Source organism: Microbacterium candidum (genome assembly GCF_030315975.1).
In the GTDB taxonomy this organism is placed as follows: domain Bacteria; phylum Actinomycetota; class Actinomycetes; order Actinomycetales; family Microbacteriaceae; genus Microbacterium; species Microbacterium candidum.
On sequence record NZ_JASXSZ010000005.1, the window covers coordinates 57,672 to 115,342 of the forward strand.

The 57,671-nt window shown below is 70.1% G+C and carries 48 protein-coding genes (2 of these 48 cut by a window edge); 25 read left to right on the forward strand and 23 right to left on the reverse strand.

Translation table 11 applies throughout. From position 1 onward, the window contains the following. Nucleotides 1-2,009: the end of a DUF7507 domain-containing protein gene (locus tag QSV35_RS14855; protein ID WP_286289586.1), read on the forward strand. It extends 30,925 nt beyond the left edge of the window; only the last 2,009 of its 32,934 coding nucleotides appear in the window; its start codon lies beyond the left edge, outside the window; its stop codon occupies nt 2,007-2,009. A gap of 34 nt (nt 2,010-2,043) precedes the next feature. Here QSV35_RS14855 and QSV35_RS14860 read toward each other — a convergent pair whose 3' ends face one another. Beyond that, entirely contained in the window at nt 2,044-4,116 is a 2,073-nt protein-coding gene (locus QSV35_RS14860) for a S9 family peptidase (RefSeq protein ID WP_286289587.1), read from the reverse strand. Nucleotides 4,117-4,174: 58 nt separating this feature from the next. Here QSV35_RS14860 and QSV35_RS14865 point away from each other — a divergent pair, with 58 nt between their 5' ends. Continuing rightward, nucleotides 4,175-5,302, forward strand: coding sequence for an aminotransferase class V-fold PLP-dependent enzyme (locus QSV35_RS14865; RefSeq protein ID WP_286289588.1), 1,128 nt, complete (start codon nt 4,175-4,177; stop codon nt 5,300-5,302). Between the two features lie 15 nt (nt 5,303-5,317). Here the strand turns inward: QSV35_RS14865 and QSV35_RS14870 are convergent, their stop codons facing one another. From QSV35_RS14870 to QSV35_RS14880, 3 genes are read right to left on the reverse strand one after another with little or no spacing between them, the layout of a single operon-like run. After that, nucleotides 5,318-6,472, reverse strand: coding sequence for an acyl-CoA dehydrogenase family protein (locus QSV35_RS14870; protein WP_286289589.1), 1,155 nt, complete (start codon nt 6,470-6,472; stop codon nt 5,318-5,320). Next, nucleotides 6,469-7,245, reverse strand: coding sequence for an alpha/beta fold hydrolase (locus QSV35_RS14875; RefSeq protein ID WP_286289590.1), 777 nt, complete (start codon nt 7,243-7,245; stop codon nt 6,469-6,471). Before QSV35_RS14875 ends, QSV35_RS14870 begins: the two co-directional genes overlap by 4 nt. 10 nt (nt 7,246-7,255) lie before the next feature. Then, entirely contained in the window at nt 7,256-8,467 is a 1,212-nt protein-coding gene (locus QSV35_RS14880) for an MFS transporter (RefSeq protein ID WP_286289591.1), read from the reverse strand. Nucleotides 8,468-8,842: 375 nt separating this feature from the next. On the opposite strand from QSV35_RS14880, the gene nrdH reads away from it, so the two are divergent. The 6 genes from nrdH (at nt 8,843) to QSV35_RS14910 (ending at nt 14,104) form a co-directional block, all read left to right on the forward strand. Further along, complete coding sequence (gene nrdH / locus QSV35_RS14885) at nt 8,843-9,076, forward strand: glutaredoxin-like protein NrdH (protein WP_286289592.1); 234 nt, start codon at nt 8,843-8,845, stop codon at nt 9,074-9,076. Further along, entirely contained in the window at nt 9,073-9,555 is a 483-nt protein-coding gene (gene nrdI, locus QSV35_RS14890; protein WP_419956857.1) for a class Ib ribonucleoside-diphosphate reductase assembly flavoprotein NrdI, read from the forward strand. The genes nrdH and nrdI overlap by 4 nt, the downstream gene beginning before the upstream one ends. A 56-nt stretch (nt 9,556-9,611) precedes the next feature. Next, a complete protein-coding gene (gene nrdE, locus QSV35_RS14895) occupies nt 9,612-11,711 on the forward strand; it encodes a class 1b ribonucleoside-diphosphate reductase subunit alpha (protein WP_419956858.1) in 2,100 nt (699 codons plus the stop codon). A gap of 12 nt (nt 11,712-11,723) precedes the next feature. Next, on the forward strand, nt 11,724-12,698 hold the full coding sequence (gene nrdF, locus QSV35_RS14900) for a class 1b ribonucleoside-diphosphate reductase subunit beta (protein ID WP_286289595.1): 975 nt from the start codon (nt 11,724-11,726) through the stop codon (nt 12,696-12,698). 81 nt (nt 12,699-12,779) lie between these two features. Then, a complete protein-coding gene (locus tag QSV35_RS14905; protein ID WP_286289596.1) occupies nt 12,780-13,325 on the forward strand; it encodes a hypothetical protein in 546 nt (181 codons plus the stop codon). 245 nt (nt 13,326-13,570) lie between these two features. Further along, nucleotides 13,571-14,104, forward strand: coding sequence for a hypothetical protein (locus QSV35_RS14910; RefSeq protein WP_286289597.1), 534 nt, complete (start codon nt 13,571-13,573; stop codon nt 14,102-14,104). Nucleotides 14,105-14,250: 146 nt separating this feature from the next. Here QSV35_RS14910 and QSV35_RS14915 read toward each other — a convergent pair whose 3' ends face one another. Next, entirely contained in the window at nt 14,251-15,777 is a 1,527-nt protein-coding gene (locus QSV35_RS14915) for a DUF222 domain-containing protein (RefSeq protein WP_286289598.1), read from the reverse strand. Between the two features lie 254 nt (nt 15,778-16,031). On the opposite strand from QSV35_RS14915, the gene phoA reads away from it, so the two are divergent. Next, nucleotides 16,032-17,483: an alkaline phosphatase gene (gene phoA / locus QSV35_RS14920; RefSeq protein ID WP_286289599.1), complete on the forward strand. Its 1,452-nt coding sequence runs from the start codon at nt 16,032-16,034 to the stop codon at nt 17,481-17,483. A 123-nt stretch (nt 17,484-17,606) separates the two neighbouring features. Here the strand turns inward: phoA and QSV35_RS14925 are convergent, their stop codons facing one another. Next, the gene (locus QSV35_RS14925; RefSeq protein ID WP_286289600.1) at nt 17,607-18,707 is read right to left on the reverse strand and encodes a class I SAM-dependent methyltransferase; all 1,101 of its coding nucleotides are present in this window, start codon (nt 18,705-18,707) and stop codon (nt 17,607-17,609) included. A gap of 50 nt (nt 18,708-18,757) precedes the next feature. Here QSV35_RS14925 and QSV35_RS14930 point away from each other — a divergent pair, with 50 nt between their 5' ends. Continuing rightward, nucleotides 18,758-19,174 carry a MarR family winged helix-turn-helix transcriptional regulator gene (locus tag QSV35_RS14930; protein ID WP_286289601.1) on the forward strand — a complete coding sequence of 139 codons (417 nt, stop codon included), beginning with the start codon at nt 18,758-18,760 and terminating at the stop codon, nt 19,172-19,174. Between the two features lie 51 nt (nt 19,175-19,225). After that, the gene (locus tag QSV35_RS14935; protein WP_286289602.1) at nt 19,226-19,687 is read left to right on the forward strand and encodes a DUF3817 domain-containing protein; all 462 of its coding nucleotides are present in this window, start codon (nt 19,226-19,228) and stop codon (nt 19,685-19,687) included. Between the two features lie 80 nt (nt 19,688-19,767). Here QSV35_RS14935 and QSV35_RS14940 read toward each other — a convergent pair whose 3' ends face one another. Beyond that, a complete protein-coding gene (locus tag QSV35_RS14940) occupies nt 19,768-22,620 on the reverse strand; it encodes an aminotransferase (protein WP_286289603.1) in 2,853 nt (950 codons plus the stop codon). Between the two features lie 24 nt (nt 22,621-22,644). Here QSV35_RS14940 and nhaA point away from each other — a divergent pair, with 24 nt between their 5' ends. Beyond that, nucleotides 22,645-24,435 (forward strand): Na+/H+ antiporter NhaA, encoded by a 1,791-nt coding sequence (gene nhaA / locus QSV35_RS14945; protein ID WP_286289604.1) that lies wholly within the window; start codon nt 22,645-22,647, stop codon nt 24,433-24,435. A gap of 8 nt (nt 24,436-24,443) precedes the next feature. Here nhaA and QSV35_RS14950 read toward each other — a convergent pair whose 3' ends face one another. Continuing rightward, nucleotides 24,444-24,812, reverse strand: coding sequence for a VOC family protein (locus tag QSV35_RS14950; protein WP_286289884.1), 369 nt, complete (start codon nt 24,810-24,812; stop codon nt 24,444-24,446). 114 nt (nt 24,813-24,926) lie between these two features. Here QSV35_RS14950 and QSV35_RS14955 point away from each other — a divergent pair, with 114 nt between their 5' ends. Beyond that, nucleotides 24,927-27,473: an ATP-dependent Clp protease ATP-binding subunit gene (locus tag QSV35_RS14955; protein ID WP_286289605.1), complete on the forward strand. Its 2,547-nt coding sequence runs from the start codon at nt 24,927-24,929 to the stop codon at nt 27,471-27,473. A 54-nt stretch (nt 27,474-27,527) separates the two neighbouring features. Here the strand turns inward: QSV35_RS14955 and QSV35_RS14960 are convergent, their stop codons facing one another. After that, on the reverse strand, nt 27,528-27,974 hold the full coding sequence (locus QSV35_RS14960; protein WP_286289606.1) for a DUF805 domain-containing protein: 447 nt from the start codon (nt 27,972-27,974) through the stop codon (nt 27,528-27,530). A 105-nt stretch (nt 27,975-28,079) separates the two neighbouring features. On the opposite strand from QSV35_RS14960, the gene QSV35_RS14965 reads away from it, so the two are divergent. From QSV35_RS14965 to QSV35_RS14980, 4 genes are read left to right on the forward strand one after another with little or no spacing between them, the layout of a single operon-like run. Beyond that, the gene (locus QSV35_RS14965) at nt 28,080-28,847 is read left to right on the forward strand and encodes an LLM class flavin-dependent oxidoreductase (protein ID WP_286289607.1); all 768 of its coding nucleotides are present in this window, start codon (nt 28,080-28,082) and stop codon (nt 28,845-28,847) included. 4 nt (nt 28,848-28,851) lie between these two features. Continuing rightward, a complete protein-coding gene (locus QSV35_RS14970; protein ID WP_286289608.1) occupies nt 28,852-29,715 on the forward strand; it encodes an LLM class flavin-dependent oxidoreductase in 864 nt (287 codons plus the stop codon). Further along, nucleotides 29,712-30,494, forward strand: coding sequence for a class I SAM-dependent methyltransferase (locus QSV35_RS14975; protein WP_286289609.1), 783 nt, complete (start codon nt 29,712-29,714; stop codon nt 30,492-30,494). Before QSV35_RS14970 ends, QSV35_RS14975 begins: the two co-directional genes overlap by 4 nt. 42 nt (nt 30,495-30,536) lie before the next feature. Then, the gene (locus QSV35_RS14980) at nt 30,537-32,042 is read left to right on the forward strand and encodes an ATP-dependent DNA ligase (RefSeq protein WP_286289610.1); all 1,506 of its coding nucleotides are present in this window, start codon (nt 30,537-30,539) and stop codon (nt 32,040-32,042) included. 49 nt (nt 32,043-32,091) lie between these two features. On the opposite strand, the gene QSV35_RS14985 is transcribed toward QSV35_RS14980, so the two are convergent. From QSV35_RS14985 to QSV35_RS15025, 9 genes are all read right to left on the reverse strand, one after another. Further along, the gene (locus tag QSV35_RS14985) at nt 32,092-33,363 is read right to left on the reverse strand and encodes a sugar ABC transporter permease (protein ID WP_286289611.1); all 1,272 of its coding nucleotides are present in this window, start codon (nt 33,361-33,363) and stop codon (nt 32,092-32,094) included. Then, on the reverse strand, nt 33,360-34,145 hold the full coding sequence (locus QSV35_RS14990) for an ATP-binding cassette domain-containing protein (protein ID WP_286289612.1): 786 nt from the start codon (nt 34,143-34,145) through the stop codon (nt 33,360-33,362). Before QSV35_RS14990 ends, QSV35_RS14985 begins: the two co-directional genes overlap by 4 nt. Before the next feature lie 75 nt (nt 34,146-34,220). Further along, complete coding sequence (locus tag QSV35_RS14995; protein WP_286289613.1) at nt 34,221-35,297, reverse strand: sugar ABC transporter substrate-binding protein; 1,077 nt, start codon at nt 35,295-35,297, stop codon at nt 34,221-34,223. A gap of 190 nt (nt 35,298-35,487) precedes the next feature. Next, nucleotides 35,488-36,684, reverse strand: coding sequence for a sugar ABC transporter permease (locus tag QSV35_RS15000; protein ID WP_286289886.1), 1,197 nt, complete (start codon nt 36,682-36,684; stop codon nt 35,488-35,490). A gap of 29 nt (nt 36,685-36,713) precedes the next feature. Next, complete coding sequence (locus tag QSV35_RS15005; protein WP_286289614.1) at nt 36,714-37,622, reverse strand: ATP-binding cassette domain-containing protein; 909 nt, start codon at nt 37,620-37,622, stop codon at nt 36,714-36,716. Beyond that, nucleotides 37,619-38,683, reverse strand: coding sequence for a sugar ABC transporter substrate-binding protein (locus QSV35_RS15010; protein ID WP_286289615.1), 1,065 nt, complete (start codon nt 38,681-38,683; stop codon nt 37,619-37,621). The genes QSV35_RS15005 and QSV35_RS15010 overlap by 4 nt, the downstream gene beginning before the upstream one ends. A 9-nt stretch (nt 38,684-38,692) precedes the next feature. Further along, entirely contained in the window at nt 38,693-39,883 is a 1,191-nt protein-coding gene (locus QSV35_RS15015; RefSeq protein ID WP_286289616.1) for an ROK family transcriptional regulator, read from the reverse strand. Between the two features lie 28 nt (nt 39,884-39,911). Further along, on the reverse strand, nt 39,912-40,892 hold the full coding sequence (locus QSV35_RS15020) for a Gfo/Idh/MocA family protein (protein WP_286289617.1): 981 nt from the start codon (nt 40,890-40,892) through the stop codon (nt 39,912-39,914). Nucleotides 40,893-40,910: 18 nt separating this feature from the next. Beyond that, a complete protein-coding gene (locus QSV35_RS15025) occupies nt 40,911-42,233 on the reverse strand; it encodes an O-acetylhomoserine aminocarboxypropyltransferase/cysteine synthase family protein (RefSeq protein WP_286289618.1) in 1,323 nt (440 codons plus the stop codon). A 75-nt stretch (nt 42,234-42,308) separates the two neighbouring features. Between QSV35_RS15025 and QSV35_RS15030 the strand changes: the two genes are divergently transcribed. Then, a complete protein-coding gene (locus QSV35_RS15030) occupies nt 42,309-43,154 on the forward strand; it encodes a sulfurtransferase (protein ID WP_286289619.1) in 846 nt (281 codons plus the stop codon). On the opposite strand, the gene QSV35_RS15035 is transcribed toward QSV35_RS15030, so the two are convergent. The 4 genes from QSV35_RS15035 to hrpA form a co-directional block, all read right to left on the reverse strand. Continuing rightward, nucleotides 43,151-44,125, reverse strand: a complete 975-nt coding sequence (locus QSV35_RS15035) for a quinone oxidoreductase family protein (RefSeq protein WP_286289620.1) — start codon at nt 44,123-44,125, stop codon at nt 43,151-43,153. The genes QSV35_RS15030 and QSV35_RS15035 overlap by 4 nt on opposite strands. Beyond that, nucleotides 44,109-45,845 carry a monocarboxylate uptake permease MctP gene (mctP, locus tag QSV35_RS15040; RefSeq protein ID WP_286289621.1) on the reverse strand — a complete coding sequence of 579 codons (1,737 nt, stop codon included), beginning with the start codon at nt 45,843-45,845 and terminating at the stop codon, nt 44,109-44,111. The genes QSV35_RS15035 and mctP overlap by 17 nt, the downstream gene beginning before the upstream one ends. Continuing rightward, a complete protein-coding gene (locus QSV35_RS15045) occupies nt 45,842-46,114 on the reverse strand; it encodes a DUF3311 domain-containing protein (protein WP_286289622.1) in 273 nt (90 codons plus the stop codon). The genes mctP and QSV35_RS15045 overlap by 4 nt, the downstream gene beginning before the upstream one ends. Nucleotides 46,115-46,220: 106 nt before the next feature. Then, nucleotides 46,221-50,348 (reverse strand): ATP-dependent RNA helicase HrpA, encoded by a 4,128-nt coding sequence (gene hrpA / locus QSV35_RS15050; protein ID WP_286289623.1) that lies wholly within the window; start codon nt 50,346-50,348, stop codon nt 46,221-46,223. Nucleotides 50,349-50,377: 29 nt separating this feature from the next. Between hrpA and QSV35_RS15055 the strand changes: the two genes are divergently transcribed. Genes QSV35_RS15055 through QSV35_RS15065 form a run of 3 tightly spaced genes read left to right on the forward strand, consistent with a single transcriptional unit; the run spans nt 50,378 to nt 53,328 of the window. Next, nucleotides 50,378-50,557 carry a hypothetical protein gene (locus QSV35_RS15055; protein ID WP_286289624.1) on the forward strand — a complete coding sequence of 60 codons (180 nt, stop codon included), beginning with the start codon at nt 50,378-50,380 and terminating at the stop codon, nt 50,555-50,557. Between the two features lie 34 nt (nt 50,558-50,591). Beyond that, complete coding sequence (locus tag QSV35_RS15060; RefSeq protein WP_286289625.1) at nt 50,592-51,428, forward strand: aldo/keto reductase; 837 nt, start codon at nt 50,592-50,594, stop codon at nt 51,426-51,428. A gap of 4 nt (nt 51,429-51,432) precedes the next feature. Continuing rightward, entirely contained in the window at nt 51,433-53,328 is a 1,896-nt protein-coding gene (locus tag QSV35_RS15065; RefSeq protein ID WP_286289626.1) for a thioredoxin domain-containing protein, read from the forward strand. Here the strand turns inward: QSV35_RS15065 and QSV35_RS15070 are convergent. Next, nucleotides 53,325-54,569: a glutamyl-tRNA reductase gene (locus tag QSV35_RS15070; protein WP_286289627.1), complete on the reverse strand. Its 1,245-nt coding sequence runs from the start codon at nt 54,567-54,569 to the stop codon at nt 53,325-53,327. The two genes, QSV35_RS15065 and QSV35_RS15070, sit on opposite strands and share 4 nt — an antisense overlap. A gap of 65 nt (nt 54,570-54,634) precedes the next feature. Here QSV35_RS15070 and hemE point away from each other — a divergent pair, with 65 nt between their 5' ends. The 4 genes from hemE to hemC form a co-directional block, all read left to right on the forward strand. Beyond that, entirely contained in the window at nt 54,635-55,705 is a 1,071-nt protein-coding gene (gene hemE, locus QSV35_RS15075; protein ID WP_286289628.1) for a uroporphyrinogen decarboxylase, read from the forward strand. Between the two features lie 131 nt (nt 55,706-55,836). Further along, nucleotides 55,837-56,505: a hydrogen peroxide-dependent heme synthase gene (gene hemQ, locus QSV35_RS15080; RefSeq protein ID WP_286289629.1), complete on the forward strand. Its 669-nt coding sequence runs from the start codon at nt 55,837-55,839 to the stop codon at nt 56,503-56,505. Continuing rightward, nucleotides 56,502-57,548, forward strand: a complete 1,047-nt coding sequence (locus QSV35_RS15085) for a ferrochelatase (protein WP_286289630.1) — start codon at nt 56,502-56,504, stop codon at nt 57,546-57,548. Before hemQ ends, QSV35_RS15085 begins: the two co-directional genes overlap by 4 nt. Continuing rightward, nucleotides 57,545-57,671 carry the 5' portion of a hydroxymethylbilane synthase gene (hemC, locus tag QSV35_RS15090; protein WP_286289631.1) on the forward strand. 770 nt of this gene lie beyond the right edge of the window, so the window shows 127 of its 897 coding nt (coding positions 1-127); it begins with the start codon at nt 57,545-57,547; its stop codon lies beyond the right edge, outside the window. Before QSV35_RS15085 ends, hemC begins: the two co-directional genes overlap by 4 nt.

Sequence of the window (57,671 nt, forward strand, 5' to 3'; positions counted from 1 at the left end):
ACCCCGGGGAGACGTGGCTGTTCCGCGCGACGGGAACGGTCGCCGCAGGCCTCTACGCCAACATCGCGACGGTGTACGCGAACGTGCCGAACGAGCCCGGCCTCACGCCGACATGCCCCGACGGATCCGCGCAGCTGTGCGCGTCGACGACGGCGCATCTGTACGGCACCGACGCCCCGCAGGCGATCTCCGTGGTCAAGCAGCTCGGCGGCCAGGTCGACCGCGACCCGGCGCACCCGATCATCGTCGCCGCGGGCGCCACCGACACCTTCTGGTACTACGTGACCACGAACGTCGGGCCGCTGACGAAGATCACGATCGTCGACGACAACGGCGGGATGGGGATGCCGCTGTACCCCGTCTACGTCTCCGGGGACGCCAACGGCAACGGCGTCCTCGACCCGAACGAGACGTGGGTCTTCACCGCATCCCGCGTCGCCCCGGTCGGCTCCTACACGAACATCGTCGCGGTCTCGGGCACGCCCGTCACGGGCGGCACGCCCGTGTGGGCGGAGGACGTCAACTTCTCCTTCGGCTACCAGCCCAAGGTCGCCATCGTGAAGGCGGTGGATGCGTACGACCCGCTGCACCCCTCGACGATCGAGGACGCGAACACCTCGCCCGGCAAGGAGCTGCTGGTCGGCCAGACGGCGGTGTGGACGTACCTCGTCACCAACATCGGCAACTGCCCTGTGTCGATCCCATCCGGAGCGCTCGTCGACGACAACGGCGGCGGCACGCCCTTCTTCCCGGTCTACGTCTCCGGCGACACGAACAACAACGGCCTGCTGGACATCGGCGAGACGTGGCTCTTCCGCGCGACGACGATCGTGCAGCCGGGCGCCTACCGCAACACGGCCACCGTGCAGGTCGCGCAGCCGTACACGCACCAGACGGCGACCGCGAAGGACGTCGCGAACATCTACGGCATGGCGACCGGCCAGGGCCTCACCGTCGGCTACTGGAAGAACCACGTCACGTCGTGGCCGATGAACGCGGACGGATCGTACGTCTTCGGCCCGAACACGCTCGTGACGTCGATCTTCGGCCCGTTGCCGCCGTCGTACGCGGGCGTGACACTGCTGCAGCAGCTGAACACGCAGGGCGGCGGAGTCGACGTGCTGCTGCGCCAGGCGATCGCGGCGCTGCTCGGCACGAGCAGCCAGTTCATCGACTACCCGATGACGGCGCTCGGCATCGTCGCCGCCGTGGACGCGGCGCTCGCGAGCGGGGACCCGACGCAGATCAACAACCTGCAGATCCAGCTGAACGCGTGGAACAACCTCGAGGCGACGCTGCCGATCCCGCCGGCGAGCCCTCTGCTCGCGGCGGGCGTGGCCCCATCCCGTGCCGTCAGCGCGCTGTCGCCCGTCGGCCTCGCCTCCGTCGCCCGCGTCGCCGAGGCGGACTGGGCCGGCCACGGGGCGGATGCGGCGACCCTCGCCGCGACGCGCTTCGTCATCACGGACCTCCCCGGCGTCGAGCTCGCCGAGACCGTCGGGTCGACCGTGTACGTGGATGTGGATGCCGCCGGCTTCGGCTGGAACACCGACACCGCGTCGGCCGCCCCGAACCTGATGGACCTCCTCACGGTGCTGCTGCACGAGCTCGGCCACCGCCTCGGCCTCGAGCACGGCGTGAGCGCCGCCTACGGCGACGTCATGCTCCCGACGCTCGACCCAGGCGTCCGCCGGCTCCTTCCCGAGGCGCTCCCGAGCGCGGTGCCGGCCGTATCGGCACACGAGCTGCCCGCCGGCTTCCCAAGGACGGGCACCGTCGCGGCGCCCGCGACCCGGTCCGACCCCCAACGGATGGTCGCGGGCGCCGCCTCCATTCCATCGAGCCCGGCAGGGAAGACCTCGGTGACGTCGGGTGCCCCGCTCGTGGCGGCACCTCCGCACATCGTCTCGTCGCAGGCAGCCGCACCCCCTTCGGGCTGGCCGTTCCTGGCGCTCGTACCGCTGCTCCTCCTGGCGGCCGTGATCCTGCCCCGCCGCCGCCGGGAGTGACGGCGATGTGGCGCAGTCGAGGTCTTGGCAGCCCCTACCCGAGGCGGTTCGGCCGTGCCCACTCCTCGCCGTGCACGTGCTGCGCGAGGAACGCGAACACCGTGTCGTACCAGACGACGGCGTGCTGGGGCTTGAGCACCCAGTGGTTCTCGTCCGGGAAGTAGAGGAAGCGGTGCGGCGTCGAGCCGTCCGGCGCGGCGAAGTGCTCATTGAGCTCGGCCCACAGGCGCAGGCCCTCGCCGATCGGGACGCGATAGTCGCGATCGCCGTGCACGACGAGCATCGGCGTGCGGATGTCGGAGACGAACCGGTGCGGCGAGTTCGCGGCGATGCCCTCGTCGGTCATGATCGCGCGCCAGTACGGCGTGAAGTCGGTCGTCGGCCCGAACTGGTCGAGCGCCCACAGGCTCGCGTGGGTCACGATCGCGCGGAAGCGGTCGGTGTGCCCGGCCACCCAGTTCGCCATGTAGCCGCCGAACGATCCGCCCATCGCCGCGGTGCGGGTCTCGTCGATGTCGGGACGCGCGACGACGGCGTCCGTGATCGACATGAGGTCGGTGTAGGGCGCTGCGCCCCACGCGTTCCAGCCGCGGGCGATGAAGTCGAGTCCATAGCCGGTCGACAGAGCCGGGTCCGGGAGCAGCACGGCATACCCGCGGGCGACGGCGAGCTGCGGGTTCCACCGCCAGCTCCACTCGTTCCAGCTGTTTAGCGGACCGCCGTGGATCCACAGCAGCAGGGGAGCGGGGGCTTCGGATTCCGGCAGGAGCAGCCATCCGCGCACGCGCGCTCCGTCGGCCGCCGTCGTCTCGACCTCGACCATGGAAGCGGGCACCTCCGGGAGCGGGACGGGCGATGCCAGCACGACGACCTCGCCGTCGCGGCGCACACGCACGGCGTGGAGCGGCACCATCCAGTTCGCCCGCAGCGCGACGAGATCGCCGGTCACGCGGTCGACGTTCACGCTCGAGTACGTGAAGTCGTCATCCGTCACCTGCTCGACGGGCGAGCCGTCGAGCGGGATGCGGAAGATCGGCCCGCGGCCGTCCTGGTCGGCGGTGACGACGAGCGCGGAGTCGTCGTGCGTGAACTGGATGCTGGAGGGCCAGCGATCCCACTCGGCGGCCACGCGCCGCGCTCCCGATCCGTCGATCGCCGCGACCCACAGCTCCATCTGGGTCGGGGTGACAGGGTTCTGCTCGGCCGTCCGCGAGTACGCGATCGTCGATCCGTCGTGGGAGACGGCCGGCAGTTCGACGTCGTAGCCGGGCTCGTCGGCGACGGGTGTCAGCTCGCCGGTCGCGGTGTCGATCGAGACGAGCCGCATCCGCTCGTCGTTCCCCTGACGCACGACCTGCATCGCGACGACGCGCGACCCGTCGGGGGCGACCACCGCGGCCGGGAACCCCGTCGGGTGGCCGGGGCGGGGCGTCAGGTCGCGCGGGCGGGGGAGGGATGCCGGGTACTCCGGCTTCTTGTCCTTCTTCGCCTTCTCGTCCTTCTCGTCGGCGCGGGTCGCCCCGACCGGCTCCGTCAGGTCCCCGAGGTCGAGCGCTAGGAGGTGCTGCTCGGCGGGCCCGAGGTCATGGTCCCAGAACCGCACCGGGTAGGTCTCGTGCAGGATCGCGGCGACCTTGTGCTCCTTGCGATCGCCGAACAGCTTCGCGTGCTCCTCGAGGGCGCCGTCGGCGCCCGGCAGCAGACCCGCCGAGACGATGACCCGATCGGATGCCGCGGCCACCGCAGCGATGCCGTCCACACCGCCCGCGACAGCCGTCACGGGGCGCGCCTCGCCGCCGCCGACGGGGAGGATCCAGATCTGGCTCGCCTCGCCATCCTCATCGCCGTCCGGCCGTGCCGACGCGAACAGGACGTCGCCCGACGCGGTGAACGCGGGCGAGGACTCGCCCTTCGCCGAACGTGTGAGCCGGGATGCGCCGGCGCTCCCATCGGCTGGAACCGCCCACAGCGCCCGCTCGTAGCCCGTGCCGTCCTTCTTGAGGGTCGCGATGGTCAGGACGGCACGCGTGCCGTCGGGGGAGAGGGCGAGGCCCTCGGTCCGCGGAAGCGCGATGTAGTCGTCGAGGGAGTTGAAAGGGGTCGCCATCCTCACAACGTATCGCTCGGGCCCGACGCGGGACCAGGGTGCGTGGGATGCTGGGCGCATGAGTCTTCCTCACGCCGACATCGACCCGGACGGACTGCTGGAGTACTCGGTGGTCTTCACCGATCGCTCCCTCAATCACATGTCGCGCCGCTTCATCGGCGTGATGCAGCAGACGCTCGAGATCCTCCGCGCGACCTATGACGCCGACAGCGTCGCGCTCGTCAACGGCGGAGGCACGTACGCGATGGAGGCAGTGGCCAGGCGCCTCGCAACGGGCCGCCGCGCGCTCGTCGTGCGCAACGGACTCTTCTCCTACCGGTGGTCGCAGATCCTCGAGACCGGTTCGATCGCGTCGGCGGTGACCGTCTGCGCCGCGCGCCCGGACTCCGACGCCCACCAGGCCGCGTGGACGCCCGCGCCGATCGATGAGGTCGTCGCCGCGATCCGCGCGGAGCGGGCCGAGATCGTGTTCGCCCCACACGTCGAGACGGCGGCGGGGATGCTGCTCCCCGACGCGTATGTGAGGGCCCTCGCCGATGCGGTCCACGAGAACGGCGGGCTGCTCGTGCTCGACTGCATCGCGTCCGGCGCGATGTGGGTGGACATGCAGGCGCTCGGCGTCGACGCGCTGCTCAGCGCCCCGCAGAAGGGCTGGAGCGGCACACCCGGTGTCGGATACGTGATGCTGAGCGCGGCGGGCCGTGCGGCCGTCGAGGCCGGTTCTGCGACCAGTTTCGCGGTCGATCTCGGCACGTGGCTGAACATCTCGGACGCCTACCGCGATGGCCGCGCCGCGTACCACGCGACGATGCCCACGGACTCGATCGCGCACAACCTCGATGCCATGCGGGGGACGGCATCCCGCCTGCCCGAGCTGCGCGCAGCGCAGGTCGACCTCGGGTCTCGAGTGCGCGCACTCCTGGCCGGTCGCGGCCTCCCGTCGGTCGCGGCCGCCGGCTTCGACGCCCCCAGTGTGGTGGTCGTGCACACCGACGATCCGACGCTCCGCACCGGTGCGCGGTTCGTCGAGTTCGGCGTGCAGATCGCCGCCGGCGTGCCGCTCCACTGCGGAGAGCCGGCCACGTTCTCGACGTTCCGCGTGGGTCTGTTCGGTCTCGACAAGCTCGGCGACGTGGACGGCACCGTCGGCCGCCTCGAGGACGCGCTCGACCGGATGGGTCTCTAGCGCTCTACGCGGTGCCTATCGGACCGGCCCGAGCCACGCGCTCGCGGCGGTCGAGTGCGCCGACTCCGGGTCGGAGGGGTGGAAGAGGCCGGCCAGCACATCGCGGTACAGGCGGCTGAGCTCGTTGCGGGTGAAGTACGACGAGCCGCCCGCGACGAGCATCGCCTCGTCGACGACGTGCTTCGCCATCGTGACGGCACGGTGCTTGACACCGGACAGCAGCGAGAACCACCGCATCCCGTGGTCGACGAGATCGTCGACGTCGCGCGTGAGCGCAGCGATCTGCGGCGGCAGCGCGTCGTAGGCGATCCCCATCCCGGCGACGCGCCAGCGGATGTCGGGATCCTGGCTGAGCGGCTCTCCGGTCTTCTTCGAGCGGCGGCGGGTCGCCGCATCCACCGCCAGCTCGAGGGCGCGCCGCGCGATGCCGGTGTAGACGGACGCGAGAAGGAGCTCGAACACGCTGAAGATGCCGAACACGATCGGGTCGGCCGACGGGCCCGGGTCGATGCGGCGCACGACGTGGTCGGCGTGCGCGATCGCGCCGTTGACCTCCGTCGTGCGGCTCTGGGTGCCCCGCATCCCCATCGTGTCCCAGTCGTCGCGCGTCGTGACCGCCGCTGTGCGCGGCACGAAGGCGTAGACGAGCTTCGGTCCGTCGGGGGAGGTCGTGTCGAGGCCGTGGAGGCCCAGCTGCGTCCAGACGGGTGCGAGCGAGGTGAAGATCTTGGTGCCTGTGAAGACATACCCGCCGTCGGGCAGGGGCACGGCGTCCGTGTCGCTGCCGAAGAGGACGAGGTCGTTGCCCGCCTCGCTGATGCCGAACGCGAACACCTCTCCGGCGACGGCTCCCTCCTGCACGAAGCGCAGCGCGTCGATCCCGCGATCGCCGAGGACCTTCGCGACGCCCGTCCACACGAGGTGCATGTTGACGGAGAGGGCGGTCGCAGGAGCGGCGGAGGCGAGGCGCTGCTGCAGGACGGATGCCTCGGCGAGCCCGAGGCCCGCACCTCCGAGCTCGGCCGGCACGAGGATCGCGAGGTAGCCCGCGGCCTTGAGGTCGGCGAGGTCGTCGTCGGGGAACGTGTTCTCGCGGTCGTGCACGGCGGCGCGCTCGCGGAACCGGTCGAGCAGGTCGTCCGGCAGGATCTGGGCGGGATCGAACGTCATGACAGTGCCTCCTTGGGTGCCCCCACGAGTGCGCTCCTGACCATCTGGATCGTCGCATCCGGGAGGTCCCGGTGCGGGGAGTGCCCCGCGCCCGCGACGACCGACATCGTGATGCGCGGGTTCTGCAGCACCTCCGCGGCGGTCGCTCCGGTGAAGATGCTGAAGACCGCCGGATCGGCGCCGATCACATGGGTCGGAACGGAGAGCCGGGATGCGGCGTCCCGCACGTCCCACGTCGTGTTCTGGGCGCTCGTCTGCTCGACCATCCAGCGGCTCGCGGCGCGGGTCGCGGCGGCCTTCAGCTCGATGTCGAGCTCGTGCCAATCGGGGTGGGTCGCGCGGATCGCATCGACGCTCGGGTCGGCGAAGGACTCCTCCTGGCCCTGGCGCACGTTCTCACGGTCCTCGTCGCTCAGGTGGACGGCGGGGTCGATGAGCATCAGCCGTCTCGTCCAGCGCGGGTGCGCGGCGCTCGCGAGCACGGCCGCGGCCCCGCCGAGCGAGTGGGCGATGACGAGGTCCCACGGTTCGCCGTCCGTGCGCAGCGCGGCGACATCCGCCGCGTACGCCTCGAGTGTGCAGTCGAGGGCGCGCGGTGCGCTGCCGTGGCCACGGAGGTCCACCGCATCCGCCCGCCAGCCGTCGTCGGCGAGCGCGACGCCGTAGCGCCACATGAGGGCCGCGTCCGACCCCAGTCCATGGAGGAGCAGCGCGCGGCGCTCCGCATGCGGGTCGCCCCAGGAGAGGCGGGGGAGGGTCACGGGGATCGCCATACGTCCGACTTTAGGGCGAGACGGTGCGGATGACGTCGGTATCCGGCAGTGGCGCGGCGCCCCGCTCGCGCAGGTCGGGCATGTACCCCACGAAGAGCACCGCGACGACGAGCGCGAGGGCGCACAGGGCCGTCGCCGCCCAGTACGAGGCGGTCGGCCCGCCCGTGAGGTCGATCAGGAAGCCCGCGACCGCCGAGCCCACGGCAGCGCCGATGAGCTGGCCCGTCCCGGTCCAGCCGAACGCCTCCGCGGTGTCGCTGAACTTCACGCTCGCGGTCGTGATCGCCGAGCCGACGGCGAGAGCCGGGGCGATGCCGATGCCTGCGACGAACAGCCATCCGCTGATCCACCACACGTTCACCCACACGCTCGCGAGCGCCAGGCCGACCGCGACGACGGACAGGCGCCGGGCCATCGCCCACGGGCCCATCGGCAGGTGGCCGAAGGCGAATCCTCCGACGAGGCTGCCGATCGAGAAGACGGCGAGCACGACGCCGGATTCGACGCCCTCGTGGTTGAAGGTCGCGACGACGCTCGCCTCCACGGCGGCGAACGAGCCGATGAACAGGAATCCGATGATGGTCGCGAGGAGGATCGGCGGGCGCGTCAGCACCTTCCCGAACGCGCGCTTCGACGGCGGGATGCGCACGCGCCCGACCTCGGGCGAGAGGATGAACCACGCGCCGCCGCTGATGAGGATCGCGACGACGAGGAGCAGTCCCTGCGTCGTGCCGATCTGGGTCGCGGTGAACGTGATGAGCACCGGCGCGATGATCCAGATGAGCTCCTGCAGCGACGCGTCGAGCGAGTAGAGGGTCGTCAGCTGGCGCGATGTCACGAGCTTGGGGTAGATCGTCCGGGCGGAGGCGAGCACCGGGGGCGTCGCGAAGCCGGCGATGAAGCCGAGCACGACGTAGACCGCGAGCGGGACGATCAGGAACGCCATCGCGAGCAGCGCTGCGGCGCAGATCGCCGTCGTGACGGTGAGGACCTGCCGCATCCCGAACCGCCCCATGAGGCGCGTCGTGACCGGGCCGGACAGCGCCTGGCCGATGGATGTCGCCGCCAGGACGATGCCCGCGGCTCCGTAGGAGCCCGTGATCTGCTCGATGTGCAGAAGGATGGCGAGACTCGTCATGCCGTTCGGAAAGCGCGCGGCCAACTGTGCGGCGATGATGCGCAGGACCCCGGGTGTGCGAACGATCTCCCGGTATCCAGCCATCCGTCCAGATTATCGTGACCGATCGGCGTGCCGAGGGACGGGGCGGGAACGGCCCTGCGACACGCCGGGGGCGCACGGGAGGCCCAAATCCGATGTCGGTGACCCGGCGTACGGTCGGTACCTGTGGATGACTCCATCTCGGAGGGCTCTCACAGGCTTCTTTCCGCGGAATCCCGGGGTCGCGAACACATGGCCCGGCTGTGGATGAAACGGTGGAGAACCTGTGTTGAACATGGGGAGGACGGTGGAAAACTACACGGATGTAACTACTAGCCCTTGTGGTGCTTCCCAGTGTCGGTACCCATATGTAGTATTGGTGCTCCGGCGGGGGGAACTGCCGAGATGAACGACCGACCGAGGGGAGAACACGTCGACATGGCGATCACGGTCTACACAAAGCCCGCCTGTGTGCAGTGCACCGCGACTTACCGCGCACTGGACTCGAAGGGCATCGAATACGAGGTCCACGACCTCTCGCAGGACCCGGAGGCGCTCGAGCAGGTCAAGGCGCTCGGCTACCTCCAGGCCCCCGTCGTGATCACCGACGACGGCCACTGGTCGGGCTTCCGTCCCGACAAGATCGACGAGCTCGCAGCCCGTCTGGCCTGACAATGCTCGCCGCCGTCGCCGGGCCCCGTGCCGCCGGCGCCGTCGGCGGCACGGCACGGGAGCGCGTTCCGCTCCTCGTCTACTTCTCGAGCGTGTCGGGCAACACCGCACGTTTCATCGAGAAGCTCGGGATGCGGGCCGTGCGCATCCCCCTCCACGGCAATGAAGCTCCGCTCGTCGTCGACGAGCCCTTTGTCCTCGTGACGCCGACGTACGGCGGGGGACAGGGGCGCGGCGAGGAGGCGGGTGCCGTTCCCAAGCAGGTCATCCGTTTCCTCAACGACGAACGGAACCGCCGTCTCATCCGCGGGGTCATCTCCGCAGGCAACACCAACTTCGGCGAGCACTTCTGTCTCGCCGGCGACATCATCAGCCGCAAGTGCCGCGTGCCCCACTTGTATCGGCTCGAACTCTTCGGCACGCCGGACGATGTGGATCGCGTGAGCGACGGATTGGAACGATGGTGGAAGCAGCAGTGACCGAGCCCGAGGACAAGACGGTGCCCGACTTCAAGTCGGACACGCGGTTCGATGGGATGGACTACCACTCCCTGAACGCGATGCTCAATCTGTACGACGCGGACGGGAAGATCCAGTTCGAGGCCGACAAGCGCGCCGCACGGGAGTACTTCCTGCAGCACGTGAACCAGAACACCGTGTTCTTCCACTCGCTCAAGGAGCGCCTCGACTACCTCGTCGAGAAGGAGTACTACGAGCCGCAGGTGCTCGCCCAGTACCCGTTCGAGTTCATCGAGAGCCTCAACAAGCGCGCCTACGGGGCGAAGTTCCGCTTCGAGACGTTCCTCGGCGCGTTCAAGTACTACACGAGCTACACGCTGAAGACGTTCGACGGCAAGCGCTACCTCGAGCGCTTCGAGGACCGCGTGGTCATGACCGCGCTCGGGCTCGCCGCCGGCGACCAGAAGCTCGCCGAGGCGCTCGTCGACGAGGTCATCGCGGGGCGTTTCCAGCCGGCCACGCCGACGTTCCTCAACACCGGCAAGGCGCAGCGCGGCGAGCTCGTCTCCTGCTTCCTCCTGCGCATCGAAGACAACATGGAGTCGATCGCCCGCGGCATCAACTCCGCGCTGCAGCTGAGCAAGCGCGGCGGCGGCGTGGCGCTGCTGCTGTCGAACATCCGCGAGTCGGGTGCGCCGATCAAGCAGATCGAGAACCAGTCGAGCGGCATCATCCCGGTCATGAAGCTCCTCGAAGACAGCTTCAGCTACGCGAACCAGCTGGGTGCGCGTCAGGGTGCGGGCGCGGTGTACCTGTCCGCCCACCACCCGGACATCATGCGGTTCCTCGACACGAAGCGCGAGAACGCCGACGAGAAGATCCGCATCAAGACGCTGTCGCTCGGCGTCGTCGTGCCGGACATCACGTTCGAGCTCGCCAAGAACGACGAGGACATGTACCTCTTCTCGCCGTACGACGTCGAGCGCGTCTACGGCGTGCCGTTCGGCGACATCTCGGTGTCCGAGAAGTACCGCGAGATGGTGGACGACTCGCGCATCAAGAAGACGAAGATCAACGCGCGCGAGTTCTTCCAGACCCTCGCCGAGATCCAGTTCGAGTCGGGCTACCCGTACATCATGTTCGAGGACACGGTGAACCGGGCGAACCCGATCAAGGGCCGGATCAACATGTCGAACCTGTGCTCCGAGATCCTGCAGGTGAACACGCCGACGACGTACAACGAAGACCTGTCGTACGCGCAGATCGGCAAGGACATCTCCTGCAACCTCGGCTCGCTCAACATCGCGCTGGCGATGGATGGCGGCGACCTCGGCCGCACGGTGGACACCGCCATCCGCGCCCTCACCGCGGTGAGCGACCAGAGCCACATCCAGTCGGTGCGCTCGATCGAGGACGGCAACGACCGGTCGCACGCGATCGGCCTCGGCCAGATGAACCTGCACGGGTACCTGGCGCGCGAGCACGTGCGCTACGGCTCGGAAGAGGGCCTCGACTTCACGAACATCTACTTCTACACGGTGCTCTTCCACGCGCTGTCGGCGTCCAACAAGCTCGCGATCGAGCGCGGCCAGACGTTCGACGGGTTCTGGGACTCCACGTACGCGAGCGGCGAGTTCTTCGACAAGTACCTCGAGCGCGAGTGGGCGCCGCAGACGGAGCGCGTGCGCGAGCTGTTCGCGGGCCACACGATCCCGACGCAGGCGGACTGGGCCGAGCTGAAGGCATCCATCCAGCAGCACGGCATCTACAACCAGAACCTGCAGGCCGTCCCGCCGACGGGGTCGATCTCGTACATCAACAACTCGACGAGCTCGATCCACCCGATCGCGTCGAAGATCGAGATCCGCAAGGAAGGCAAGCTCGGCCGCGTCTACTACCCGGCGCCGTTCATGACGAACGAGAACCTGGAGTACTACGAGGACGCGTACGAGATCGGCTACGAGAAGGTCATCGACACGTACGCCGCCGCGACCCAGCACGTCGACCAGGGCCTGTCGCTGACGCTGTTCTTCAAGGACACCGCGACGACGCGCGACATCAACAAGGCCCAGATCTACGCCTGGAAGAAGGGCATCAAGACGATCTACTACATCCGCCTCCGCCAGATGGCGCTGGAGGGGACCGAGGTCGAAGGCTGCGTCAGCTGCACGCTGTAAGGGAACACGAGAATGACTGAGAAGCTCAAGCTGCTGGACAAGGTCCAGGCGATCAACTGGAACCGCATCGAGGACGAGAAGGACGTCGAGGTGTGGAACCGGCTGACCGGTAACTTCTGGCTGCCCGAGAAGGTGCCGCTGTCGAACGACATCCAGTCGTGGAACACGCTGACGCCCGAGGAGCAGCAGCTGACGATGCGCGTGTTCACGGGCCTGACGCTCCTGGACACCATCCAGGGCACGGTCGGCGCCGTGTCGCTGATCCCGGATGCGGTGACCCCGCACGAGGAGGCGGTGTACACGAACATCGCGTTCATGGAGTCGGTGCACGCGAAGAGCTACTCGTCGATCTTCTCGACGCTGTGCTCGACGAAGGAGATCGACGAGGCGTTCCGCTGGTCGGTCGAGAACGAGAACCTGCAGCGCAAGGCGCAGATCGTCATGGAGTACTACCGGGGCGACGAGCCGCTCAAGCGCAAGGTGGCGTCCACCCTGCTCGAGTCGTTCCTCTTCTACTCGGGCTTCTACCTGCCGATGCACTGGTCGTCGCGGGCGAAGCTGACGAACACGGCCGACATGATCCGCCTCATCATCCGCGACGAGGCCGTGCACGGCTACTACATCGGCTACAAGTTCCAGAAGGGGCTCGAGCGCGTCGACGAGGCGAAGCGTCAGGACCTCAAGGACTACACGTTCTCGCTGCTGTACGAGCTCTACGACAACGAGGTGCAGTACACGCAGGACCTCTACGACGGTGTCGGCCTCACCGAGGACGTCAAGAAGTTCCTGCACTACAACGCCAACAAGGCGCTGATGAACCTCGGCTACGAGGCGATGTTCCCGTCCAGCGTGACCGACGTGAACCCCGCCATCCTGTCGGCCCTATCGCCGAACGCCGACGAGAACCACGACTTCTTCTCGGGGTCGGGCTCGTCGTACGTCATCGGCAAGGCCGTCGCGACGGAAGACGAGGACTGGGACTTCTGAGTCCCACCTCTCTCGATCGGGCTCTCGACCGCCCCTGTGGATAACTCCGCAGGGGCGGTCCGTTTTACATAGGGTGGACGGATGACGTCCCGCCCCGGTGTTCTCCTCGTCGCGTGCCTCCTCGCGCTCGGGCTGACGGGATGCGTCGGCGATCCGTCGCCCGCGCCGTCGACGACCGCACCTGCCTTCGCAAGCGACGCGGAGGCGTACAAGGCCGCGGAGAAGGTCTACCGGGAATACGTGGATGCTGCGAACAACATCAAGCTCGAGGAACCGACGACCTTCGATGCGCTGTTCGAGTGGACGACAGGTGACGCGAACGCAGGATCGCGCAAGACGTTCTCTCAGATGCATGCCGATGGATGGCATGTGGCCGGGGTCACTCGTGTAGAAGCCATAGCGCCGTCCGAACGCCAGGTAGATCCCAGAGACTCGCCAACCCTCGACGTCTGTCTCGACGTGTCAGACGTGAAGTTGTCCAATGCGGCGGGCGAATCTGTCTCAGATCCGAATCGACCCCCTGTGCAGTCGATGCGGGTGAAATTTGAGCTTGCGCGCGACGCGAAGTACGGGTTACTGATCTCTTCGATCGATGGCCGAACGGATGGTCTGGTTTGTTCGCATTGAATGGCACTTCAGTTCTATTGCTCACCTTGCTTGTCACCATCGGAACCCAGCCTGAGGCAATAGTTCGAGCATCGAGCTGTAATGACGTTGGCTGGGGCGCAACATGCCACGCATCTTCTGACGGATCAAGTGTCGAGCTAAGCGCCTCTCGCGACGGACAATCGGGCTCCGACCACGCATCCGGCAGCAACAAGAACCCGGGCACCGCCCGCCTCTCGCCATCGCCATCGCCGACACCGCCGTGCGTGGCCGATCAGAATACGCTCTGTCGGGAGCTGTTCAGCGTCGTGGTGATGCGGCCGCGGGCCGAGGATCTCGCATCTTTCGTCCCGAACAAGGCGAGCCTGACGATCGAGCCGGACGGCATCGGCATCGTCGGCGCACCGACGAACATCGTCGCCGACGTCGGGACTCACACGCTCACGGGGACGCTCTTCGACCGGCCGGTCACGGTGCGCTTCACCCCCGCCGCTTACTCGTTCGACTATGGCGACGGCACCACTGCGAAGACCGGCAGGGGCGGGTCCACTTGGAGCGCCCTCCATCAGGCGCAGCTGACCTCGACGCCGACGAGCCACGTCTACCGAGCCCGCGGTACGTTCACCGTCTCCACGCGGGTCGTGTACGACGCGGCGGTCGATTGGGGCGACGGCGTCTGGTACGACGTGATCGGGCAGGTGCGCAGCGCTCCGAGCGCAGCCGACATCCGTGTGTACGAAGCCCGTACCGCCCTCGTCGCCCACACCTGCCAGGAAGTCCCGACCGCCCCCGGCTGCTGAGCCCATCGCCGTGTCGCTCGCTCTGGCGACATCTTTGAGCGCCTGCAGCCAGGCCACTGAGTGTGCAGCCCCGCGGTCGCCTCTGGCAGCCGCGAGTCTGCCGTCGTCAACAGCGCGCATGGGGCACGCCCGGTCGGCACCGGATCTCAGAACGGCGGGTTGTCACCGTAGTCGCGCTTCTCGAGCCGGGCGAGTGCGGACGTGAGCCTGCGCACCTCGTCCTGATCTTCGGGCGAAACATCTCCAGCTCCCCGTGGCGCCCAGGTTCTGTGGTCAAGATCCTCACTCGACCAGTCGACGCCGCCATCACGGGGCGCGTTCCAGTCGACGTCGTCTTCACCCAAGGCGCTCCTGTCGACGGCATCATCGCCGGCGGCGCTCCAGTCGTCCTCAGACATGCTCGTGCCGCGGGTGAGGACGGGGGACTGGATCCGAACCGTGCCGTCGGGGCCGCGCACGAACCTCAGCTTCGACCTCGTCTTCAGGACGTGGTCATTGCCGCAGAAGGGATTGAGGTTCCCGAGGTTCGTCCGCCCGGCGTATGGGCCGTGGTAGTCGAGCCAATGGTCGATGTCCGAATCGGCGGCGGGATGTTCACAGCCGTCGACGGCGCACGTCGCGTAGGCGAGGGTGAGCCACTCGCGCTGCGCCGGGGTCGCGATTCGCGCTCTGCGATCCATGTCCACGACGGTGCCGGTCACAGGGTCGGTGATGACACGCCGGAAGACGCCTTCGTATAGGAGAGCGCCGATCGCCGTGGCGGGATCGATCGGCTCGCGTCCGTCGAGCAGGGGCTCATCGTTGAGGTTCCGACCGGTCGCCGACGACTGTCTGGTCGGGCCCGCACGACGCACGCTCGCCTGCGCGTCGGGGGTGAGCAGGTTCACCGGGATGGTCACGAGCACCTTCGTCTTCACCGCGGTAGGCGTGTTCTCTCCGCGTAACCAGGCGGAGAGTAGATCGGCGCGGATCTGGTCGCGCGTGCGGCCGCCGCGTTCGGTCGTGGCCACGTGCTTCGCTGAGGATGTGAGGCGTCGCTTCGCCGCCACAGCCTCATTCAACGGGAGGTAGGCCGAGAGCCACGCCATACCGTCATCGGCCGGGTCGACAACGACGCGGCGACGGGCCGCCGCATCCCGATGCCGGATCTCCGGTGGGATCTGCGAGAGCCGGCGAGCCGTTCTCCGTGCCCGCGCCGCGAAACCACCGGCACCGAGGCGGACGACCGCATCGCTGAGTTCGTCATCGAATTCGCGGGTGATGTCCGGATGTTCGCCCAGTACGGCGAGCAGGATCACCGCGGTCTCCACCTGGCGGATCGTTGCGTATCCGTCTTTCGCGCGCCGCCACAACCCGGGCAGCCGCGCGTCGGCTGTGCCGGCCACGTTTGCAAGAGTGCGGATCGCGTTCTCGGACATCTGGAATCGGAGTGCGGCGTCACGGACGACAGCCCGCTCGGCGATCTCGACGGCGTCGACATGTTCGGTGTGTGCGTACACGTGCGGGTGCGCCTTGGCGAACGCGACGATCTCCGAGATCGTCTCCGCCTGATACGCGGCGCGCGTGTTCACGGCGAACTGATCTTCCTGCGCGCTGTCGAACAGATGAGCAAGCAGGACCGCGTCAGCGTCTTCACCTGAGGACGGAGAATCGACGATCGCGCTGCTTGACATGCTTCAACACTAGAACATAATATCGAAACATGCAAGCATCGATGTCGCGAAGTTTCGTCAGTTCGAACACCCGCACCCGCGAATCCGCCGCTCTACGAGGTGCGCCGGTCGAGGTCCCACCGGCAACGCGCCGTTCGCCGACACGCACCCACCTGTTCACCGACGAGCCAGAGCCGCGCCACCCGCGGCTGCTCAGCTGGGAGAGTCCTATGCGCAGGTGATGCGCATGCTGAATCAGACCGGAGGAGTTCCCCATGCCCATCCGTCCCACCCGCTCCCGCATCGTCGCGCTCACAGCCGTCGCCGGCGGGGTCGCGCTGGTCGCGGCATCCGCCGTCTCCGCCGGAGCCGTCATGCAGCTCAGCCTCGATCAGCAGGGCGGCGCGACGCGCCACACCGTCTCCGCCGGTCCCGACGAGGTGAGCCAGTCCGAACTCGCCCACGCGCTCAACAAGGCGAGGGCGCGCAACGTGATCCTGCTGATCGGCGACGGCATGGGCGACAGCGAGATCACCGTCGCGCGCGACTACCTGTACGGAGCGGCCGGCACACTTCCCGGCATCGATGCGCTGCCGATCACGGGTCAGTACACGACCTACTCCCTCTACAAGGACGGCACACCCCTCGCGGGCAAGCCGGACTACACGCCCGACTCCGCCGCCACGGGCACGGCGTGGGCGACGGGCACGAAGACGTACGACAACGCGATCTCCGTGGACATCCACAACACCCCGCACCCCACGCTCCTCGAGCGTGCCAAGTCGGCAGGCCTCCGCACCGGCGACGTCACGACGTCGGAGATCCAGGATGCGACGCCGGCGGTGCAGGTCGCGCACGTCGCAGCCCGCAGCTGCTACGGCCCCGACACCGCGTCGTGCGGCGCGGACGCTCTGGTCAACGGTGGCAGAGGCTCCATCTCGGAGCAGTTGCTGAACACTCGCCCCGACGTCACGCTCGGCGGCGGCTCGGCGACGTTCGCGCAGACTGCGAAGGCGGGCGAGTGGGCCGGCAAGACCCTCTTCACCCAGGCCGCGGAGCGCGGCTACAACGTCGTCACCGACGGCGCGGGCCTCGCCGGTGTGAAGAAGGCCGATCAGAACAGTCCTGTCCTGGGGCTCTTCGCGCCTGGCAACCTCCCCACGCGCTTCCTGCCCTCTACAGCGACGATCGGCGGCTCGGGTGCGGCGACCGGACAGGTCTGCCAGCCGAACCCCGACTACCTCGGCAAGGACGGCGTCACGCTCAAGGGCATGACGGAGAAGTCGATCCAGCTCCTCGACGACAAGAAGGCAAAGAAGGGCTTCTTCCTGCAGGTCGAGGGCGCGTCGATCGACAAGCGCGACCACTCCGCCGACGCGTGCGGCCAGATCGGCGAGACGCAGGACTTCGATGAGGCGGTGCAGGCCGCACTCGACTTCGCGAAGCGCGACAAGGACACCCTCGTCATCGTCACGGCCGACCACGCGCACACGAGCCAGATCGTCGACGGCTCGACCCCCGGCCTCGGCACGACCCTCACCACCCTCGAGGGCTCGCCGCTGCGCATCTCGTACGGCACGGCGGCCGCGGGCGGTTCGCAGCAGCACACCGGGTCGCAGCTGCGGATCGCCGGCTACGGTCCGGGCGCGATCCGGGTCCTCGGCCTCACGGACCAGACGGACACCTTCTTCACGATCGCGAACGCGCTGTCGCTGAAGACCGACTGACCCGGTCGGGAGGACCGACCGACCAGTCGGAGACACCCGGCGGATCCAGCCGGGAACCGGGGGGCGGGTGGCGCGGGGATGCAGCCACCCGCCCCTTCAGCACCCTTTCAGCGCCCCGCAGATTCAGCGCCGCGCGGACGCGGTGACGGTGAACTTCGCGTTGCGAGCGATCTGCCGGGTCGGGCCGACGAGCCGTTCAAGAACGGGACGGTAGTGCAGCGCCGAGTTCCACACGCACCAGAGCTCTCCGCCGGTCCGGAGCACCCGCGCCGCATCCGCGAACAGGCGCGGGGCGACGTCCTCCGTCACCACCGCTCCGACATGGAACGGAGGGTTGAGCACGATGCACTCCGCGGATCCCGCGGCGCGTGACGACAGCAGGTCGTCGCGCACGACGTCGACGCGGTTCGCAACGCTGTTGGCGAGTGCGGTCTCGCGGGCGGAGGCGACGGCGGCTGCCGACTGATCCGTCGCGAAGACGCGGAGGGATGGATGCCGCAGAGCAAGGCTCGCGGCGACGACGCCGCTGCCGCATGCGAAGTCGATCACCTCATCGGGCACCGTCGCAGGCAGCGACTCCAGGAGGAACCGCGTGCCGATGTCGATCGCAGGGCCCGCGAACACTCCGCCATATGCGCAGACGACGAGACCGTCGATCGTGGCTCGACGGGCGACGGGGTCCGCTCCGTCGTGCGGCCCGCGGGAGATGAGAACCCGCGACTTCTGCCGTGCGTGGGAGACGTCGAGCGTGCCGAAGAACGACCGCAGCACGTCGTTCATGGCGTGGGTCATGTGCTTGAGCCGCCCACCGGCGACGACGACGACGTCAGACGACGCGTGCGCGGCGACGAGGCCGGCGATGTCCCGAAGGGCATCGAGCGAGCGCGGCAGGCGCAGCAGCACCACACGCGCGCCCGACACGAGCGACGCGTCGAGCGGCAGCGACGTGAAGCCTGACAGGCCCATTCGCTCCGCATTCGCCGCGAGGGCGAGTTCGCCGGACAGGGGGTCCTGGTGCGCCCGCACACCGGAGGCGCCGGCATCCACTGACGCGAGAGTCAACGCGCCGTAGGCGTCGCCGATGACGACCAGGTCGCCGGCTCCGGCGCCCGAGCGGAGGACCGAGGACTCATCGAGGATCAGGCGGTCCGCCGCATCCATCGCCGGAAGGTCCGGACCCTCGAGATCTGGCCAGCGCCGCAGGAGGTCGGGGGAGAAGGACATGTGTCCACGCTAGCCGGGCGGCCGGTCGACCCGGCGGTACCATGGATTTCATGCCTCGCCAGCCCGAATCCAACGGCCCCGTGATCGCGCTGCTGACGGTCTCCGCCATCTGGGACGCGCGGCTCGGCGCCGCCCTCAAGGACCTCGGTCTCACGACCCGCAAGTACGGTCTCCTCGCGCACATCCATGCCACTCCCGGCATCTCGTTCAGCGACCTCGCTCGCCGATCGCAGATCACGGTCCAGACGGCTCACACCGCCGTGCGGGCGCTGCAGGACGACTCACTCGTCCACGACGCGAACGCGCACGCCGGCTCGGCCTCGGACCTCCGCGTGACCGACAAGGGCGAGCGCATTCTGGCGGAGGCGGAGAAGCGGCTCGCGGCGCTCGATCAGGCGTTCGCGTCGGGCGCACCCCAGCTCACCAACGCACTCGAGGGCCTCCACGAGCAGCCGTTCGGAGCGTGAGCACCCAGCCATCCTTCAGGAGCGCTGAATCCCTTCAGATATGCTGAAGGTGTGTTCCAGAAACCCCTCACCCTCTTCCGTGCGCTCTCGGTCGCCGAGGCGATCACGTGGGCGCTGCTGATCTCCGCGCTCATCCTCCGCGCCGCGACCGGAAATGCGCTCGTCGTCACCATCGCGGGCGGCATCCACGGCTTCATCTTCCTGTCCTACGGCGCGACGGCGATCCTCGTCGCGATGAACCAGCGCTGGGGCGCTTGGCCCGCCGTCGTCGCGATCGTCAGCGCCATCATCCCCTTCGCGACGATCCCGACCGAGCTGTGGCTCCATCGTTCGCACCGCCTCGAGGGCGATTGGCGCCTCGAGCAGACCGACGATCCCCGCGATGCTGTCTGGTACGACACCTGGATGCGGTGGTTTCTCCGTCGTCCGTGGGTGCTCGGTCTGCTGATCCTCGCCGCGATCGTCGTGCTGTTCACCGTGCTGCTGATCATCGGTCCGCCCGGCGGCAAGTGAGCGGCGCGAACTGACGAAACGGCCCGCCCTCCCGATCGCCTCGATCGGGAGGGCGGGCCGTTTCGGGCGGGCTTGCTTCGTCACCAACCGGTGGTGAGCACCCGCTCGAGAGCCTCGACGAACGCATCCGCGCTCGCGCGGGAGAAGACCATCGGCGGTTTGACCTTGAGGATGTTCTGGTGGTCGCCGGTCGGCTGGATGAGGACGCCGAGCCGCCGCATCCGGTCGCAGATCGCTGCCGTCTCTTCGGTCGCGGGCGTCCCGTTCTCGCGGACGAACTCCGGCCCGAGATAGAACCCGAAGCCGTTGACGGCGGCGAGCAGGGGATGCCGCGAGCCGAGCTCCTCGAGGCGCTCCTTGAGATACGTCCCGACGACCGCGGCGTTCTCCTGCAGCCCCTCGGACTCGATGATGTCGAGCACGGCGTGCCCGACGACCGAGGACACCGGTGAGCCGCCCGCGGACGAGAAGAAGTACCCCTGGGTGCGGTACGACTCCGCGATCTCGCGCGTCGTGATGACCGCGCCGAGGGGATGCCCGTTGCCCATCGCCTTCGCGACGGCGACGATGTCGGGCACGACGCCCTGCTGCTCGAAGCCCCAGAACCAGTGGCCGAGCCGGCCGTAGCCGACCTGCACCTCGTCGGCGACCGCGACGCCGCCGTGTGCGCGCACCGCCGTGTACACGGCATCCAGGTATCCGTCGGGCAGCGCCACCCCGCCCGCGTTGCCGTACAGGGTCTCGGCGAGGAAGGCGCCGGCGGGCGTGCCCCCGGCAGCCAGCCGCTCGACCTCGGCGACCGCATCCACCGCGTATCGCGAGGGGTCGTCCGTGCGCGACGACACCGGCGCATCCACCGTGTGCACCCATTCGGGCCGCGTCTCGAGCGCGTTCGGGTTGTCGGCGACGGAGGTCGACACGGCATCGGTGAGATACGTCCAGCCGTGGTACGCCTCGCGGACGGCGAGGATGTCGCGCTGCCCCGTGTGCGCCTGCGCGAGCCGCAGCGCGAGGTCCACCGCCTCGGACCCGCTGTTGACGAGGAACACCTGGTCGAGGCCGTCCGGAAGCAGATCCGCGAGGCGCTCGGCGAAGTCGGCGATCGCCGGGTAATGGAACCGGGAGTTCGTGTTGAGGAGGCTCCACTGCCGACGGATCGCCTCGACGATCCACGGATGGGCGTGGCCGATCGAGGTCACGTTGTTGAGCGCGTCGACGTAGACACGTCCGTCGGCGTCGACGAGCAGTTCGCGCCAGCCCCGCTCCATGATGGGCGGGTCGGTGAAGTAGTGCTCCTGCACCTCGGCGACGTGCTGCTCGCGCTTCTCGAGGAGCCAGGCCGCATCGCCGCTGTGGATCATCGCCGGCGGCAGTCCGAACAGCGGCGACGGATCCGCGACGAACGGCCGCCACGCCGGCGCCAGCGCCGCGGTCGTGAACGTCGGAACCGCGATGCCGTCCGCGACCAGTGAGATCGTCGCATGGTCGGCGACGCGCGCGAACACCTCGCCCTCGCGCACGGGTCCGGCGGCCACGCCCGTGGCGCCCATGATCCGGAGCCGCAGTCCGTTCCCGACGAGGTCGCCGGATGCCTCGACCACGCCGTCCCACGGCGCCTGCAGAGGAACGTGCTCGGACACGACGAGGTCGAGCCCGAGCGGGACGTTCTCGGGAGCCTCCTGCGCGTAGGGGCGGGAGCGCGTCAGACGCGGCTCGCCGAACCTCGTCGCGATCGAGGATGCAAAGGAGTGCTCCGCCTTCGCGGCGCGCAGGATGGATGCCTCGGCATCCTCGTCCAGCCACCACCCCTCGTCGAGCGACGGGCTCGTGACCGAGAAGTCGACGAGACCAGGCGTGTATCGACGTCGGATCAGGCGCCCTGACGGTGTCGCGAGCGCCGCCCCGGGCTCTCCGGCTGCGCCACGCACGAGCTCGGTCGCGACAGGCATCGGCAGCGAGACGGCGGCCTCGAGGATGAGCTCCTCGTGGGCGAGATTCTCGGCCGCGTACTCGTTGCCCGGATCGGTGGAGAGGACGTGGTGCGCGCTCGCGACCAGCACCGCCGCGCGCAACGCGACGAGCGGCCACAGCACGTCGAGCTCGGCATCCACCAGCGGCAGGAGAGCGTGATAGGCGGCGACCGCCTCGACCGCGGTGGTGAGATCGACGCCGTCATGGTGCAGCAGCGACGACAGCGTGATCGCGAGCTCGCCCACACGCCATGTGCGGCCGAGGTCGCCGAGATCGATCACCCCGTCGGGGATCCGCCCGTCCGAACTTACCACGTTGTCGTCGGTGAGATCGCCGTGGATGACCTTCACGGGCAGCTCGGCCGCGCGCGCCGAGACAGCCGCCCACGCCTCCGCCGCGACCACCGAGAGCCGCGCCCGCAGCACCTCGTCGGCGACCGACGGCAGCAGCGTCTCGAGTGCGGACATCGCGTGCCGCAGGTCCCACTGGTTGACGCGGTCGGCTCCCGGATCGTCGAAGTCGGCGAGCGCGAGATCGACGGATGCGGCGAGCCGGCCGATCGCGCGCACGGCGGCGGGGGAGAGATATCGGTTGCCGGAGAGGGTGCGCCCGGGAAGGAAGTCGAGGAGTCGCGCGTGCGCGGTCTCGCCGCCGAGGGGGACCGGACGCACGCTCGTGCCGTCCGCGAAGACGTGCGGCAGCGGCACCCGGACGTCGGTTCGCTCGGCGATGAGCGCGGCTGCCCGCGACTGCGCCTCGAGCTCGGTCGCCGGTGTCGCCGGGTTCGCGATCTTCAGAAGCCGATCGACGTGGCCGTCGTGGATGACGAAGTTGAGGTCCTGGTTGCTGCCGAGCGACCGGACGGCGCCGGTGACCCCGAACAGTCCGCCGGCGATCCGCCCGGCTTCGTCGAGGGAGACCTCGGGGGGCGGGGATTGAACGAGCGATACGGTCTCGGGCACCCTGGAAGTCTGTAGCATGCGCACATGTCCCACAAGCGACGCGGAGACCGACTCTCCGCGGGCCTGATGCTCTGCGCCGTCGCGGTGGCCCTCGTCTGGGCGAACCTCCCCGGGCCCACCTACACCGAGTTCTGGGACATGCCGCTGACCATCGGGATCGCCGACGTGAGCTGGACCTTCACGGTCCACGCGCTCGTCAACGAAGGACTGATGACGTTCTTCTTCTTCCTCGTGGGGCTCGAGGTGAAACGCGAGTTCACGATCGGCGAGCTCACCTCTCCGCGGCGCGCGGTGCTGCCTGCGGCGGCGGCCGTCGCGGGGCTCATCGTGCCGGCACTCCTCTTCGCCGCGATCACCGCGAGCACCGGCGAGTCCCATGCGTGGGGCGTCGTCATCTCCACCGACACCGCGTTCCTCATCGGGGCGCTCGCCCTCATCGCGCCGGCGTTCCCGGCACGCCTGAGGACGTTCCTCCTGACCCTCGCCGTCGTCGACGACATCGGCGCGCTCGCTGTCATCGCCTTCTTCTACAGCACTGGCATCCAGGTCATCCCGCTCACCTTCGCCGGCGTGTGCATGGTGCTCATCGCCCTGGTGCGGTTCCTGCCGGCCGGGCGCGGCATCTCGTACACGCTCCTCGGCGTCGCACTGTGGGTGCTCGTCCTCCTCGCCGGGGTCCACCCGACGCTCGCGGGCGTCGCCGTCGCGCTCCTCATCCCCGTCTTCCCGCCACGACGGCGCGACGTCGAGCGCGCAGCCGAGCTCACCCAGCAGTTCCGCGAGTCGCCGAATGTCTACTACGCGGCGGCGGTCGCGCGGAGCGTCCGCGACTCCCTGTCGATCAACGAGCGCGTCGACGCCGCGTGGCGCCCGTACATCGCGCTCGGCGTGCTCCCGATCTTCGCGCTCGCGAACGCCGGCGTGCGGCTGGATGCCGCGACGATGCTGGATGCGGCGACCTCACCCGTCACGTGGGGCGTCATCGTGGCGCTCGTCGTCGGCAAGTTCGTGGGCATCACGGGGATGACGGCGCTCCTGCGGCGCCTCGGCGTCGGCGAACTGGCACCAGGACTCGGCATGAACCGCATCGCCGGGGGAGCAGCGCTCTCCGGCATCGGCTTCACGATCGCCCTCTTCCTCGTGCCCGTCGCGATCGCCGACCCGCACACGCAGGACCTCGCCCGCGTCGGCGTGCTCGCCGCATCCGTCCTCGCCTTCCTGCTCGGGTGGGTGCTCCTCAAGGTCGGCGACCGGGTGCGGCCCCCGATGGTCGTCGGTGCGCGCCTCAACCGCCCGGTCGACCCCGAGCGCGACCACATTCGCGGGCCCGTCGACGCACCGCTGACGATCGTCGAGTACGCCGACTTCGAGTGCCCGTTCTGCAGTCGCGCGACGGGATCGATCGATGCCGTACTCGCCCACTTCGGCGACCAGTTGAGATGGGTCTACCGCCATCTGCCGCTCGATCAGGTCCACCCGCACGCGACGGCCGCGGCCGTCGCCGCCGAGGCCGCGGCCATGCAGGGACGGTTCTTCGACTACGGGCCGGTGCTCTTCTCTTCGCAGGACCACCTGGAGACCGACGACTTCTGCCGATACGCGAACGAGCTGGGCATGGACGTCGAGAAGTTCATCGCGGATCTGCGTTCGCCGGAAGCCGCGCGACGCGTCGAAGACGACCGCTTCGACGCTCAGCTCATGGACCTGCACTCGACGCCGACGTTCTTCATCGGCGAGAAGCGGCATATCGGCCCTTACGACTCGGCGACGCTCATCCGGGCGCTCGAGGCGTCGCGCGACACCGTGCGGCGGTAGCAGCCGAGTCAGCGCGGCACGAGCTGCTGCAGCGTCCAGCGGTTGCCGTCGGGGTCACGGAACGTGACGAAGCGGCCCCATGCCTGATCGTCCACGCCGTCGGCGTCGACGCCGAGACCCTGCAGGTGCGCGAGCGCTTCGTCGGCGTCCGGCACGACGACCTGGATCGTGTTCTGCTGCCCGGGTGCGAGATCGATCCCGAGCCCGGTGCCGAAGGCGATCGAGCACGCCGATCCGGGAGGCGTCATCTGCACGAACCGCAGACCGGGGAACGGCGTCTGGTCGTGATCGGGGTTGAACCCGATCCGCGTGTAGAACTCCTTCGCGACATCCACATCGCTCACCGGAACGAAGATCAACTCGATGCGCCAGTCCATCGCTGTCTGTGTCATGTCTCCACGCTAGGGAGGGGGTCCGACACGGCTCGGGAATACCTCGCAGATGCGGTGGTTGAACTTGACAGAAGCACGCTCAAGTTTCAGGAGGAACCCGTGCCCGAAGACTTCCCCGCCGAGGGAAACAGTGCGTTCGACGACTTCCTCGCCCGCTATCTCGCGGGCGAGCAGGCCCGAGAGGCGCGCTCGATCGACCTCACCCGATTCCTGACCACGCGCACGCAGGCGATCCTGCAGCGCGCCGGCCGGTTCGCGCTCGAACGCGGCCAGACCGAGCTCGACGCGCTGCACATCCTGCGCGTGCTGGTCGAGGACGAGACCGTCGCGCAGGCGGTGCGCCGCATCGGCGTCGACCCCATGCGCATCGTCGCAGCGGCCGAATCGCGCCTGCCCGCGACGAGCGGTGCCGCGAACGTGGATGCCGCGACCATCACTCCGAGCGCGTCGCGTGCGCTGTTCCACGCGTACCAGGTTGCGCGCTCGTCCGGCTCCACCTACATCGAGCCCGAGCACGTCTTCTTCGCGCTCGTCCTCGGCCAGGACGCCCCCGCGGGCCAGGTGCTCGCGCACGCGGGCGTGACGGCGGAGGCGCTGACGCAGGGGATGCGCGAGCAGATGCCCACGGGGACGCCCGCAGCGGACCCCGAGGCCGAGGGGGCTCCGGCATCCACCACCCCGATGCTCGACACGTACGCGACCGACCTCACCGCGCTTGCGCGCGACGGAAAGCTCGACCCGGTCATCGGCCGGGTCGACGAGATCGAGCAGACGATCGAGATCCTCAGCCGCCGCACCAAGAACAACCCGGTGCTCGTCGGCGAGGCCGGCGTCGGCAAGACCGCGATCGTGGAGGGCCTCGCGCGGGCGATCGTCGCGGACGAGGTTCCGGCGCAGCTGCGTGACAAGCGCGTCCTCGTGCTCGACCTGCCGGCGATGCTCGCGGGCGCCCGCTACCGCGGCGACTTCGAGGAGCGCCTCACCAAGACCATGGACGAGATCGCGGGAGCCTCGGGCGACATCATCGCCTTCGTCGACGAGGTCCACACGGTGGTCGGCGCGGGCGCCGGAGGCGAGGGGGCGATGGATGCGGGCAACATCCTGAAGCCGCGCCTGGCCCGTGGCGACCTGCACCTCGTGGGCGCGACGACCCTCAAGGAGTACCGCACGATCGAGAAGGACCCGGCGCTGGAGCGCCGGTTCCAGCCGGTGCGCGTCGGCGAGCCGTCGATCGCCGACGCCGTGCTCATCCTGCAGGGCCTGCGCCCCGCGTACGAGGAGCACCACGGCGTGACCTACACCGACGCGGCGCTGCGCGCCGCCGTCGAGCTCAGCGACCGGTACGTCACCGAGCGCGTGCTGCCGGACAAGGCGATCGATCTCATCGACCAGGCCGGCGCCCGGCTGCGCCTCCGCCTCGGCGCGAAGATCGACGTGTCGAAGCTCATGCAGCGCCTCGCCGACCTCGAGGCGGAGAAGAACTCCGCCGTCGCCGCCGAGCACTACGAGGAGGCGTCGGCCGTGCGCGACCGCATCGCCGAGGTGCAGCGGGAGATCGAGGATGCGGCGGCCGCCGGCAACCCCTCGACAGGCTCGGGGAACGGAGCAGCGGTCGTGGACGAGCCCGAGATCGCTGCGGTGATCAGCCGGGCCACCGGCATCCCGGTGTCGCGCCTGACCGCGACCGAGCGTGCGCGCCTCGCGTCGCTCGGCGAGGAGCTGCACGGACGCGTCATCGGCCAGGACGACGCGGTGGAGGCGGTCGCGAAGTCCGTCCGGCGCAACCGCACCGGCATGGGCGACGCGCGCCGGCCGATCGGATCGTTCCTCTTCCTCGGCCCGACCGGCGTCGGCAAGACCGAGCTCGCGAAGGCGCTCGCGGCATCCGTCTTCTCCGACGAGGACGCCGTGATCCGCTTCGACATGAGCGAGTTCGGCGAGCGCCACACCGTGTCGCGCCTCGTCGGCGCCCCTCCCGGATACGTCGGCTACGACGAGGCCGGGCAGCTCACCGAGCGCGTACGCCGCAACCCGTACTCGGTCGTCCTCTTCGACGAGATCGAGAAGGCCCACCCGGATGTCTTCAACCTGCTGCTGCAGGTGCTGGACGACGGGCGCCTGACCGACGGACAGGGCCGCACGGTCGACTTCCGCAACACGATCGTCGTGATGACCTCGAACCTGGGTTCGGAGTACCTGGCCTCGCGCTCCGGCGCGATCGGGTTCACGACGAGCGGCTCCTCCTATGAGGAGGAGGACCTGCGCAACCGCGTCATGGGACGCCTGCGCGAGGCCATGCGGCCCGAGTTCCTCAACCGCATCGACGAGATCGTGCTGTTCCGCAAGCTCGAGAAGGCCCAGCTTCGCGACATCGTCGGACTGCAGCTGCAGGCCACGGCATCCCGTCTCGCGGTCCGCGAGGTCGCGTTCACGGTGTCCGACGCGGCGATCGACTGGCTCGCCGAGCACGGATACGAGCCCGAGTACGGGGCGCGTCCGCTGCGCCGGCTCATCCAGCGCGAGGTCGACGACCGCATCGCCGACCTGTTCGTGTCGGGCGAGCTGGCCGACGGCGGGACGGTGACGGTGGATGCGTCCGCCGGCAGCCTGCGGGTTGTTTCGACGACTCTCGCCGCAGCCGCGTGAGACACACGAAGGCGGGGCGTTCCTTCGGGACGCCCCGCCTTCGCGTGCGGGCATTCACCGCTTGTCGAAGCGCACGCCCGCCGGATCCTTGTCGAGTACCAGCAGGACGATGACGATGATCTCGCCGACCACCGGGATGAACGCCAGGAACCAGAACGCGCCCGACTTGTTCGTGTCGTGGAACCGTCGCCATGTGACGGCGAGACCGGGGATGAGGATCGCCAACGACCACAGCACGGCGATGATCATCACGGGCACGAAACCGGGACCGTACACGAGCTTGCCGGTCGCCTGGTCGACGGACGCGCCGGACAGTCCGAAGATGAGCGCGAACGTCCACAGGACCACTCCGATGATGACGTTGAACAGGTAGGCCCACCAGTACTCGCTCCGGCTGGCGCGTCCGCTGAAGGTGGCGTACTTGCGCCAGAAGCGGCCGACCGCCTGCCCGAAGGTGGCGTTGTACAGGGGCTGGTCGAGGGGCACTGCGGGACTGGTCATCGGGGCCTCCTTGGTGGAATGGCTTCATTCTGGCGGGTGCGCGCCGCCAAGCCGGGAATTGAGCGTCCCTCGCCGTGAGGGTCGCCGATGGGGCATGCTCGAACCATGACGCATCCACGGCTCTCCATCGGCGTCGCGGGGCTGCTCGGCCCCGATGCGATCGCCCGCATCGCCCCCACCGTCGAAGCCGCGGGATTCCACGCGCTGTGGGTGAACGACACGCCCGGCGGCGACGCGCTCATCGCTCTGGCCGCTGCCGCACGGGTGACCTCGCGGCTGACCCTCGCGACCGGTGTGCTGGCGGTCGACCGCCGGCCGGCGGAGTCGATCGCGGCGGCCGTCGGGGATATCCCGCAGGACCGGCTCGTGCTCGGCATCGGTTCCGGGCAGACGTCGGTCGGCGCGCTCGCGCGGGTGCGGGATGCGGCCGAGCTGCTGCGCGAGCAGACCGACGCGCAGGTCCTCGTGGGGGCGCTCGGCCCGAAGATGCGCGCGGTCGCAGCCACCGCCGGGCAGGGGCCGCTCCTCAGCTGGCTGACGCCATCCATCGCCGCGGCGCAGTCCGCCGAGGCGCATGCGCTGGAGCCCGCCGCGCACGTCGCGCTGTACGTGCGGACGGCTCTGGATGCGGCGGCCCGCCCAGCGCTCGACGTCGAGGTCGCGCGCTACGCGTCGTACCCGAAGTACGCGGCGAACTTCGCACGGCTCGCCATCTCAGCGGCGGACACGGTGCTGGATCCCGATACCGCGGACACCCGCATCCCGCAGTACGTGGACGCCGTCGACGAGGTCGTGCTGCGCGCGATCGTCGCTTCGGACGCCGTCGAGGACTATGCGGCGTTCGTCGATCGCGCAGCGGGAATGGTGGACTAGCCCCATGGCACGCATCGGCGCGATCTTCGTCCCGCACTGGTATCCGCCCGAGGACCTCCCCGCCGCCGCGCGCGCGGCCGAGGAGGCCGGGCTCGGCGAACTGTGGCTGTGGGAGGACTGCTTCGTCCACTCGGCGTATGCCGCGGTGACCGCAGCTCTGGCAGCGACGTCGTCCTTGCGTGTGGGCATCGGCATCTCTCCGATGCCGATGCGCAACGTCGCCACGAGCGCGATGGAGATCGCGACCGTCGAGCGGCTCTTCCCCGGACGGCTCCTGCCCGGCATCGGCCATGGTGTGCAGTCCTGGATGGGGCAGATCGGAGCCCGCGTCGCGTCGCCCCTGACGCTCATGCGCGAGTACGTCCCGGCGCTGCGATCGCTGCTCGCGGGGGAGACCGTCTCGGTCTCGGGGCGGTATGTCTCGCTGTCCGACGTGTCGCTGGGCTGGCCGCCCGCAGTTCCGCCGCTCGTCTACGCCGCAGCGGAGGGGCCGAAGACGCTGGCGCTGGCAGGCGAGGTCGCCGACGGCGTGGTGCTCGACAGCAGGCACACCGTGGACGAGATCGCTCGTGCCGTGGACGCCGTGCGCTCCGGGTGGGGCGCGCGAGCCGGCTCGCCCGACATCGTCGCGTACGTGCAGACCGCCTTCGGGGCGGATGCGGCGGCCCGGGCTCGCGTCGCGTTCGGCGACGAGCCGCCCGCCGATGTCGACGAACGGTCGCTCACCGGCTCGGTCGAGGACGTCGCGCACGGCGCGCAGGCGTTCATCGACGCGGGCGTGGACGCGGTCGTCCTGCTTCCCACGCGTGACGCGGAGCCGGCATCGTTCTTCCGCGACGCCGGCGCCGTGGCGCGGCTCATCGCGTGAAGGCCGGCGAATGGGCCGACACGGCTGAGGCGTATGCGGACTCGTTCGGCCGGCTGTGCGCGGGGGCCATCGCGCCCATGCTGGATGCGGTGGCGCGGCGCGTACCCGCCGGGAGTCTGCTGGATGCGGGGTCGGGTACTGGAGATCTCGCGGAGGCGGCGCGCGACCGCGGCTATGACGTCACCGGAGTGGATGCGGCGCCGTCGATGGTCGCGCTCGCGTCTGTTCGGCACCCGGGCCTGACGTTCTCGATCGGCGAGCTGCCGTCGCTCGCGTTCGCGGACGCATCCTTCGACGTCGTCACGGCGAACTTCGTGGTCAACCACGTCGCCGACCCGCGATCGGCGGTGCGCGAACTGGCGCGCCTGTCGAGCGGGGCGGTCGGGGTCAGCATCTGGCCGTCGGGGCCCAGTGCGATGGGCGAGCTCTGGAACGGCGTCATCTGCGATGCCGACGCCGTGCCTCTCACCGGGCAGCGCCTCGCTCCCGAGCTCGACTACGAACGCAGCCCCGTCGGGCTGGCGGGGATTCTGGCGGAAGCGGGGCTCAGCCACGTGCGTGCGGGATCCGTCTCGTGGTCGTTCGACATCTCTCCGACCGACCTCTGGGGAGCGGTCGAAGGCGGCATCGCCACGATCGGTCTCACCTATGCCGCGCAAGACGTCGATCGCCGTGATGCGATGCGAGCCGCGTACGGCCGCCGCACCGCAGACCTCGCCCCAGAGGGCATCCTGCACCTGCCGAGCACCGCGATCATCGCCGTCGGGACGGCTCGCTGAGACGCAGACGTCGATGTCGGAGGTCGCTGGCAGACTGCATCCATGCTGCTCGCGGAGGTCGTCGCCACCGTCTCGGAGGTCGCGGCCACGCGGTCGCGCCTTGCGAAGATCGACGCGCTCGCGGGGCTGCTCGCGCGGCTCGAGCCGCGCGAGATCGCGATCGCGGTCGGGTTCCTGACCGCGAGTCCGCGTCAGGGGCGGCTCGGCGTCGGCTGGCGCGGTGTCTTCGGCGTCGAGGTCGAGCACGCGGATGCCGCGAGCCTGACGATCGCTGAGGTGGATGCGGCGCTCGATGAGCTCGCCGCCGCAGGCGGGCCCGGATCCGCGGGCGTGCGCGAGACCAGGCTGCGTTCGCTCGCGGCGGCCGCGACCGAGCCCGAGTGGGATTTCCTCGCCCGCGTCATCCTGGGTGAGTTGCGCACGGGCGCGCTGGAGGGCGCGCTTCTCGAGGCGATCGCCCGGGCGGCGGGCCGGCCGGCTGCGACCGTGCGTCGCGCCGCGATGCTCTCCGGCGACCTGGGGGAGACCGCGGTCGTCGCCCTCACCGGCACGGAGGAGGAGCTCGACGAGGTCGGCCTGCGTGTCGGGCGACCGGTGCTGCCGATGCTCGCCGGCACCGCGGCATCCGTCGCCGACGCCGTCGCCCAGGCGGGCGAGAGCTCGGTCGAGTACAAGCTGGATGGGGCCCGCATCCAGGTGCATCGGCACGGGGACGACGTGCGGGTGTTCACCCGGAACCTCACGGACATCACGCATCGCGTGCCGGAGATCGTCGCGGTCGTCCGCGGCCTCCCGGCCGCCGACGTGATCCTCGACGGCGAGACGCTCGCGCTCGACGAGGACGGCGGCCCACGCGCCTTCCAGGACACGATGGCGCGCTTCGGGGCGGACGCCGAGCGCGACCTCGTCCTGCGGCCGTGGTTCTTCGACATCCTCCACGCGGACGGGCGCGACCTCGTCGACGAGCCGCTGCGCGTGCGACGGGCCGAGCTGGAGCGCATCGCTGGGGAGCACGTCATCCCCGGCATCCTCACCGCCGACGCTTCCGAAGCCGAGGAGTTCTCCCGCGCTGCGCTCGCGGCAGGGCACGAAGGGGTCGTCGTCAAGGCGATCGACGCACCGTATGCCGCCGGTCGGCGCGGGAGCGCGTGGATCAAGGTGAAGCCGGTGCTCACCTACGACCTCGTCGTGCTCGCGGTCGAGTGGGGATCGGGGCGGCGGACCGGGATGCTGTCGAACCTGCACCTCGGCGCGCGCGACCCCGAGACGGGCGAGTTCGTCATGGTCGGCAAGACCTTCAAGGGCCTGACGGACGAGCTGCTGCGTTGGCAGACCGACTACTTCCCGCAGATGGAGACGCGCCGCACGTCCTATGCGGTCCATGTCGAGCCGACGACCGTCGTCGAGATCGCGATCGACGGCGTGCAGCGCTCGCCGCGATATCCCGGCGGCATCGCCCTGCGCTTCGCGCGCGTCAAGCGCTACCGCCCGGACAAGACGGCGGCCGAGGCCGACACCATCCAGACCCTGCAGGCGCTGCTGAGATGACGAGAGGCCCGTCGCGTGAGCGACGGGCCTCCCTTCGGTCGCAACGACCTCAGGTGCGGGAACCTCCACCCGAGCGCAGACGCGACAGGGCGTCCACGGTCGCCGCCAGGATCAGCACGCCGCCCGTGACGAGCAGGTTGATGCCGGACGGCAGGTTCAGCAGGCCCAGGCCGTTGGTGATCGCGGCGATCACCAGGGCGCCGAGAGCCGCGTGGATGAGGCGACCGCGTCCGCCGAAGAGGCTGACGCCGCCGACGACCGCTGCCGCCACACCGCTCAGCACGATGTCGCGTCCGGCGGCCGCATCCACGTTGCCGATGCGGGCGACGTCGAGCAGCTGCGAGAAGACGGCGAGCGTGGAACACACCACGAACGCCGACCACTTCACCCACCGCACCTTGACGCCGGAGCGGCGAGCCGCCTCCGTGTTGCCGCCGGTCGCGTACAGGTAGCGGCCGAACTTGGTGCGGTCCAGGACGAACGTGCCGATCCACAGGAGTGCGAGGACGATCGGGACGATCATCGGCACGCCCTGGACCGGGAAGAGCGTCTGCGAGCGGTCGAGGTTCAGGAAGTAGACCGCGATCCCGCCTATCACCGCGATCACGGCGAGCTTGATCCACACGAGCTGGATCGCGCGGTTCGGCACACCGGCGCGGGTGCGGCGCGAGCGATCCCAGAACGACGTGGCTGCGGAGATGCCGATCACGATCACCAGCAGCGCCCAACCGGCCCAGACCGGCAGGTTGCTGTTCTGGATCGCGCTGATCGCCGGCACCTGCAGCTGGTACAGGCCGCCGCTTCCGATCACGATCAGGGCGAGGCCCTGATAGCCGAGGAAGAGACCCAACGTGACGACGAACGACGGGATGCCGACGCGCGCCACGAAGAAGCCGATCAAGGCGCCGGTCGCGATGCCGAACCCGAAGCCGAGCAGCAGCGCGAGGAACCACGGCATGTGGACGACGTCGTTCAGCACGACGAAGATCGCAACGCCGACACCGCCTGTGACACCCGCCGACAGGTCGATCTCGCCGAGCAGCAGCACGAAGACGAGCGCCATGCCGAGGACGACGAGGCTCGCCGACTGGTTCACGAGGTTCGCCAGGTTGATCGCTGTGAAGAAGTACGGGCTCAGGATCGAGAACAGGATGGTGAGCACCACGAGACCGCCGATGGCGGGCAGGGCGCCCATCTCACCTCCACGGACCCGTTGCCACCACGCGTCGATCTGCTCGCGCAGGCCGCCTTCGACGCCGGAGCCGATGAGGTCGCCGGCCACCGGGTCGGGTGCGGCGACGGTGCGCTGGACGTCGCTCATGCTGCGCCCCCTTCCATGGCGATGTTGGCAGTCCCGACGTGCGGGACCGTCGTCTTGGTTCCGGTGATGTACCCGACGATGTCGTCGCGCGTCGTGTCCTTCGTGTCGATCTGGACGACCATCTGACCGAGGTACAGGACCGCGATGTCGTCGGCGACTTCGAACACGTCCGCGAGGTTGTGGGAGATGAGGACCACGGCCACGCCCTGCTCGGACAGGCGCTTGACGAGGTTCAGCACCTGCTCGGTCTGCGCGACGCCGAGTGCGGCGGTCGGCTCGTCGAGGATGACGACCCGTGCCTTCTTCAGCACCGCGCGGGCGATCGCGACGGTCTGGCGCTGACCTCCGGACAGCGAGGAGACCTTCTGCCGGATGGACTTCACCGTCCGCACCGACAGCGACCGCAGCGTGTCGGACGCCTCCTTCTCCATGCGGCCTTCGTCGAAGGTGCCCGCGCGCAGCTCCTCACGTCCGAGGAACATGTTCTGGACGATGTCGAGATTGTCGGCCAGCGCGAGATCCTGGTACACGACCTCGATGCCGAGGCCGGCGGCCTCGCGGGGGGTGTGGAGGTCGTGGTGCACACCGTCGATGCGCACCTCGCCCTCGTCGTAGGGCTGGACGCCGGCCAGTCCCTTGATGAGGGTGGACTTGCCGGCGCCGTTGTCGCCGACGAGAGCGGTGACACGGCCGGGGTGGACGCTGAGGTCGACGCCCTTGAGGACGCTGACCGGGCCGAACGACTTCTTCACGCCCACGAGTTCGATGATGGGTTCTGGCATGCTCGCTTCCCTGCTTCGGGTGCGCGGGCGAGGGCGCCGCACCGGATGGCGCGACGCCCTCACTCCTGGCGCGTGTTACTTGACGCCGTACTTCGTGCAGGCGGCCTGCAGCTCGGCGGTGTTGCAGATGTCCGAGGCGGAGGCGTCGCCGGCCGTGACGACCGTCTCAACCTTGTCCGGACCGACCAGCGTCGGAACGACCGCGACGTAAGGCGTGCCGTCGGCCAGCTTCTGATCGGCGGTGGGCTTCTGCGCCTTCAGAAGCGCGACCGCGACGACCACAGCCGCGTTGGCCTCTTCCTTGACCGGCTTGTAGACCGTGGCGGTCTGCCAGCCGAGGAGGACGTTCTGCAGACCCGCGACGCTCGCGTCCTGGCCCGAGACCGGCACCTGGCCGGCCTTGTAGCTGTTCTTCAGGACCGAGATGACACCCGCGGCGTTGGTGTCGTTGGCGACCCACACCGCATCCACCTTGCCACCGAGCGCCGTCAGCGCCTGCTGGAAGTTGGTGGCCGACTTCGACTGGTCCCAGACCCCCGGCGGCTCCGCCGCAGGAGACTGGATGCCGCCGGCCTGCATCGCCGAGACAGCTCCGTCGTGGAACATCTTCGCGTTGCCGTCGGTCGGGTCGCCGCCCATGTAGACGACCTTGGCCGTCGCCGGGTCCTTGCCGAGCGCCTTCAGCCCGTCGACGATCGACTGGCCCTCGAGCGCGCCGACCTTCGCGTTGTCGAACGAGACGTAGTAGTCCGCGCCCTTGAACGGACGGTCGTACGCGACGACCGGGATGTGCTGCGCCTTCGCCTTCGAGGCGACGCCCACTGCGGCACCGTTGTAGTCGACGAGGATCATCACGCCGCAGCCCTTGGTGAGCTCCTGGTCGCCGAGGGTGGCGTACTTGCTCGTGTCGCCCTGGGCGTTCTGGATGTCGGCGGTGAAGCCGGCAGCCGAGAGGCCGTCGTTCAGGTACTTGCGGTCGAAGCTCTCCCAGCGCGGCGACGACGCCGAGTCGGGAAGGATCACACATGCGCGCTTGCCGGCGGCCGCACCGGATGCCGTCGACGTGGGGGTCCCCCCGCCGGAACACCCGGACAGCATGACCGCGGCGGCACCGACAAGTGCAGCCACGGCGAGGAAGGAACGCTTCTTCATCTTTCGCCTTTCATCATTGAACCGCTGGCCCCCAGAGTCGGGGTTCGCTTCATTGCTCGAAGCGATCATCTGCCCGGCGGAATGCTGGCGTCAAGTCTTGAACGTAACGCTTTGGCAACGGCGGATCAGCGTTCGACGCGTGAACGTATCGAGCGGTCGGCGAGAACCGCCTCCCACCGGGAGAAACGCGTCAGGCGCGGCCGGTGGCGGCCCGGGTCTTGCGTGAGAGCGCGTCCACGATGACGGCGAGAGCGAGCACGACGCCGGTCACCATGAAGCGGACGGACGAGTCCAGATTCAGAAGCGTGAGGCCCGAGGACACGGACTGGATGACGATGATTCCGAGCAGTGCCGAGAACGCGGAGCCGCGTCCGCCGAACAGGCTCGTCCCGCCGATGACGGCCGCGGCGATGGCGTTGAGGTTCGTGTCTCCGCCGCCGGAGCTCTGGTTCGCGGACCCCAGCCACGCGGCGGCGAGGATGCCGCCGACTGCGGCGAACATCGAGCACAGCGCGAAGACGGAGTAGTAGATCCTGCGCACGCGGATGCCGGCGCGCCGCGCCGCCTCCTCCGAGCCGCCCACCGCGTACACCGCGCGTCCCCACCGGGTCCGGGTCAGGGCGATGTTGGTCGCGACGACCAGCAGCAGGAAGAACAGGAACATGAGCCCGACCCCGCGCGACAGGTTCAGGTACCACGCCACGGCCTCGAGGAACACGAGGAGCCCCCCGGTGCGCAGACCGATCACGAGCGGGCTCTGACTGTCGAGGTTGGCGGCCAGCCGCCGGCGCGCGCGCCGAAGGAGCACCCATCCGTACGCCGCGGCGGTGAGCGCGGCGGCCGCGTACGAGGCCCACCCCGGCAGGAACATCTGCTGCGCGAACTGCACGATCCATGAGTCGAACGGAAGGTTGATCGATCCCGTGCCGCCGAGGACCTGCAGCTGCAGGCCGAGGAAGCCGAGGAGCCCTGCGAGCGTGATGACGAAGCTCGGCAGCCCGAACTTCGTGTACAGGAAGCCGTAGAGGAGCCCGACGAGGAGCCCCGCCGCCATCGCGGCGAGGATCGCGAGCACGGTGTTCCAGCGCCACTCGACGAGCGTGACCGCGAGGATCGCCGCGGCGAGTCCCGACACGGAGCCGACCGACAGGTCGATCTCCCCGACGAGCAGGACGAGCACGACCCCGAGCGCGATCGTCCCGATCGCGGCGCACTGCATCGTGAGGTTCACGAGGTTGCGGCTGGAGAGGAACACGGGGTTCAGTGTCTGGAAGATCGTCCAGATCAGGACGAGCCCGACGACGACCGGCAGCGAGCCGAGGTCGCCGCCGCGCACGCGGGCGACGACGACGTCCACGCCGCGGCGCAGAGCCCCGGCGCTCAGCATCCGCTCGTCCTGCGTCTCGATCGGGCCGGTCATGCGTCGCCCCTCGTGCCGCGGCGGCGGGAGCCGGCCTTCGGCAGGTCGATGACGTTCGGGGGAGTCGGCGTCGTGGTCGCGGCAGGCGACGAGGAAGGCGCCGAGGGCGGCGTCCCAGCCGGGGGAGTCATCGGTCTCTGCACGTGCGAGTGATCCATGGCCCCCGTGATCGCGGCGATGAGCGTCTCGCTCGTCACGTCGACGACGTTGTAGACGCCGTTGTTGCGGCCGAGGCGCAGCACGACGACGCGGTCCGCGACGGCGAGGACGTCCGCCATGTTGTGGCTGATCAGGATGACGCCGTGCCCGCGCTCGCGAAGCGTCTCGATGAGGTTCAGCACCTCGGCCGTCTGGGCGACGCCAAGCGCGGCGGTGGGCTCGTCGAGGATGACGACGCGCGGATCGCCGATGAGCGACCGCGCGATGGCGACGGTCTGCCGCTGCCCGCCGGACAGGGACGCGACGGGTGTCCGCACCGAGGGGATGCGGGCGGACAGCTCGCGCAGAAGGGTCCAGGTGCGCTGCTCCATTTCCACCTCGTCGAGCAGGCGCCCCTCGAGCATCTCGCGACCGAGCCACAGATTCGCGACGACGTCGAGGTTGTCGCACAGCGCGAGATCCTGGAAGACCGTCGCGATGCCGAGCTCCTGCGCATCCGCGGGAGAGCCGATCTCGACGACGCCGCCGTCGAACTCGATCGTCCCGGCATCGGGCGGGTGGACGCCGGCGAGGACCTTCACGAGCGTCGACTTCCCGGCGCCGTTGTCGCCGACGAGGGCGACGACCTCGCCCTCGTTGACCCAGAAGTCGACGTCGGTGAGGGCCTTGACGGCGCCGAAGCGCTTGCCGATGCCGGTCATCGTGAGCACGCGCTCGCGGGAGCGCCGGGGCTGCGCCGCGCTCATCTGATCCCGGCCTTCGCGCACGCGTCCGCGTAGGCCGGCGTGCAGATGTCCGACGCCTTCCAGAACCCGTCGGCGATGATCGTCGACTCGATGTCGTCGACGCGGACGGCGACGGGGTTCAGCAGAGTCGTGGGGACGCCGGCTGTCGTCGACGGTGCGGTGATCTTCTTGCCCTTGATGAGGTCGACGGCGGCCTCAGCCGCGCGATACGCCTCCGGCTGGATCGCCTTGTACACCGTCATGTACTGGTCGCCCACGACTATTCGCTGGACGGCGGTCAGCTCCGCATCCTGGCCCGTGACGAACGGGGGCTGCGTGATCCCCGCCGCCTTGAACGCCGCGATCGCGCCGCCCGCGACGCCGTCGTTCGCCGCGTAGACGCCGGCGATGCGGCTGCCGTACTGGGCGATCTGTCCGGCCACCCAGTCCTGCGCCTTGTCCGGGCTCCAGTCAGGGGTGTCGTATTCGTTGAGCACCGTGAGTCCGCTCGTGTCGATCACGCTGTGCGCGCCCCTGCGAAACAGCGCCGCGTTGCTGTCGGTCGGCGATCCGTTGACCATGAGGATGCCGCCGACCGGCTTTCCTGCGGCGCGAAGCGCCTCGACGAGTGCGGTGGCCTGCAGCTTCCCGACCTTCTCGTTGTCGAACGACACGTAGTACGCGAGGCCGCCGCCCGAGATGAGGCGGTCGTAGGAGATCACCGGAACGTTCTGCGCGCGGGCCGAGCTCACGATGCTGGCCGCCGCCTTGGAGTCCACCGGGTCGAGGACGAGCACCTGGGCACCCGCGGCGAGCGCCGATTCCGCCTGCTGCTTCTGAGCCGCCGCATCCTGATCCGCATTCGAGTACAGCACCGAGTAGTGACCGAGCTGCGCGACGCGCTTCTCGAACAGGGGCCGGTCGAACGTCTCGTACCTGGCCGTCTTCGCCTCGGGCAGCAGCAGCGCGATCGTGCCGTCTGTCTGCGACTGCGCGCCGCATCCCGTGAGCACCCCCGACAGTGTGGCGACGGCCAGCGCGACGGCGGCGAACGCCATCATGGCTCGTCTGCGAATCGGCATCCTACGAGGCTACGCGGTGGCCGGCATGACGTCGGCATCGACGGTCACGTGGTCGAGCGCCATCGCGATCGCGCCGCGCGTCTCCGCCCATTCGCCGAACGTCGAGGCGACGATCTCGGGGAGTCCGCCGGTCGAGGCGAGCGCCGTGCGCTCGAGCGAATGCCGCATCGGCGCCATGAGGATCTCGCCGGCCTGCGCGAGCTCACCGCCCATGACGATGAGCTCGGGGTCGAACAGGTTGCACAGGCTCGCGGCGGCGATCCCGATGTGCCGGCCGGCGTCGGCGATGACGCGGTGCGACCGGCCGTCGCCGGAGTCGGCGGCCTGGATGAGGTCGGACAGGCGCTGCATCCCTTCGCCGGGAGGGAAGAGGGAGAGGAGCGCGGGGCCCGCCGCGTACGTCTCGAGGCAGCCGCGGTTGCTGCACCGGCAGATCGGGCCGTTCTCGTCGATCGTGACGTGGCCGATCTGGCCCGCCTTGCCGTTGACGCCGCGGAAGAGGTCGCCGTCGACCACGAGGCCCGCACCGATCGTGTGGCCGACGCGGATGAACACGGCCGACGCGGCACCGCGGGCGGCACCGTCACGCGCCTCGGCGAGGCCGCCGAGGTTCGCCTCGCTGTCGACGAACACCGGACGGCCGACGCGGGCCGTGAGGCTCTCGGCGATGTCGACGCCCTCCCAGCCGCGCAGCAGACCCGGCGTCGACACCATCCCGGTGTTCGGGTCGATGGGCGCAGGCAGGCCGAGGCCCACGGCGAGGAGGTCGTTCACGGTGCCGCCGAGGGACTCCATCATGTCGCCGAGGAGCAGGCTCAGCCGATCGAGCTCGGCATCGTGGCGGTGATCGATGGGCAGGGGCAGCGAGCTCTGCGTGACGATGGTGCGCGTGGCATCCGCGATCGCGATGTGCAGCTGCCGCGAGCTGTAGTGGACGCCCGCGACGAGACCCAGCTGGCGGGCGAGCGAGACGAGGGTCGCGCGGCGGCCGTTGCGCGACGTGATCGTGGTGGTGTGGAGGAGCCCCGTCGCGGTCAGCTCCTTGACGATGTTCGACACCGTCGCCGGGGAGAGGCCCGTGCTGCCGGCGAGCTCGACCTGCGTCAGGCGCCCATGACGCTTCAACGACTCGACCAGTCGTGCCCGGTTGGCTTCGCGCAGGGACGACTGCGAGCCGGGCGGGGTGTTCCCGCGTGCCACAGGGTCACTGTACTCTGCGGCAGCGGGATTATCCCTGCGGGTAATGCACCCCGATCTGACCGCGGATCTCGTCGAGGGCGTGCATGATCGCGACGGTCTCATCGATCGGGAGGACGTCGCTGTCCGTGCGACCCTCCGCGACGAACCGTTCCGCGGCGAGAGCCTGGAACTGCATGCCGCGGCCCTGTACGTGCGATTCGAAGACCTCGGCGACCTCGCCGTCCGGGCGCGTCAGCCGGAACGAGGTCGGCGAGTAGAAGATCCGGTCGATGTCGATGCGGGCCTCCGTGCCGACGATGTGGGCCGTGTTGGGGCCGGCCGCGCGCGAGGAGGAGATGGAGGTCGACACCGCCCCCGAGCCGTGCGTGAAGATCGTCGCGACCTCGGTGTCCGCACCCGTCTCGGACAGGCGTCCGCGCGCGGTGATCGTGGCGGGCGCTCCGACCATGTCCCACGCGAACGAGATCGGATAGATCCCGAGGTCGAGCAGGGCGCCGCCGCCGAGCTCGAGTGCGTTGATGCGGTGCGCGGGATCACGCGGAAGGCTCTGCGTGTGGTCGGCGAAGACCGTGCGGACCTCGCCCACGGCGCCGCTGCGGACGAGCCCCCGCACCTTCTCGATGTGCGGCAGGTAGCGCGTCCACATCGCCTCCATGGCGAGAAGGCCGGCCGCGCGCGCGGCGTCGCGCACCCGTTCGGCCTCGGGTCCGGTGAGGGTGAACGGCTTCTCGACGAGGACGTGCTTGCCGTTCTCGAGCGCGAGGACGGCGTTCTCCGCGTGCGACGGATGCGGCGTAGCGATGTAGATGATGTCGACGTCGGGGTCCTCGGCGAGCGCCTCGTACGAGTCGTGGGCGCGGGGGATCTCGAACTGCGCGGCGAACGCATCCGCCGCATCCTTCCGCCGGGACCCTACTGCGGCGACGTCGAGACCCGCGGTGCGCAGGTCGCTCGTGAACGCGTGGGCGATGCCGCCCGTCGCGAGGATTCCCCATCGAAGACCGGTCATGCGGCCGAGCCTACCGGGCTACGCGCGGTCGAGCGCCTGCGCCAGGTCGGCGATGACGTCGTCGATCTCCTCCAGCCCGACCGACAGGCGCACCGTCGTCGGGGTGATGCCCGCCTCCGCGAGCAGCGCGGCCGGCATGTGGCTGTGGGTCATGGATGCCGGGTGCGCGACGAGGGTGCGCGCATCGCCGATGTTCGCGACCAGCCGGACGACCTTCAGGGCCTCGATCACGCGCGCGACGCGGTCGAAGTCGCCGTCGGCGTCCCCGGTCGGGTGCAGGTCGAAGGAGAAGACGGATGCCGCGCCCCGCGGCAGGTACGTCCGGGCAGCAGCGTGGCCCGCGTCGGAGACGAGGCCCGGGTGGTGCACGCGCGCGACGGCGGGATGCGTCTCGAGGAATCGCGCGACGGCGAGCGCCGAGTCGCTGTGCCGCCGCATCCGCAGATCCAGCGTCTCGATGCCCTGCAGGATCTGCCATGCGTTGAACGCGGACAGCGACGGACCGAGGTCGTGCACGTACTTGGTCTTCACGAGCGCGATGTAGGGCGAGGCCTTCTCGCCGTAGCGCTCGACGAGGCTCCCGCCGTGGACGCGCTCGTACGGCTCGTTCAGCTGCGGCCAGCGCGCGGGATCCGCGGCGAAGTCGAACGTGCCGAGGTCGACGACCGCGCCCGCCAGCGACGTGCCGTGCCCGCCCAGGAACTTCGTCGCGGAGTGCACCGAGATGTCGGCGCCGAAGTCCTTCGTGCGCTGCAGATACGGCGTGGCCACGGTGTTGTCGATGACGAGCGGGACGCCCGCGGCGTGCGCGATATCGGCGACCGCGCGGACATCGAGCACCTCGGCGTTCGGGTTCGTCACCGACTCGGCGAAGAACGCGCGGGTCGTCGGGCGCACCGCATCCCGCCAAGCGTCGACGTCGTTCTGGTCCACGAACGTCGTCTCGATGCCCCAGTCGACGAACGTGTCGGCGAGCAGGTCGATCGTGCCGCCGTAGAGCTGGCGCGCGGCGACGATGTGCTCGCCCGCCTTCGCGAGGGCGAGGAGCGCGACCGCGACCGCCGCCTGCCCGGACGCGACGCCGGCCGCGCCGATGCCGCCCTCGAGAGCGGCGATCCGCTGCTCGAACACGGCGACCGTGGGGTTCGCCGCGCGCGAGTAGATGTTGCCGTCGCGGCGCAGGGCGAAGAGGTCGCGCGCCTCCTCCAGAGACGCGAACTCGAACGCGTTCGACTGGTAGATCGGGGGGACCGACGTGTGCTGCGGGGTCCCCGCCGCGTAGCCGGCCTGGACCTGGGCCGTCGCGAAGGAGGTCGCTGCGGAGTCGGCGGAGGAAGTCATCCCGCTATTCTCCCGGCGGTGCCTCCGGCGCCCCGCGTGCGTGTGTCGAAGTGTTGCAGGGGAGAGGATGAGGGGGTGTCACCGATCATCGCCCCGTCCGAGCTCGCCTCCCTCCTCGCCGACAACCCGCCGCGTCTCCTCGACGTGCGGTGGGACCTCGCCCGCGCCGACGGGCGCGAGGCGTACGCGGAAGGGCACCTTCCGGGCGCGGTGTTCGTCGACATGGACACCGAGCTGTCGACGCACGGCCGACCGGAGGAGGGGCGGCATCCGCTGCCCTCGCTCGCGACGCTCCAGGATGCGGCGCGTCGGTGGGGTGTATCCGCCGGCGACGCCGTCGTCGTCTACGACGACTACAACTCCGTCGCCGCGGCCCGCGCGTGGTGGCTGCTGACGCGCGCCGGAGTCGCTGACGTGCGCGTGCTCGACGGCGGCCTGCGAGGCTGGATCGCATCCGGGTTCGGACTGGAGGTGGGAGACGTTGTCGCTGCGCCCGGGGATGTCGTTCTGCGGGACTTCGCCGACGGGACCCTGACGCTGACGGATGCGGCGCAGTGGCCGGCATCCGGGGTCCTGATCGACGCGCGCGCCGCAGAGCGGTACCGCGGCGAGACCGAGCCCATGGATCCCATCGCCGGCCACATCCCGGGCTCCGTCAACGTCCCGGCCACCTCGCTGCTGGAGGACGGCCGCTTCCGCTCGGCTCCTGAGCTGCGGGACGTCTTCGCCGCGGTCGGCGTCGCCGGGGACACCCCGGCCGCCGCCTACTGCGGCTCCGGCGTCACCGCCGCGCACACGGCGCTCGCAGGGGCGGTCGCCGGCATCGAGGTCGCCGTGTACCCCGGCTCCTGGAGCGCCTGGTCGAACACGCCCGGCATGCCGGTCGCCACCGGCGCCGAGCCCGGAGGCGCTGTCTCTTAGGGGATCAGGATCACCTTCCCGTCGACGCCGGCCTCGACGGCGCGGTGGGCGTCGGCGGCGTCGGCGAGCGGGAAGGACGGGCCCACCTCGACGGTGAATCCGCCCGTGGCGAGCAGTGCGAGCGCGACCGGAATGCCCTCGGCACGCCACGCCGACTCCTGGGCGGTGAGTGGGACGGGCGAGCCGCCCGAGAAGGCGCGGATGCCGAGGCCGGCCGCCTTGAAGCCCATGACGAGCGTGGCGATCCGCTGGTGGTCGGAGACGAGCGCGAGGGAGGATTCCAGCGCCTCATCGGTGCCGGCGATGTCGACGGCGACCGTCACGCCCTGCGGAGCCGCGGCCCGGATGCGGTCTTCCACTCCTGGCCCGTAGGCCACCGGCGTCGCGCCGATCGACTCGACCCGTTCGAACCGGCGCGGCGAGCACGTCGCGACGACGGTGGCGCCCTGCATCCTCGCGAACTGGATCATGGCCTGCCCGACGGCTCCCGAGCCGCCGTGGATCAGTAGCGTGTCGCCCGCGCCGACGGCGAGTGAGCGCAGCGTCTGGTAGGCCGTGCCGATGGGGATGCCGAGGGCGGCCCCCTGCTCCGCCGAGACGGCGGGCGGGCGCGGCTGCACGTGCGACGCCGGCGCGATGACGTCGGAGGCGTAGGTGCCCCGCGAGGTGAAGACGACGACCGGCTCCCCGACACGGAGGCCCTCGACGCCGGTGCCGATCGCCGCGACGACACCCGCCGCATCCGCTCCGGGCCGGCGCGGTGTCGTGATCGGCCCGGTCGGGCGCAGCGCCGAACGCTGCTTGCCTTCCAACGGGTTGACGCCGACGGCCTCGACGTGGACGAGCACCTCGCCCTCGCCGGGAACGGGAGTCGGGATCTCGACGAGGGTGAGGACCTCCGGTCCTCCGAACTCCGTGTACTGGATCGCGTAGGTCATGTCGTCGGCAACCGCCTCAGGCGGTCCAGGCATTCCCCTGTTCGACCTCCTCGGCGGCCTGGGCCTCGATCTGCTTGACGGTCGCGTCGTCCTCATCGGCTCCGTAGTCGGAGACGCGGGTCGCATCCGCCGTGTCGCGCACCCTGACCGCCTTGAGGATCAGGGTCAGGCCGATCGACACCACCGCGTTGATGACGAAGGCGGACACGCCGATGTACACGGGGACGGATGTGAACGGGAACGGCGCGATCGATCCGCCGAAGTGCGCGTGCGTCGCCGGATTGATGACGTTGTACGCCATGACGGTGCCGTAGGCGATGCCCGCGGCCCAGCCGATCAGCAGCGCCCACTTGTTGAACCAGCGCGTGTACAGGCCCGCGACGATCGCGGGGAACGTCTGGAGGATCCAGATGCCGCCCAGCAGCTGCAGGTTGATCGCGGAGGACTGGTCCATCCCGAGGACGAAGACGAGCGCGCCGAGCTTGACCAGGAGCGACACGAGCTTGGAGACGTTCGCCTCCTGCTTCGGGTTCGCATCCTTCTTGAAGAAGTCCTTGTAGATGTTCCGCGTGAACAGATTCGATGCGGCGATCGACATGATCGCCGCCGGCACCAGCGCCCCGATCGCGATGGCGCCGAGCGCGATGCCGGCGAACCACCCCGGGAAGGAGTCCAGGAACAGCTGCGGGACGACGAGCTGGGCGTTGATCGAGCCGTTCACATCGACCGGCACGGTGCCCGCCTTGATCGCGACGTAGCCGAGGAGCGCGAGGAAGCCGAGGAGCAGCGAATACAGCGGCAGCACCATCGAGTTCCGGCGGATCGTGTTGCGGCTCTTCGTCGACAGGACGCCGGTGATCGAGTGCGGGTACATGAACAGGGCCATGGCCGAGCCCAGGGCGAGCGTCCAGTAGGCGTTGAAGCTCGCAGCTCCCGGGATGACCGCGCCGAACGGATTGCCGGTCGCGGGATTCGTCTGACTCAGCTTGTGCTCGGCCGCGCCGAAGATGCCCTCCCAGCCGCCGAACTTCGTCGGCAGATAGATGATCGCCACGACGATCGCGACGTAGATCAGGACGTCCTTGACGATCGCGATGAGTGCGGGAGCGCGCAGGCCGCCGGTGTACGTGTACGCGGCGAGCACCACGAACGCGATGATCAGCGGCAGGTCGGCCATGAACGGGTTCGTGTTCGACCCGAGCCCCAGGACCGTCAGCACCGCCTTGATGCCCACGAGCTGCAGCGCGATGTACGGCATCGTCGCGACGATACCCGTGATGGCGACCGCGAGAGACAGGGCGCGGCTGCCGTAGCGGCCGCCGACGAAGTCCGCCGGCGTCACATAGCCGTGCCGGTGCGACACCGACCAGAGCCTCGACATCAGGACGAAGACGATCGGGTAGAGGACGATCGTGTACGGCACCGCGAAGAAGCCGCTGACCGCGCCCGACGCCCACATCGCCGCGGGCACCGCGACGAAGGTGTACGCGGTGTAGAGGTCTCCGCCGAGGAGGAACCACGTGACCCACGTGCCGAAGCCGCGGCCGCCGAGCCCCCACTCGTCGAGCGAGTGCAGGCCGCGCGACGCCGGATCGGTGCGCCAGCGGGATGCCATGAACCCGATGACCGCGACGACCACGAACAGCACGACGACGATGGCGAACGGCACCCAGGCGATCGGGCGGTCCGGAGGCGCGAGGGTGGCGGCGGTGGCGACGACGGCGGTCGCCCCGGTGGCGACGAGCGGCATCATCGCTGCACCTGCCCGTCACGGACCTCGGCGCGGCGCCGCTTGTCCTCCTTGCGGATGATCAGGTATGCGATCCCGAGGAGACCGGCCGCGATGAACACCCACAGCAGCTGGTACCAGTAGAAGAACGGGAAGCCCCACAGCGCCGGTTCCGCCTTCGCGTACATCGGCACCCAGAGCGGCAGCACGATCGCGATGACGACGAGGATGCCGGCGAGCACATACGGGAGCGGACGGGCTGGTCCGCGGGTGGGGGAGTCTGGGGAGGACATCGTTATCGGCTCCTTCGCTGGGGGACGTGGAGCCGCCTTTCGGCGGTATATTCCTCACGATTCACCCGCGCGGCGGGCGCCGTCAAGACCCCTTGCGAACGGGTGTTCAGGAACCGGCGAGGGCCTTCTGGATGCGCTGCAGCGACACCGGCTCGGCGGTTCCGAGGCGTTGCGCGAACAGGCTCACCCGGTACTCCTCGAGGAGCCAGCGGGCGTGCACCAGGTGTGCAGGCGAACCGTCTGCGGGCGGGATCGTACCGCCGGCATCCGCGTACGCCGCGGCGGCGCGCTCGAACTCGGTCAGCCACGCGCGGTCGCGCCCGGGGTTGTCGGCGAGGCCCTGCAGACGCACGATCGCGCCCTCGAGGTAGCGGGGCACGTGCGCGAGCCGCTCCGTGCCGATCCGCGACACGAATCCGGGGAAGACGAGCCCCGCGAGCTGCGACCGGATGTCTCCCAGCGGGCCGATGAGCGCCATGCTGGTCTGGGCCTTCACGGCGCGCTCGACGTCGCGGGCGCGCGTGAGGATACGGGCCGCCAATGACACGCACGCGAACGCGTCGTCGACGGCCGCTGCGGAGAACGCGTCGCGCACGCTCTCGAACTCCGCCTTCGTCCGCACGACGCCGGAAGGAGCGACGCGGCGGATGACCGCATCCGCCACCGCGACGCGGGCGTCTTCGATGAGCGCCTTGGCCGACGGATACGGGGACGCGGCCAGCGCGAGCTTCTCCGGCGACGTCAGGTGCTCGAGGACGTACGGCGCGGCCGACGGCACCGCGAGGAGGACGAGTCGGCGGATGCCGGCCCGCGTCGCCCGCTCTGCGGCCTCGGGCGTCGCCTCGATGCGCGTCGCCACCGTCGCGCCCTCGTCGACGAGGGCGGGGTAGCCCCGCACGACGCCGCCCGCGACCTTCGTGTCGACGACCGCGGGAATGGCGTCGAAGTCCCACGTGGTGAGGCCGGGGCGCTCCGCGAAGGATGCTGCTTCTCCCGGTCGTTGAGCGAGCGAAGCGAGTCGAAACGCAGAGTCACCGCGTTTCGACTCGGTCGTTCCTCCCTCGCTTGACGGGCCGCGGTTGAGGGAGCGGGAGACAGCGTCGCGGGACCGCGACGCCAGCTTCGCCTGAAGCGCACCGAGATCGCGATCCGACGCGATGGCCCGCCCGCGCTCGTCCACGGCACGGAACGACATCATGAGGTGGGCGGGCACCCGCTCGACCTCGAAGTCGGCAGCGGTCACGGGCTGATTGGCGACGCGCTGGATGCGGGCGGCGAGGGCCTCGCGCAGCGTCTGCGGCGGCATCCCGTCGTGCGACTCCGGACCGCCGCCCCGGACCTCCTCGGAGAGCTTCGCGGTCCAGTCGGCCGCGGGCACGACATGGCGGCGGATCGACTTCGGGAGGGCGCGCAGGAGCCCTGTGATGAGCTCGTCCCGCATTCCGGCGACCTGCCAGTCGAAGCCGTCCGGGCGCAGCTGCTGGAGGAGCGCGAGCGGCACGACCGCCGTCACGCCGTCGTCCGGGGCGCCCGGCTCGAAGCGGTACGCGAGCGAGAGCACCTGATCGCCCTGCCGCCAGCGAGCCGGGAAGTCGCGCTCGTCGGCGCGCGAGGCGTCGTCGGCGAGATCGGCCTCCGACATGTCGAGGAGGCGGGGCGTGCGGGGCTGCGCATCCTTCCACCAGGACTCGAAGGAGCGCAGGTCGAAGACGTCGGCGGGGATGCGCGCGTCGTAGAACGCGTAGACGGTCTCGTCGCCGGCGAGGATGTCGCGGCGCCGCTCCCGCTCCTCGATCTTCTCGAGGCGACGGCGCAGCTCGAGGTTGCGACGGACGAACGCGGTGAGCCGCTTGTCGAGCCGGGAGGGGTCCCACTCCTCCTCGACGAGGGCGTGCCGGATGAACATCTCCCGCGCGAGCGGGCGGTCGATCCGGGCGAGCTGCACGCGGCGACGGGGGATGATCTCGACCCCGAACAGCGTGACCTTCTCCGCCGCGACGGCTGCTCCCGCATCCTTCGACCAATGCGGGTCGGAGAGCTGACGCTTGGCCAGGTCACCCGCGAGCGGCTCGGCCCACGCCGGGTCGATCGCTGCCACCGTGCGGGCGAAGAGCCGGCTCGTCTCGACGAGCTCGGCCGCCATCACCGCGGACGGCTGCTTCTTGCGCAGCCCCGATCCAGGGAAGATCGCGAACCGGGCGCCGCGCGCGCCGATGTATTGCGTGATCGGCCGGGTCGGCTTGGGTCCCCGAGCCTGTCGAGGGGTCGAGCGCTCGTCGATCACTCCGATGTGCGAGAGGAGGCCGGCGAGGATCGCGCGGTGCACGGCATCCGGATCGGCGGCGCCGTCATCGCGGCTCGCTGAGCTCCGCGCGCTCAACGACCCGCGGGGGGAGGAATCGGTGCGCTCCTCGCTCAACGAACCGCGTCGGGGATCGCGGATGAGCGACTGCAGCTGGCGGTGCACGTCGAACCATTCCCGCACGCGCACATAGTTGAGATGCTCGGCGCGGCACAGACGCCGGAACGCGCTCGATCCGAGCTCGCGCTGCTGCTCCTGGAGGTGGTTCCAGAGGTTCAGGAGGGTGAGGAAGTCGCTCGTCGGATCGGTGAACCGCGCGTGCAGCCGGTCGGCCTCCTCGCGCCGATCCTCCGGGCGCTCGCGCACGTCCTGGATCGACAGGCCCGCCACGATCGCCTGCACCTCGGGCAGCACGCCCGTCCGCCGCGCCTCGACGAGCATGCGTGCGAAGCGCGGATCGATCGGCAGCCGCGCGAGCTCGCGGCCGATCTCGGTGAGCGCGTGCTGACCGGGGTCCCCCCGGCGGATGGACACGGCACCGAGCTCGACGAGCAGGTCGAAGGCCGCCTTGACGCCGCGCGAGTCCGGGGGAGTCAGGAACGGAAATGCCTGGATGTCGCCGAATCCGAGCGCCAGCATCTGCAGGATGACGCTCGCGAGACTCGTGCGGAGGATCTCCGGCTCGGTGAACTCCGGGCGCTTCTCGAAGTCGTCCTCGGCGAAGAGGCGGATGGCGATGCCGGGCGCCGTGCGGCCGGCGCGGCCCGATCGCTGCTGCGCGGACGCCTGCGAGATCGCCTCGATCGGCAGCCGCTGGATCTTGCTGCGGTTGCTGTACCTCGAGATGCGCGCGGTGCCGGTGTCGACGACGTATCGGATGCCGGGGACCGTCAGGCTCGTCTCGGCGACGTTGGTCGAGAGGATGACGCGGCGGCGCACGCCGGGGAGCGTGGATCGCTCGAAGACGCGGTGCTGCTCCGCCGCCGACAGTCGCCCGTAGAGCGGGAGCACCTCGGTGGGGGCGGCATCCTTCGCGTACATGCCGCGGACGGCATCCGCCGCATCCCGGATCTCCGCCTCGCCGGGGAGGAAGACGAGGACGTCGCCCGCGGGCTCGCGGTCGAGCTCGCGCAGGGCGCCGAGGATGCCGTCGACGTCATCGCGCTCGCCCGCACCGGCCGCCGAGCCTGGGCCCACGCGCCCGGAGGCTCCGGGCGGCGCGCCAGCGCCGTCTGGAGTGGGCGTGGGGAGCGAGGCGTCGTCGCCGTCGCTCGCCGCGTCCGCCCCGCCCCGATACCGGATCTCGACGGGATACGTGCGCCCGGACACCTCGATGACGGGTGCGGGCCTTCCCGACGCATCCGCGAAGTGCTTCGCGAAGCTCTCCGGGTCGATCGTCGCGCTCGTGATGACGACTTTGAGGTCGGGGCGCTTCGGGAGCAGGCGCTTGAGGTACCCGAGAAGGAAGTCGACGTTGAGCGACCGCTCGTGCGCCTCGTCGACGATGATCGTGTCGTAGCGGCGCAGCATCCGATCGCGGTGGATCTCGTTGAGGAGGATGCCGTCGGTCATGAGCGCGATGCGCGTGTCGGCCGACACCTTGTCGGTGAAGCGCACCTTGTAGCCGACGATCCCGCCGAGGGGCGTGTGGAGCTCTTCGGCGACGCGCTCGGCGATCGTGCGCGCCGCGATGCGGCGCGGCTGCGTGTGCGCGATGGCGGTTCGGCCGAGTTCCAGGCAGATCTTCGGCAGCTGCGTCGTCTTGCCGGAACCCGTCGCGCCGGCGACGATGACGACCTGGTTCTCGCGGATGGCGCGCGCGATCTCGTCCCGCGCGGCGCTGACGGGCAGCTCAGGCGGGTAGGAGATCACAGGTTCGGTCGCGGACACAGCCTTCGATCGTATCAACCGGTCGCGAGGCCGCTCTTTCATCTCGACGACGGATGCGAGGGGGTGTCGCCATGGATCGAGCGGCGATGTTCGGACTCCTGCGGGAGTTCGCGGAGAACCTCTTCGAGCGGCTCGCGGCTCTCGCGCCCCTGCCGGTCGCGATGGACGCCCATCAGGCGAAGCCCGCGCCGGTCGACTGGGATGCGGAACTCGTGCAGCTGCTCGACCAGGAGCGCCACGCGGCCGACTGAACCGCGCGGTGCCCGGCACTTCTAGGCTGGGAGCATGACTGTCCCCGACATCCAGCTCAACGACGGCTACACCATCCCCCAGCTCGGCTACGGCGTGTTCAAGGTGCCGCCGGCCGACACCGAGCGCGCCGTCAGCGAGGCGCTCGAGCTCGGCTACCGCCACATCGACACCGCCGCCATCTACGGCAACGAGGAGGGCGTGGGCGCCGCGATCGCCACGAGCGGCATCGCACGCAACGAGCTGTTCGTCACGACCAAGCTGTGGAACGACCGCCACGACGGAGACGAGCCGCAGGCGGCCCTCCGCGAGAGCCTCGAGAAGCTCGGCCTCGACCAGGTCGACCTGTACCTCGTGCACTGGCCGACGCCCGCGCGCGACAACTATTCGCACGCGTGGGCGCAGCTGATCGACCTGCGCGACCAGGGTCTTGCGCGCAGCATCGGCGTCTCCAACTTCCTCGTCCCGCACCTGGAGCGCATCGTCGCCGACACCGGCGTCGTCCCCGCGGTCGACCAGATCGAGCTGCACCCCGCGCACCAGCAGCGCGAGGTCACGTCGTGGGCGTCCCGCCACGGCATCCACATCGAGGCGTGGGGACCTCTCGGCCAGGGCAAGTACGACCTGTTCGGGACTCCCGCCGTCGCGGACGCGGCGACCGCGCACGGCAAGACGCCCGCTCAGGTCGTCATCCGCTGGCACCTCCAGCACGGCCACATCCTGTTCCCGAAGTCGGTGCAGCGCGCGCGTCTCGCCGAGAACCTCGATGTGTTCGACTTCGCCCTGTCGGACGCCGAGATCGCCGCCATCGACGAGCTCGACCAGCCGGACGGCTCGGGCCGCGTGTCGGCCGACCCCAACGAGGTCAACTGATCCCGTGAACGAGCGCCTCGCGACCTCGGCGAGCCCCTACCTGCGGGCCCACGCGACGAACCCCGTCGCGTGGTACCCGTGGGGCGAGGAGGCCTTCGCCGAGGCGCGCAGGCGCGATGTCCCGGTCTTCGTATCGATCGGATACTCGACCTGCCACTGGTGTCACGTGATGGCGCGCGAGTCGTTCGCAGATCCCGTCATCGCGGCCGAGCTCGCCGACGGATTCGTCTCCGTGAAGGTCGACCGCGAGGAGCACCCCGAGGTCGACGAGGCCTACCTCGCCGCGGCGAGCGCGTTCACGCGCAGCCTCGGCTGGCCGCTCAGCGTCTTCACGACGCCGGACGGCCGCGCATTCTTCGCCGGGACGTACTTCCCGCCGGAGCCGCGCGGCGGAATGCCCTCGTTCACACAGGTGCTCGCCGCCGTCCGACAGGCGTGGACCGAGCGACGGGAGACGGTGGATGCCGCAGCGTCCGCGGTCGTCGAGGCGCTGGCGGAGGCGGGGAAGACCTCGGCGTCCGATCTGCCGACAGCGGCGGAGCTCGAGGATGCGGCGACCCGCGCCGCGTCCTTCGAGGACCCCGAGTTCGGGGGATTCGCCGGGTCGGGGGCGGATGCGGCGACCCCCAAGTTCCCGATGGCCCCGGCGCTCGGCTTCCTGCACGCGGCAGGATCGACCGATGTCGTCACGCGCGCACTGGCGGCGATGGCCTCCTCGCCGCTGTGCGACGACGTCGACGGCGGCTTCTTCCGCTACGCGACCCGGCGCGACTGGACCGAGCCGCACTACGAGCGCATGCTCACCGACAATGCAGGCCTCCTCGACGTCGCGTTGGATGCGGGTCGCGACGACCTCGCCCGGTCGATCGCCGGGTTCCTGACGGGCGTGCTGCAGCAGCCGTCGGGCGGATTCGCGGCCGCGCAGGATTCCGAGTCCTGGATCGAGGGCGCACGCTCCGAGGGCGGGTACTACCGCGCGGATGCGGCGGGCCGCGCGGATCTGGAGCCTCCCGCGATCGACGGGAAGATCGTCACGGGCTGGAACGGCCTCGCCATCCGTGCCCTGGCTCGCGCCGGGTCCCGGCTCGCCGAGCCGCGGTTCGTCGAAGCCGCCCGCTGGGCCGCCGACGCGGTGCTCGAGTCGAACATCGCGGATGACGGCCGGCTGCTGCGCGCCTCCCTCGATGACATCCCCTCCCGCGCCGCCGGGACGGCGGAGGATGCGGGGCTCCTCACGGCGGGCCTGTGTGCGCTCGCCGCGGCCACGGGCGAGGTCGCCTACGCGGTCGCCGCCCGGGACGTGCTGGATACTTTCCTCGGTATTTCCCCCCTGGTCCCCGAGCCCGTCGAGGGGTCGAACGTGGCCAGCGCGTCGGTGCGACCCCTCGACAAGCTCGGGGACCGGACACCCGCTCCGCGAGGCGGTTGGGCGGATCCCGTCCTCAAGGCGCAGGGCACTCCGGATCCACCCGACTCGTCCGACTCCGACCACCCGTCGGGGCCGTCCGCGCTCGCGCTCGGCGCGCTCGCGCTGTGGCTGCTCGGGGCGGGGCAGGAGTTCCGGGAGTGGGCGGCGGACATCGTGCGCGCATACACTGCGCGGTCCCTCGCCGAGCCGCTGTCGCACGGATCGATGCTCGAAGCGGCGCTGCTGCTCGCCCGGGGCCCGCGCCACGTCGTCGTCGTGACCGACGACCCGGAGGACGCGCTGTCCCAGCGGGCACGCGGCCTCCCCGCCGACGTCCTCGCGTTCGTGACGGAGGCGCAGGCTCGGGCGTTCTCCGAGGCCGGGCTCTCGCTGTTCGAGGGAAAGACGCGCGCGGACGGCAGGGCGACGGCCTACGACTGTCGCGACTTCGTCTGCCGGCTGCCGGTCACCGACCCGGACGAGCTGGGCTAGCCGGCGGCGAGGTCGTCGTCGACCGCACGCACAGCCGGGGCGACCTCGATGCCGAAGACCGTGCCGAGCGCGGACTCGAACTCGTCGATCCGGCCGTCGGCGGCGAGCTCCCGGGCGCGCACCGACGGCGTGTGCGCCAGGACGCCGGCGAAGTGTCGCAGGGCGGCGGCGACCTGAGGATCCGAGGTGCGGGCGAGCTCTGCATCGAGCACCTGCTGGATGTGGGTGCGCACCGCGACGACGGAGGATGCGGCGACCCGCTCCGCCGTGAACGTCGAGGCGGCCGAGCCGACGAGCTCATGCGCGCCGGCACCGAGCTCGGGGAGGGCCGCGTGGCGTCCGAGGAGCTCGAGGTCCATCAGCTCGACGCCGGCGAGCTCGCCCACGGCGCGGTCGACGTTGCGGGGGAGCCCGAGGTCCACGATGAGGCGCGGGGCGGTGTCGGGGATATCGGCGACCGTCACGACATACTTGGCCGTGCACGTCAGGACGATGTCGGCGTCGGCGATCGCGTCGCGGAGCACCCGTTCGGGGCGCACGCCGTACTTGAGGGCGAACTTCTCCGCGCGGCCGGTGGCGGAGAACACGCGGACGTCGACGGCGCCGCGCGCCCGGAGCGCCGTGATCGTCGTGGCCGCGTACGACCCGGTGCCGACGAGCAGCACGCGCACGGTGGCCCAGTCGGTCACCCGGGATTCGGCGAGATCCAGCGCCAAGCGGGCGAGCGAGCGCCCGCCGGCGGCGACATCCGCCTTGGCGCGCACTTCGCGCGTCGTGCGGGTCGCGCGCTGGAACGCCTGCTCGAGGAGCGTGCTCGTCGTGCCCGCGGCGCGCGCGGCGACGAGCGATCGCTGGACCTGGCCGCTGATCTCCTCCTCGCCGACGACCATCGACTCCAGTCCAGAGCTCACCGCGAACAGGTGCCGCACCACGTCGTCGCCGACGACGCAGGTGGCGGATGCGTCGAGCGCATCGGCGTCCCCGGACTCGGCACCGGCGTCGCGCAGCGCGTCGACGACCGCCTCGCGAGCCAGAGCCGAACCGCCGGACGGGCCGACCAGGACCGGCTCATCGAGCTCGACGTAGGCCTCGAAGCGGTTGCACGTGGACAGCACGATGACGCCGCGCACGAAGTCGTGCGCGGCGATGCGGTCCGCGGCATCCGATCCGGTCACGTGCGAGATGCGGTCGAGCACGTCGAAGTCGGTATTGCGGTGATTCGCCGTCAGGCAGAAGAGCACGTGGCGAGTGTAGCTGTCAGGCCTGCTGAAACAGGTTTCAGCGTCATGGCACGTAGCCTGGGAGGATGCCCTCCGAAGTGATCGCGCTGCCCGAGAGCCACCCGCTGCGGGATGGACGCACCGCAGCCAGCCCGCTCGTGCAGGCTGCGCTCGGCCGTCGCGGCCCGACGCTCCCGGTGTGGTTCATGCGTCAAGCCGGGCGCTCGCTGCCCGAGTACCGCGCGAGTCGCGTGGGCACCGAGATGCTCGACGCCTGCCTCACGCCGGACCTCGCCGCCGAGATCACCCTCCAGCCCGTCCGCCGCCACGGCGTCGACGCGGCGGTGTTCTTCAGCGACATCGTCGTGCCCGTGCTCCTCGCCGGCGTCGACGTCCGGATCGTGCCGGGGCGCGGGCCCGTCATCGACGAGCCGATCCGGTCGGCTGCCGACATCTTGCGCCTGCGGCCCATCGAACACGAGGCGCTGCAGCCGATCGCGGATGCCGTCGCCCTCACCGTCGCGGAGCTCGGCGACACCCCGCTCATCGGCTTCGGCGGAGCGCCCTACACGGTTGCGAGCTACCTCGTCGAAGGCGGGCCGTCGAAGGACCAGCTGCGCACGCGGGCTCTCATGCGCACCGAACCGCACGCGTGGGCGGCGCTGCTGAACTGGTGCGCCGATGTCACCGGCGCGTTCCTCAAGACCCAGGTCCTCGCCGGCGCCAGCGTCGTGCAGCTGTTCGACTCGTGGGCCGGCTCCCTCTCGCGCGACGACTACATCCGCCGGGTGGCGCCCCACTCCCGCCGCGCGTTCGACGCCCTCCGCGGCCTCGACGTGCCCCGCATCCACTTCGGGCTCGGCATGGGGGAGATGCTCGACGCCCTCCCCGCGCTCGGTGCGGACGTCGTCGGCATCGACTGGCGCCTTCCGCTCGACGAGGCCAACCGCCGGCTCGGCGGACGGATGCCGCTGCAGGGCAACATCGATCCCGCCATGTTGACGGCGCCCTGGCCGCTCCTCGGCCGGCACGTCCGCGACGTCGTCGAGCGCGGGGCGGATGCCCCCGCCCACATCGTGAACCTCGGGCACGGCGTGCCGCCGGAGACCGACCCCGACGTGCTCGGGCGCATCGTGGAGCTCGTCCACGAGCTGTGAGGCACTGACGTCCGGTCCCCGAGCTTGTCGAGGGGTCGTCCACTGCAGTGCTGCTACGACGCCTCGACGGGTCGGCGACCGACATCGGCCGTTGGCGAAGCTTCAGCGCTTCGTAATCGCATGATGGAGGGGTGAGCGACCCGAACACCCCCGCGACCGACTTCTTCACCCTCTACGCGGTGCTGCGCCGCGACCCGAACGCGCCGGGCGGGGGCGGCTCGGGCGAGGCGTTCGCCGAGGTCGCGGCATCCGTCGCCCCGCGCCTGCGCGGGCTCTACGACGTGTCCGGCATGCGCGCCGACGCCGACGTCCTCCTGTGGCTCACGGGCGACTCAGCGCAGCAGCTGCAGGCCGACCTGCGCGCTCTTCGCCGCAGCCGCGAGCTCGCCCCGCTCCTTCCCACCTGGAACGCGATGGGCGTCCATCGTCAGGCGGAGTTCAGCCGCGAGCACGCTCCGGCGTTCGCGCGCGGCCTCGCGCCGAAGGGCTGGGTGACGGTCTATCCGTTCGTCCGCAGCTACGACTGGTACGTGCTGCCCGCCGAGGACCGCGGCCGCATGCTCGCCGATCACGGCGGCAAGGGCCGCGAGTTCCCGCAGGTCCTCAGCAACACGGTGGCGAGCTTCGCGCTCGGCGACTACGAGTGGCTCCTCGCCCTCGAAGCCGATGACGTCGTCGACCTCGTCGACCTCATGCGGCACCTGCGGGCGACGGACGCGCGTCTCCACGTGCGCGAGGAGACCCCGTTCTTCACCGGTCGCCGCATCGACGCAGCCGACCTCGCCGAGGTTCTCGCGTGACCGCCGGCGCCTTCGACGCGATCCTCCTCGCGAGCTTCGGCGGACCGGAGGGCCAGGATGACGTCATCCCGTTCCTGCGGAACGTCACCGCCGGCCGCGGGGTGCCCGACGACCGGCTCGAGGAGGTCGCCCACCACTACCGCGCCCATGGCGGGGTCAGCCCCATCAACCAGCAGAACCGCGAGCTGAAGGCTGCGCTCGAGGCCGAACTCGCCCGCCGCGGGCTGGATCTGCCCGTGGTGTGGGGCAACCGCAACTGGGGGCCGTACTTCGTCGATGCCTTCAGGGAACTGAGGGACGCGGGCCACCGGCGGATCCTCGTGCTCGTCACGAGCGCGTACACGTCGTACTCGGGCGTCGGCCAGTACCGCGAGGACTTCGACAAGGCGCTCGCGGAGACTGGCGTCGACCTGGAGCTGCACCGCATCCGCGAGTTCTTCGACCACCCCGGCTTCGTCGCCCCGCTCGCCGCCGGGCTGCGCGCGGCGCTCGACCGTGCGCCCGAGGGATCGCGCGTGCTGTTCGTCACCCACTCGATCCCGACGGCCGCTGCGCTCGCCTCGGGACCGGAGTTCGGCGAAGGCGGCGCGTACGTCGCCCAGCACCTCGCCGGAGCCGAGGCGATCCTGCGGCTCGCGGACGCCGCCGACGTGCCGTGGGAGCTCGTGTACCAGTCGCGCAGCGGCTCTCCGCACGTGCCGTGGCTCGAGCCCGACATCAACGACGCCATCGACGCGCTCGCCGACCAGGGCGTGCCCGGCGTCGTCATCGTCCCGTTCGGGTTCGTCAGCGACCACATGGAGGTCGTGTGGGACCTCGACACCGAGGCGGTCGAGACGGCGACCGGCCACGGCATGCACGTCGAGCGCATCCCGACGCCCGGAACCGACCCCCTCTTCGTCGCGGGCCTCGTCGACCTCGTCGAGGAGCGCGTGAACGACACCCCGGATGCGGAGCGCCCGCATCTCACCGACCTGGGGCCGTGGCCCGACCACGCTCCGCAGACCGCATCGAGCGCACCGACGGCTACGGTGAGCGCATGAGCCTGCGGATCGGCACGCGGGGGAGCGCCCTCGCACTGGCGCAAGCCGGCACGATCGCCGACGCGCTCGGCGGCGAGCTCGTCGTCATCACGTCGGAGGGCGACACCTCGACCGCGTCGCTCG

Bases quoted from the DNA above. Each gene is read 5' to 3' on its own strand.
- QSV35_RS14860 (WP_286289587.1), bottom strand. From the start codon at position 4,116: ATGGCGACCCCTTTCAACTCCCTCGACGACTACATCGCGCTTCCGCGG.
- QSV35_RS14980 (WP_286289610.1), top strand. From the start codon at position 30,537: ATGCTGCTCGCGGAGGTCGTCGCCACCGTCTCGGAGGTCGCGGCCACG.
- QSV35_RS15035 (WP_286289620.1), bottom strand. From the start codon at position 44,125: ATGCCTGGACCGCCTGAGGCGGTTGCCGACGACATGACCTACGCGATC.
- nrdF (WP_286289595.1), top strand. From the start codon at position 11,724: ATGACTGAGAAGCTCAAGCTGCTGGACAAGGTCCAGGCGATCAACTGG.
- QSV35_RS14905 (WP_286289596.1), top strand. From the start codon at position 12,780: ATGACGTCCCGCCCCGGTGTTCTCCTCGTCGCGTGCCTCCTCGCGCTC.
- QSV35_RS14995 (WP_286289613.1), bottom strand. From the start codon at position 35,297: ATGAAGAAGCGTTCCTTCCTCGCCGTGGCTGCACTTGTCGGTGCCGCC.
- QSV35_RS14950 (WP_286289884.1), bottom strand. From the start codon at position 24,812: ATGGACTGGCGCATCGAGTTGATCTTCGTTCCGGTGAGCGATGTGGAT.
- QSV35_RS14875 (WP_286289590.1), bottom strand. From the start codon at position 7,245: ATGGCGATCCCCGTGACCCTCCCCCGCCTCTCCTGGGGCGACCCGCAT.
- QSV35_RS15010 (WP_286289615.1), bottom strand. From the start codon at position 38,683: ATGCCGATTCGCAGACGAGCCATGATGGCGTTCGCCGCCGTCGCGCTG.
- phoA (WP_286289599.1), top strand. From the start codon at position 16,032: ATGCCCATCCGTCCCACCCGCTCCCGCATCGTCGCGCTCACAGCCGTC.
- mctP (WP_286289621.1), bottom strand. From the start codon at position 45,845: ATGATGCCGCTCGTCGCCACCGGGGCGACCGCCGTCGTCGCCACCGCC.
- QSV35_RS14985 (WP_286289611.1), bottom strand. From the start codon at position 33,363: ATGAGCGACGTCCAGCGCACCGTCGCCGCACCCGACCCGGTGGCCGGC.
- hrpA (WP_286289623.1), bottom strand. From the start codon at position 50,348: ATGAAAGAGCGGCCTCGCGACCGGTTGATACGATCGAAGGCTGTGTCC.
- QSV35_RS14915 (WP_286289598.1), bottom strand. From the start codon at position 15,777: ATGTCAAGCAGCGCGATCGTCGATTCTCCGTCCTCAGGTGAAGACGCT.
- nhaA (WP_286289604.1), top strand. From the start codon at position 22,645: ATGTCCCACAAGCGACGCGGAGACCGACTCTCCGCGGGCCTGATGCTC.
- QSV35_RS14970 (WP_286289608.1), top strand. From the start codon at position 28,852: ATGGCACGCATCGGCGCGATCTTCGTCCCGCACTGGTATCCGCCCGAG.
- QSV35_RS14880 (WP_286289591.1), bottom strand. From the start codon at position 8,467: ATGGCTGGATACCGGGAGATCGTTCGCACACCCGGGGTCCTGCGCATC.
- QSV35_RS14865 (WP_286289588.1), top strand. From the start codon at position 4,175: ATGAGTCTTCCTCACGCCGACATCGACCCGGACGGACTGCTGGAGTAC.
- QSV35_RS14930 (WP_286289601.1), top strand. From the start codon at position 18,758: ATGCCTCGCCAGCCCGAATCCAACGGCCCCGTGATCGCGCTGCTGACG.
- QSV35_RS15000 (WP_286289886.1), bottom strand. From the start codon at position 36,684: ATGCTGAGCGCCGGGGCTCTGCGCCGCGGCGTGGACGTCGTCGTCGCC.
- QSV35_RS15045 (WP_286289622.1), bottom strand. From the start codon at position 46,114: ATGTCCTCCCCAGACTCCCCCACCCGCGGACCAGCCCGTCCGCTCCCG.
- QSV35_RS15020 (WP_286289617.1), bottom strand. From the start codon at position 40,892: ATGACCGGTCTTCGATGGGGAATCCTCGCGACGGGCGGCATCGCCCAC.
- nrdE (WP_419956858.1), top strand. From the start codon at position 9,612: ATGGACTACCACTCCCTGAACGCGATGCTCAATCTGTACGACGCGGAC.
- QSV35_RS14870 (WP_286289589.1), bottom strand. From the start codon at position 6,472: ATGACGTTCGATCCCGCCCAGATCCTGCCGGACGACCTGCTCGACCGG.
- QSV35_RS14925 (WP_286289600.1), bottom strand. From the start codon at position 18,707: ATGTCCTTCTCCCCCGACCTCCTGCGGCGCTGGCCAGATCTCGAGGGT.
- QSV35_RS15060 (WP_286289625.1), top strand. From the start codon at position 50,592: ATGACTGTCCCCGACATCCAGCTCAACGACGGCTACACCATCCCCCAG.
- QSV35_RS15025 (WP_286289618.1), bottom strand. From the start codon at position 42,233: ATGACTTCCTCCGCCGACTCCGCAGCGACCTCCTTCGCGACGGCCCAG.
- QSV35_RS14960 (WP_286289606.1), bottom strand. From the start codon at position 27,974: ATGACCAGTCCCGCAGTGCCCCTCGACCAGCCCCTGTACAACGCCACC.
- hemE (WP_286289628.1), top strand. From the start codon at position 54,635: ATGCCCTCCGAAGTGATCGCGCTGCCCGAGAGCCACCCGCTGCGGGAT.
- QSV35_RS14990 (WP_286289612.1), bottom strand. From the start codon at position 34,145: ATGCCAGAACCCATCATCGAACTCGTGGGCGTGAAGAAGTCGTTCGGC.
- nrdH (WP_286289592.1), top strand. From the start codon at position 8,843: ATGGCGATCACGGTCTACACAAAGCCCGCCTGTGTGCAGTGCACCGCG.
- QSV35_RS15005 (WP_286289614.1), bottom strand. From the start codon at position 37,622: ATGAGCGCGGCGCAGCCCCGGCGCTCCCGCGAGCGCGTGCTCACGATG.
- QSV35_RS15055 (WP_286289624.1), top strand. From the start codon at position 50,378: ATGGATCGAGCGGCGATGTTCGGACTCCTGCGGGAGTTCGCGGAGAAC.
- QSV35_RS14965 (WP_286289607.1), top strand. From the start codon at position 28,080: ATGACGCATCCACGGCTCTCCATCGGCGTCGCGGGGCTGCTCGGCCCC.